The sequence below is a fragment of the Streptomyces fildesensis genome (assembly GCF_016107395.1).
GTDB lineage: Bacteria > Actinomycetota > Actinomycetes > Streptomycetales > Streptomycetaceae > Actinacidiphila > Actinacidiphila fildesensis.
Genome location: NZ_JAAIKO010000026.1, coordinates 1 through 56,954 on the forward strand (window position 1 = coordinate 1; position 56,954 = coordinate 56,954).

Here is a 56,954-nt window from a genome sequence, read left to right on the forward strand (position 1 = left end):
TCGGCGTAGGTCAGGGCGGTGTCGTCGCACGTCACGGCTACCGCGTCCGGTGCACGCTCGGCCTGCGCCTCGAACAACCCCGGCAGCGTGGTCTCTGCAACCGGCGGAGCATCCGCGGCCATACCCAGCAGGGCGGTGCGGTCCTCGTCGGTGAGCAGGTCGATCCGGCCTACGGGTTGGGTGGGATCGGCCGTGGTCACGGCCCGTAACACGGTGAGCAGGCGCTGATGATGAGCGGCCAGCTCGCCGTCCGAGCAGATCTCAGGGTGGGCATTGACATCGACCTTGAGGCCGGTCCCGTCGCGCCGGTCCCACACGGCGACCGTGAAGTCGCCCACCAGGCCCGAGGAAAGGTTGTGCGCGGTGGTCGGCAGACCGGCGAAGTCGAGCACGTAGTCGAACGACATCACGTTGACGACCGGTGCGTACCACGTTCCCAGACTGCCCGGCAGGTCCAGGTCCCGTTGCAGGTCCTCGGCCCGGTACCGCTGGTGCCTGCCCAGCTCGACCACTCGGTCCGCGATCTGCCCGAGGAGGTCACCGAGCGACAGATCCGGTCGGAACGAGAGCCGCAGCGGAAGGACGTTGGAGGCCATGCCGGGAGTACGGCGCTGGAGCTGGTCCAGACGCCCGGTCACCGGCAGGCCGAGCACGACGCACGATGAGCCGGTCATCCGATGGAGATAGACGGCTGTTGCCGCGATGACCAGGTGTGACCAAGGGGCCCGGGCGTGCCGCGCCGCTGCGCGTAAGTCGTTCAGCTCCACGGCCCCCAGGCCGGCTGTCCGCCGAAGGTAGTGCTCCGGGGTGGTCGACGGCCGGTCGACGAACCCGGTCGGTTCGGGGCGGTCGGCGAATTGCTCGGTCCAGTACTCCCGGTCGAGGGAGAATTGTTGGGAATCGCGGTACTTCTCATCGGCGGCCAGCAGCTCGTGCAACGGGCTGAAGGGGCTCGGTTTCACCGGGTGGTCCTGGACAAGGGCGGTGTAGACCTCGGCGACCCGGCGGGTGATCAGGAGTGCTCCGAAGGCGTCCATCACGGCGTGGTGGTAGCCCTGGTACCAGTAGAAGCGGTCGGGGCCCAGACGGAGCAGCGCGTACTCGAAGAGCCGGTCGCCGGCGAGGTCCATCGGCCGGGCCACCGCGGCCTCCAGCCAGGCGTGGGCGGCTCGTTCGGGGTCGGGTTCGGCGCTGAGGTCGATCATCGTGGGCGACCAGTCACCGAGTCCGTGGAGGACCTGTCGGCCGTCGCCGCGCTCTTCCACAAAACGGACGTGCAGTGCCTCCGTCTCGGAGACAACCCGCAGGAGGGCTTGCTCGAAGAGCACCGGATCCACTCGTCCGTGGATTTCCAGATAGTCGCCCACCCGGAAAACCCGGTTGGCTCCCGCCAACCGCTGTTCGGCCATCCATATCTCGCGTTGCGCGGCCGTGAGCGGCAGTGTGGCGCCAGCACTGATGGACAAGTCCCCACCTCCGGAATATCCCCCGCGCGGACATTGCCTGGGGGAGAAAAGTAAAAGAAATCCTGACAGCCGCGAAGACAATGAGAAAGCGCGACCGGACATCGGAGAATGCGCGACCGTCTGACCATCGGAACGGTGGGTCGCCTCGTACGCCGGAACCGGCGCAACTGCCCTGAACCAAAATCCCTAGAAACCTAACCCGAGGTCACTGGGTGGTCAAGGAGATCAATGTGGGAGGTCTCGTATGTGTCCCGCCGGCGGGACAACCGGCGTACGCCGCAGCCGACGGAATCCTGTGGGTGCGCAGCCTCGCGGGCGGTCCAACGACGATCCCCGCAGGTGTGCGCTGCCGAGGACTCGCTGGTGAGAGGAGTGCGAACGGCTTCGACTGCCACGCCGGTCACCTCACGCGCAGGGTCCTCCAGCGGCGCATCGCGTCGAATGCCGGCTCCTTCCGAGGCGGTCCGGGTGCGTTGGTGGCGTGCTTGCTCGGCGTTTCTCGGCGGTGCTAACTTCACCGTCATCAAATGCCGGAGCGAATATTGCACGGGCCGGTTTTCTCGTAAGGATGCGTTTATGGCGGATGCATGGTGGGGAGAACACCTGTTGGGTCGAGGGGCCGACGACGAGCTGTGGGCGGTTTCCCGTGCTCCCGTCACCCGTGGCGAACTCCGGGCAGCGGTCGGTGGCCTTGCAGGCGATTTCCGGGAGCACGGTATTGCCCACGGCAGCTCCGTTCTACTGCGCATGAAGCCGAGTTTCACGTATCTGCAGGTACTGCTGGCTCTGTGGAGCCGCGGGGCGCAAGTCATTCTGGTCGATTTTCGGCTGAGACCGGCCGAATACGAGCCGCTGGTGGAGCTGGTGCGTCCGCAGTACCTGGTTGCGGCGGCCGGGGCTGATGGGCCGGTGGCCGGATTCCGTCAGGAGTCCGCATTCTCGGTCCGGCGGCTGTCGAACGGGCGGCCGGCCGACGACGACATCCGCCTGGTGCAGTTCAGCTCGGGTTCGACGGGCAGGCCGAAGGTCATCGGCCGCCCGGCCGACTCCGTGCTGGCCGAGCTCGACCGGCACGCCGCACTCCCCGGGGTTCCTGGCAAGGGCGACCGGGTTCTGCTGCTGAACTCCGTCATGCACAACATGGGTCTGGTCAGTGGGGTGCTGCATGCGCTGGTGTCCGGGGCGACGCTGGTCGTCCCCCCGACGCTCCGCCCCACCGAGGTGGTGCGGCTGATGTCAGCCGCCGAGATCTCCGCCGTGTACGGGACACCCGCCCACTACGAACTCCTGGTGCGCACAAGGGATCCGCTGGACCTGCCCTCGCTGCGGCTGGCCGTCTCGGGCGGTGAGCGGGTTCCGCACGAGACCTACGAGCAGTTCGGTGAGCGCTTCGGCCTGCCGATCAGCCAGGTCTACGGCCTGACCGAGATCGGGCTGATCGCTGGTGACCTCTCCGGGACGTGCCTGCCCCCACAGCTGGGGCCACCGGTGCCGGGGGCCGAGGTGAAAGTCGTCGACGAGGAGCTCCACGTCCGGATGGACCGCTCGCCGTACCTCTACGGGGAGTATGCCGACCGCTTCACGGACGGCTGGCTGCGGACCTTCGACCGATTTCACCAGGACCCGACGACCGGGGTGCTGACCATGCTCGGCCGGACCGACTCGCTCGTCATCGTCGGCGGGTTGAAGGTCGACCTCACAGAAGTGGAGGCGGCCCTGCTGAGCCATCCCCGGGTGACCGATGCCGTGGTGACCCATGCGGAGGCCATCGAAGCGTTCGTCGGAGCCCATGAGGCGGTCACCGCGGACGAACTCACCGTCTGGTGCCGGGAACGGTTGAGCGCGGCCAAAATCCCCAGGCGGTTCTTCGTCACGCGGCAGCTGCCCCGGAACTCGATGGGCAAGTTGACCCGCAACCGCGCACTGATGCACGAGCACGTCACGTCGGAGGCGTCTTCCAAGCCATGGGACACAGCATGATCTCAAAGAGTGACATCAGAGTGATCCTGTCCGAGAATGCCGGGCTCGGGCCCCCGGACGAGTTTCCCGACGATGCCGAACTGGTGATCGACTCGCTCACCCTGCTCGTCCTCCAACATGTGCTGGAGGAGAAGCACGGTGTCGTCATAGACCCGCAGTTCGAGGACATGGAGCTGTTCACCTCGATCAACGGGATTCACAAGTACGTGATGAGGGTCGTCGAAGAGAGATGACGAACCCCACCGCCCGGCAATGCCGGCGCGGGCATGAAGCATGCGCAGCCACCCGAATCTGACCACTTTCTGTAGGGAGAAACGATGGCCAACCCCTTCGAGAACCCTGACGGCAGCTACCTCGTACTCGTCAACAACGAGGGCCAGCACTCGCTGTGGCCCGCCTTCGCCGAAGTGCCCGCGGGCTGGACGGTCGCCCTCGCCGAGACCGACCGCCAGTCCTGCCTCGACTACGTCGAGGAGCACTGGACCGACATACGCCCCCTCAGCCTCGTACGCCGATAGGAGAACGCGATGGACGACACCGCCTTCCAGACACTGCTCCTGAGAGAAGAGGACCTCGAAGAGTCGTTCTTCGGCGAGGAACCGAGCGCCGCCTACGACCCCAGCTTCGTTTCCGGTGACGAGTCGGGGCGCGCCATTGTCGACCTGACGAACATGCTGACGCACGGCACGCATCCGGAGGCGACACAGCATGCCTCCGCACTGTTCACGAACGTCGTGGGCTCGGTGATATTCCACAACGTCACGCGGTTCGGCAACCAGGCCTGCCGGCAGGTGTTCGAGGAGATCTCCGCCGCAGTACGCGACTGCACGCACTACCGGATGGAACTGAACGACGGCGTCCAGCTGGACATCACGAAAGTCGGCCAGGAACCGATCTCCGTCGGAGACGGCAGCTTCATGGTGCGATGGCTGTCCACCGTCGAGCACTTCCGTATCGAGACGTCCTGGGTCATCGTGATGAAGGACGACATCCTTTCGCTGGTGAACACCCGAGTCCCGGACGAGTCCGAGATCCGTCGTCTCGCGCGCATCGCGGTCGATCGCGTGTCGGATCTGACGGGAACACCATGAACTCCACGGGATCCGTCGTCGATATCGAGTCCGCGCTCGAATCGGTCGACTTATGGCTGACCGACTACATTGCGACGAACCATCCGGAGATCGGCCGAATGGGCCCCATCTGCCCTTTCGTGGCCCCCTCTCGCAAGAACAGAACCATGGAGATCCGTATCCGCCTGGTCGGGCACTCGCCGACCCCCGACCTGGTGGAGGAGATCGTACGGAGCAGCCTGCACGAGTACCTGCTGACCTCCTGGCAGGGACGGAATCCCATGCTGCGCGCCATGGTGGTCGTCCTTCCCGATCTCCACAGCGAGGACACCGAGCTTCTCGACAAGGCGCAGGAACGCGTCAAGGACGACTACGTGGCGCAGGGCCTCATGGTCGGTCAGTTCCACGAGAACTGCGATGTGAGGGCAGCAAGGAATCCGCGGTTCGCTGTGAGCAAGGCACCCGTACCCGTCCTCGCGATTCGCTCCATCGCCCTGCACGACATCTTCTTCCTGTCCGAGCGGGCGCAATGGTTCGAGAAGTACCGTGAGAAGTTCGGCAAGTTCTTCGGACCGCAGACCGCGCCGATGGACGCGATCCTGGTGGAGCGCTACCGGCAGTCCGAACGGGACTACGGGTACCGGGACTGACCTCGCCGTTGCGCCGACAACGCTCAGCTGATCCGCAGGACTCCGGGGAGCTCGATCGCGGCGCCTGATGATTCCGGGCCACGGCAGGTGCGGCGGTGCAGACGGGCCATCCGGTCCGTGCGGAGGTTGTCGCGGAAGGCCGGGTGGCCGTGCAGGCGTCGCACGTAGGCCCACAGGCGGTCGTGCCGGGCGATGGCGTGTACCGCGTCGGCGTCCAGGTGGAGACGGCCGACGAGGTCGAGGTGTACGAGGGTCACCCAGAGGTCCACGTCCGCGGCGGTCAGTTCGTCGCCCAGCGCATAGGGCCCGGTGGCCAGTTGGCGGTCGAGAAGGTCCAGTGCCGCGAGCAGGGTTTCCAGCGCCTCCCCTCGGCGGTGCGATGCCGGGGCCGCACCGGCCCGTTGGGCGGCTTCGGCGATGTCCTCGTCAAGGAGTTGCCGGATGGTCTCGATGTCCGCGACGAGGGCCGGCGGGCGCAGGCGGGGCAGGCCGTCCCGGCCGTGCTCGGTGAGGTGGTCGGCGAGGTCGACGAGGTCGCGGAGGATGTCGGGGGTCTGATCGCTGACGATGCGTCCGCTCCAGCGGTCGGACAGCGCGGGCACGGTGAGTGGACCGTCGTAGTGGTGCCGGGTGGCCTCGTAGGCGCTGCGCAGTGCCACGAGCGGGTCGGGGGTGCCGGCCGACCGGGGGACGGGGGTGATGGTGACCGAGTCCGTGAGGGCGAGCAGGTCCAGGGTGATCGACACCCGCAGGGACCGCGGACAGCCCGGCGCTAGGTACACGTTGTAGCGGAGGGGCGCCGGATAGAACCCGCCGGCGAGGTCGACGCCGATACGGCTGCCGAAGTGCGACGCGCGGGCGGCCAGGGTGACCTGGGGGTCGGACACGGCGGGTCGGAGATCGCGGACGGTGGCCGGGCGTGAGGTGAGCGGGCTGGGCAGAGCTGTCTCGGGCATGGCTCTCCAATGCGGGGAGGGAAGCAGCCTGGGCGTGCCGAAGCGGCATCGGTGGCAGGACGCCTGGAGAGCCCGGTGTCTGGGTGTGCGGACGACGCCTGGCCCGGTGATGTGCGCCTACGGGAGCCCCTCAGGAGCTGTCCCGGTCAGACCGCCGGGCTGCCGGTCGCGCTGCAGACCCGCAACAGGTCGATGTGGAGACGTCGGGTCAGGAGCGGCCGACGGGCGCTCGCCTTCCCCGTCCCACTGCCAGTGCGCGGCATCTCCACCGGTCCCATCATCGGGGCTCGTGAGACACGAGACCACGCTTGTCCCGCCACCCCGGCAGGACCCGGTCATCACCCAGGGCACCCCGTCGCGGAGAAGGGTTGCCTGTCAGCGGGCCGGGGCCGATGACCCACTGGGGCAGGAACCCCGAGGTGGGCGCTGAATATCGTTACCGTCCTCAACAGTGTGGTTGCGCCCTGTGACGGAGTCAAGAAGGCGGCGGCTCCGTCTCATGGACCGGTACTGGACGACGGACACCACGCTGGTGAGGATCACGTACCAGACGGTGGCGACCACCGGGTGCTGGACGGCGTGGACCTGACGGTGCGGCCAGGACAGGTCACGGTGATCCTCGGGCCGTCCGGCTCCGGCAAGTGCACCCTGCTGCGGGTGATCAACCACCTGGAGAAGCCGGAGGTCGGCTACGCCAGCCTCAACGGCGAACTGATCGGCGTCCGCAGACAGGGCGAACGGCTCAAGGAGCTGAGCGAGCGCGCGATCCTCGCTCAGCGCAGCCGGATCGGCTTCGTCTTCCAGAACTTCAACCGCTTCCCGCACCTGACCGTGCTGGACAACGTGGCAGCGGCGCCCGTGGCGACGGGCCTGCTGCGCAAGCCCGAGGCGCAGGCGCTGGCCCGTACCCTCCTCGACCGGGTGGGGCTGGCCGACAAGACCGGTGCGCATCCCCGGCAGTTGTCCGGCGGCCAGCAGCAGCGGGTGGCGATCGCCCGTGCCCCCGCACTGCGGCCGGGGGTGATTCCACCTCGTACGGACGCCTGAGCATGGGGCGGAATAGGTGGCGTGGCGGCTGCGTTGTGGGCGACGGGGGTACAGGCATGCCCCCCGGGTCGGCACTTTCTGGTGGACCGCGGACACGATGGGTGGAGGTGACGTCGATGCAGGCTGAATCCGGCCGGTTCGTCGTCGAACCCCTGGTCCCGCGTGGCTGCGTGCACCTGTACTCCCGGTCCCACATCGACCTGCTGCGGCTGGCCGGCGCGCTCTGTTGCGCCTGACGCGTTCCCCGCGCCGGGCCCTGCCGAGCAGACCCGGCGATCGTGTACGGCCGATCAGGAAGACATCGTTGTGCCCGCATTTCCTCCTTCACCTCTGCATCTTGCCGTGGCCCTGGACGGCGCGGGCTGGCACCCGGCCGCCTGGCGCGCACCACAGGCCAGGCCTCGCGACCTGCTCACCGCCGGCTACTGGGCCGACCTCGTCACCGAGGCGGAACGCGGCCTGCTCGACTTCGTCACCTTCGAGGACGCCCTCGGGCTGCAGTCGTCGCGCTTCACCGAGCCGGACGATCGCACCGATCAGGTACGCGGCCGGCTGGACGCGGTCCTCATCGCCGCCCGCGTCGCACCGCTGACGCGTCACATCGGGCTGGTGCCGACCGTCGTCACCACCCACACCGAGCCGTTCCACATCTCCAAGGCGATCGCCACCCTGGACTACGTCAGCACCGGCCGTGCGGGCCTGCGGGTCCAGGTGTCGGCACGGCAGAGCGAGGCGGCCCACTTCGGCCGTCGTACGTTCCCGCCTCTGCGCATCGAGGACCTGGACACCCCGGAGGTCCGGGAGTTGACCGCCGAGCTCTTCGAGGAGGCCGCCGACCACGTCGAGGCCGTCCGCCGTCTGTGGGACAGCTGGGAGGACGACGCGGAGATCCGCGACACCTCCACCGGGCGCTTCGTCGACCGCGACAAACTGCACTATGTCGACTTCGAGGGCCGGCACTTCAGCGTCAAGGGACCCTCGATCACCCCCCGGCCGCCCCAGGGACAGCCGGTCGTCACCGCCCTGGCGCACCAGAGCGTCCCCTTCCAACTGGTGGGCCGTTCCGCCGACATCGGCTACGTCACCCCGCACGACCCCGGCCACGCCCGCGCCATCTCCGACGAGATACGCGCGGCCCAGGCCGCGGCAGGGCGCTCCGACGAGCCCCTGCACATCTTCGGTGACCTGGTGGTCTTTCTCGACGACGACGCGGCAGCGGCGGCGGACCGCAAGGCACGCTTGGACGACCTGGCGGGTTACCCGTACACCAGCGACGCGAAGATCTTCACGGGAAGCCCCGCACAACTCGCCGACCTGCTCCTGCAGTGGCAGCAGGCCGGACTGTCCGGCTTCCGGTTGCGTCCCGGCGTCATCGGCCATGACCTTCCGGCGATCACCCGCGGCCTGGTGCCCGAACTCCAGCGCCGCGGCGCCTTCCGGCGGGTGTACGAGGCCGACACCCTGCGCGGGCTGCTCGGGCTGTCCCGTCCCGCCAACCGCTACGCCACCGTCTGAGCCGGGAGGACCGTCCGACCATGAGCAAGCCACTGAAGCAGATCCATCTCGCGGCCCACTTCCCCGGTGTCAACAACACCACCGTGTGGAGCGACCCGCGGGCCGGCAGCCACATCGAGTTCAGCTCGTTCGCGCACTTCGCGCGGACCGCCGAACGCGCCAAGTTCGACTTCCTGTTCCTCGCCGAAGGGCTGCGGCTGCGCGAACAGGCCGGGCAGATCTACGACCTGGACGTGGTCGGGCGGCCGGACACCTTCACGGTGCTGTCCGCTCTGGCCGCGGTGACCGAGCGCCTGGGCCTGACCGGCACCATCAACTCCACCTTCAACGAGCCCTACGAGGTGGCCCGCCAGTTCGCCAGCCTCGATCATCTGTCGGACGGGCGTGCCGCCTGGAACGTCGTCACCTCCTGGGACGCGTTCACCGGCGAGAACTTCCGCCGCGGCGGCTTCCTCCCGCAGGACCAGCGGTACTCCCGCGCCACGGAGTTCCTCGCGACCGCCATCGAGCTGTTCGACTCCTGGCACGGTGAGGAGATCGTCGCCGACCAGGAGTCCGGCATCTTTCTGAAGGACGCGCGCGCCGGGGCCTTCGTCCATGAGGGAGAGCATTTCGACATCGCCGGGCAGTTCAATGTCCCGCGCAGTCCGCAGGGCCGTCCGGTGATCTTCCAGGCCGGTGACTCGGAGGAGGGCCGGGAGTTCGCGGCCTCCACCGCGGACGCGATCTTCAGCCGGTACGGCACCCTGAAGGAGGGTCAGGAGTTCCACGCCGACGTCAAGCGCCGGCTCGCCCGCTACGGGCGCCGCCCCGAGCAGCTGCTGATCCTGCCGGCCGCGACCTTCGTGCTCGGCGACACCGACGCCGAGGCCCAGGAGCTGGCCCGCGAGGTGCGCCGGCAGCAGGTCAGCGGAGCGACCGCGCTCAAGCACCTGGAGTTCGTCTGGAACCGCGACCTGTCCGGCTACGACCCGGACGGCCCGCTGCCCGACATCGACCCGGACCTCGGTGAGCACACCATCGCCCGCGGCCGCGCGCAGGTGCGGATGTACCGTGACCCGCTGGCCACCGCCCGCCAGTGGCGTGAGCTCGCGGCGGTCAACAACTGGTCGATCCGCGACCTCGTCATCGAGACCGGCAGCCGGCAGATCTTCGTCGGCTCCCCGGCCACCGTCGCCGAGTCCATCAACACCCTCGTCCAGGCCGATGCCGCCGACGGCTTCATCCTGGTTCCGCACATCACCCCCACCGGTCTGGACGGCTTCGCCGACACCGTCGTACCGCTGCTGCAGGAGCGCGGTGTCTTCCGCACCGCGTACGAGGGCACCACGCTGCGCGACCACCTGGGACTGGCCCACCCCGACGCCGCCGCCGAGCCGGGCACCGGGCGGGTGGCGTCGTGAAGTTCCTGGCCATCACCCTCATCGTGCACGCCCCCGACCCGGTGACCGGGGTGCTGAAGCCGACCCACGACCGTTTCCGCGAGGTGATCGACAACGCGGTGTTCGCCGAGGAGACCGGGTTCGACGGCTTCGGCGTCGGCGAACGCCACGAGCGGCCGTTCATCTCCTCGTCGCCACCGGTCGTGCTCAGTCACATCGCCGCGCTCACCTCCAGGATCCGGCTGTTCACCGCCGTCACCACCCTCAGCCTGCTCGACCCGGTACGCGCCTACGAGGACTACGCGACCTTGGACCACTTGTCCGACCCGCCTGGACCTGATCATCGGGAAGGGCAACGGCACCGCCCAGCGCGAGCTGTTCCAGGTCACTCCCGATGACCAGTGGGAGCGCAACGCCGAGAGCTATGAGCTGTTCCGCCGGATCTGGCGGGAGGACAAGGTGACCGCAGAACCGCGCTTCCGCCCGGAGCTCACCGCCGCCGAGGTGTGGCCCAGGCCGTACCAGCAGCCGGTGCGGGTCTGGCACGGCAGCGCCACCAGCCGGGAGTCCGTCGACCTCGCCGCCCGCTACGGCGACCCGCTGTTCTCGGCCAATGTCACCAACCCCATCGAGCCCTACGCCGAACTCGTCCGCCACTACCGGGAGCGCCGGGCCCACTACGGCCACGACGCCGCCCACGCGGTGGTCGGCGCCGGTACCGCCGGGTACTACGCGGCACGCACCTCGCAGGAGGCGATCGCCGCCTACCGGCCGGTCTTCGAGGGGCAGCTGGCCTTCCAGAAGCGGCTGGGTCTGGAGCCGGTGTTCGCGACCCTGGAGGACTTCGTGGAGCGCAGCTCGGCGCTGATCGGCAGCCCCCAACAGGTGATCGACAAGGTGCACCGCTACCACGAGCAGTTCGGCCACAGCGTGCTCCATCTGCAGGCGGACGCGAGCGGGCTCGGCGACGCCCGGCACCGGGCCTCGCTGGAACTCTTCCAGTCCGACATCGCGCCCGTACTGCGGCGCGACATCCCCGACCCACCGTTCCCCTGGGCCCCGGTCCTCGCCGCGCCCCGACCCGCCGACTTCTGAGGAGCACCCCGATCATGTCCGGCATCCCTCTCGGGGTTCTCGACCTCGTCCCGGTTCCGTCCGGGTCCACCGCGGCCGACGCGCTGCACAACAGCATCGACCTCGCCCGCCAGACCGAGCGGTTCGGCTACACCCGCTACTGGGTCGCCGAGCACCATCTCAACCCGGGCGTCGCCGGGACCTCTCCCGCTGTCGTGCTGGCCCTGACCGCCTCCGCGACCTCCACGATCAGGATCGGTTCCGGGGCGGTCCTGCTGGGCCACCGCACCGCCCTGTCCACCGTCGAGGAGTTCGGCCTCATCGACGCCCTGCACCCCGGGCGGCTCGACCTGGGCCTCGGCCGCTCCGGGGGACGTCCCCCCAGTCCGAGCGCGGACTCCGTTCCGGCCGTGGGACCCGTCGTGACCGCGACCCCGGTCATCGACGGACACGCTCCCAACGGGCTGCGGATCCCACCCCGGTTCTCCTTCGAGCACCTGCTCGGCTCACCCCGGTTCGCCCTCCAGCAGCGCCTGCTGCGCCAACCGAACGCCGAGGCGCAGGATTACGGCGAGCAGATCGACGACATCCTCGCCCTGCTGCGCGGCACCTACCGTTCGGCCGACGGCGTCGAGGCGCACGCCGTGCCCGGCGAGGGCGCCGCCGTGCAGGTGTGGATCCTGGGCAGCAGCGGCGGGCAGAGCGCCGACGTCGCCGGCCGCAACGGTTTGCGTTTCGCCTCCAACTACCACGTCAGCCCGGCCACCGTCCTGGAGGCGACCGAGGGGTACCGCGCCGCGTTCCAGCCCTCCGACGATCTCGACAAGCCGTACGTCAGCGTCTCGGCCGACGTCGTCGTCGCCCAGGACGACGCGACGGCCCGTGAACTCGCCGCCGGCTACGGTCCGTGGGTCCGCAGCATCCGCACCGCAGAGGGCGCCATCGCCTTCCCCACCCCCGAGCAGGCCCGCGCCCATGTGTGGACCGACGAGGACCGGGCTTTGGTGGCCGACCGCGTCGACACCCAGTTCGTCGGCACCGCAGGACATGTGGCCGACCAGCTCGAACGACTTCAGGAGGCCACCGGCGCCGACGAGCTGGTCATCACGACCATCACGCACGACCACGCCGACCGGGTGGGTTCCTACCGGCTCCTGGCCGAGGAGTGGCAACGCCGCTGAGGTCCTTCCCATGACGGGCCGCTGGGGGCCTGACAGCCCGCGGTCAATGGGTCGTAACGCATCGGCGGACTGTCAGTCTGGGTTGACAACATGATGGCTGTCAGCCCAGACTGACAGTCATGGAAGCAGGAGATCTCGCAGAACGCCTCAGGTCGCACGACCCCGCCGTCGGGCTACGGGCGGTGGGCGCCCTGCACCGACTGGCCGAGCAGATCGAAACGGCAGCGGTGGTCCGCGCCAGGGAGCAGGGATGGTCCTGGGAACAGATCGGGGATGCCCTCGGCGTGTCACGGCAATCGGCGCACGCCAAACACGGGAAGTGAGACGACAGTGTTCGAACAGTTCGCAACAGGTGCCCGCGCGGCGGTCACGTCCGCTCTGGAAGAAGCCAGGCTGCGCGGCGATCGCCGCATCGGCACCGAGCACCTCCTCCTGGGAGTACTCCACGAGCCCGGCTCGCTCGCGGTCCGATCCCTCGGTACCGACCTGGAGGCCGCACGTACCGCCCTCGACGTCCTCGACCGGTCGGCACTGGCCGCGATCGGCATCGACGTCCAGGGCGTCGAGAGGCCGCCGGTCCCCGTCTCACGCAAGCGCACCCCCTTCACCTCCGGTGCCCGCTCGGTGCTCCCGCGCGCCCTCGTCGAGGTGAAGAAGGCCGGCAGCCGGCGCATCACGCCGGAGCACCTGCTGCTCGCGATCCTTGACTGTGAGCGGCCTGATCCCGCGGCAGAGCTGATGGAGCAGCTGGGCATCGACCGTGCGGCCGTCCGTGAACGCATCAGGCAGGCGGACGCCTGAGATCCCCGGTCCACCCAGAGATCGTCATGAGGTGGTGAGTTCGCGTACGAGCGCGGCGACCTGCTCGGTTTCGATGAGAAAGCCGTCGTGACCGTAGGGGGAGTGGACCATTCGCAGCCGGTCGGCCGAAGGAATACCGGCTGCCAACTCGGCCTGCTGGGCGGGTGGGTAGAGACGGTCGGAGTCGACTGCGGCGACCAGCGTCCTGGCGGTGACCCGGCGCTGCCCGCCTCGACGCCGTCACGCAGTTCGAAGGCCAGGACCGCGCCGGCACCACGCGGCAGATAGCGCTGCCCGGCCTCGTACCACTGGTTGGACGGCAGGCCCGGGTAGTGGACGGCGGCGACCTCGTCGCGCTGCTCCAGCCATTCGGCGAGCGCCTGGGCGTTGGCCGAGTGCCGTTCGATGCGCAGGCTGAGTGTCTCCACGCCCTGCAGCAGCAGGAAGGCGGAGAGCGCGCCGAAGGCGCGGAGACAAGGGGGATGATCAGCGGCCGGAGAGGGCGGCCGGACGCCGGGAGCGTGGCGTCAGCGCACGGCGCGACAACCGGTGCTGGTGACACGCCCGTAGTCCACGTGGCGACGGGTCACAAGCAGGGTCATGCCGCAAAAAACCCACAGTGATGAGATCCGCACCAGCACGTCGTGCAGACCGAGTTGGGTCCCGGCCGGCCCGGCCGCCGCGGGCAGCCGAAGCCGGCTCGCGATCGAGGTCTCATCCGCGCTCGCGGAGGTACGCCTCCAGCTCTGCCGCCCCGGTCAGCATCGACCGTCCGCGGGCGGAGAGTCGACCGTGCCAGTCGCACAGTGCGGCCTCCAGCGGTTCCAGGCCGCCGGCCGCCCGCACCTGGGTGATCAGCGGGGCGATCTGCTCCAGCAGATAGCCGCCCCGCCTGAGCTGATGGGCCAGCCGGGCATCCCGAACGTCGGCCTCGTCGTAGACGCGGTAACCGGTCCGTGGGTCGCGGCGCGGGCGCACCAGCTCGGCGCGCTCCCATTTGCGCAGCGTCGCGGGCCGGATTCCGAGCTGGTCCGCCAGCGGCCCGATGAACGTGGGCCCAATGAAGGTGCCGCCGGGCCCGGACACCGCGGCCGGCTCGGACTCCACGCCGGGCTCGGACCCGACACCGGGCTCGGACCCCAAACCGGGCTCCAGGTCGCGGAGGGCGCTCTCCACAGCCTGGAGCGTCCGCCGGTCGCCGAGCAGTTGGGCGTGGCTCTCGTCGATGAGGCGCAACGCCTCGTCGACCGCACCCTGGTTCACGGCCCGCAGGATCGCCGCCGCCGTCCGGTGGCCGTGGCCGGGCACCAGGGCGAGGAACGCGCGCAGGGCCCCGGCGTGCAGCGGGGTGTAGGTGCGGTAGCCGTGGGGTGTGCGAACGGCGGCCGGCAGGATGCCGGCCTCCTCGTAGTTCCTGACCGCCTGCGTGGACAGACCGTGCCCGCGCGCCAGATCGACCGGCCTGAGCCGATCACCACTTTGAAGGTTTCTCCGCATGAAGCTGACGATATCGCGGGAAAGTTTCAACCGAAGGTTCAACGATACCGTTGAAGGCATGGCTACTGACATCAAGGACACCGTCCATGCCGTCGAGGCTGCCGCCGTCATGAGGCTGCTCCAGGACCGGCCTCGGCTGCTCGCCCTGGGCGAGCCCACCCACGGCCAGGATGCTCTGCTCGACCTGCGCAACGAGCTCTTCCAGCAGCTGGTCGAGCAGGAGGGCTACCGGACGATCACGATCGAGAGCGACTGCATGATGGGACTGGTCGTGGACGACTACGTCACCTCGGGCACGGGCACTCTCGACGAGGTCATGGAGCAGGGAGTCAGCCACGGCTGGGGCACCTTCGCGGCCAACCGCGAGCTCGTGCGCTGGATGCGCTCCTACAACGTCCGCGCCGAGACCGACGGCCGGCCCGCGTTTGAGCGGCTCCGCTTCGCCGGGTTCGACGGCCCGCTGGAGATCACCCATGCCGCGAGCCCCCGGCAGGCCCTCACCGCACTCCACGGCTACCTCGCGGCCCGGGTGGAAGCGGACCTGCTCCCCTGTACCGCGGACACCCTCGACCGCCTGCTGGGTGCCGACGACCGGTGGACCGATCCCGCCGCGATGATGGACCCGTCCCGATCCACGGGGCAGTCGGCCGAGGCCGGTCAACTGCGGCTGCTCACCGACGATCTGGTGGCGCTGCTCGACGCGCGGACGCCGCACCTGATCACGGCGAACTCGCGGGACGACTGGGACCGGGCTCGCCTGTACGGGCGCACCGCGACCGGCCTGCTGCGCTACCACCACTCGATGGCCGACACTTCACCGGCCCGCATGACCCGGCTGTGCGCGCTGCGGGACTTGATGATGGCCCACAACCTCCTCGCCCTCGCCGAACGGGGCCCGGTACTCGTCCACGCCCACAACTCCCATCTCCAGCGGGAGAAGAGCACGATGCAGATGTGGCAGGGGCCGGTGGAGTGGTGGAGCGCCGGTGCGCTGGTGAGCGCCCAACTCGGCAAGGAGTACGCCTTCGTGGCCGCAGCCCTTGGCACGATCCGGCACCAGGGAGTGGACACACCGCCGCCGGACACCGTCGAAGGACTCCTGTACGCGCTCCCGGAAGACCGCTGCGTCATCGACGCCCCGCGGCTGGCCACCGCCCTCGGCACCACACGGCCCGAGACCCGCGTGTCCCCCTGGTTCGGCTACGCCCCGCTCGACCCGGCCCACCTGGCCGACAGCGACGGTCTCGTGTTCGTCAAGGACGTCCAGCAGAGCTGAATGGCGGAGACCGCCCTGGCGCCCGGGGGCCGGCACGCGAAAACCAGTGGAGCGGCGCCGTTGTGCGCCACTACCGTGCTGCCGGACCGAGTCGTCTGGGCAAGGACGTGCCGTTGTACACCGTGTGAGACCTCCCAAGTGCTGAATCGTCGCGCGTCGCGCATGTGCGCCGCGCTCCTTTTTGCTGCGGACTTCTCACCAGGACTGGTGTACCTCTGTGCTCAAGAACTGGGTGGTCACGCCCACCTGCCTTCCGCTCGTTCTCCGCCGTTGCCACGCGTGCGCGTCCGGGTGCTTCCGGGCAAGCGGTAAATTTCGCGTCAACGCACACCACAAGCTCATCGACGCCTGGCTCCTCGTGCTCTGTACCGCTTGCGGGGAAACGGCGAAGCTCACGGTCCTGGAGCGGGTGAATGTGCGCTCCGTCCGACCTGAGCTGCTGGACCGGCTGCATGACAACGACCCTGGCCTGGCAGCTGAGCTGCTCCAGGATCCGGTCGTGCGGCGCCGTAATCGCATCGCCCTCGGCTGGGACAATGCCTGGCGCCTCGACACCGGCGGATCGGATCACCTGGACCAAGAGGTGATCGACATCTCGGTCCGTTTCGCGGCGCGGATTCCGGTCCGGCCGGTGCGGCTGATCGCTGAAGGTTGCGGGCTTTCGCGGGCCGAGGTCGAGAGACTGATCATGGAAGGGAGTCTCGTTTCGGCGGTCCGGCTGAGCGGCAAGCTCTCCGGCGACTTCACCTTCACGCTGAAGCGCTGAGCCCTTCCCGGGACCAGGGCCTGTCCGGCACGATGCGCCGGACAGGCCCTGACGCCGGTCTCCTATGGCGCAGCCCGCCGCCGCTGCCCGTGGTGGGTGGTGGGGGTGGGCATGAGGCGCTCAGTCGGCCGGCAGATCAGGAGTCAGGGGATGAACTGGGCCTCGGCTCGCCGCCCGTGCCCCGGAGGGGGACCATGGAGCAGAGGGGCGATACGGGGGGACAAGCCGAGGAGGCGCCCGTGTCGCACACCCGGTCCATCGACGTACTGATCGCGGGCGCCGGCCCCGTGGGACTGAGCGCGGCTGCCGAGCTCCGCCGCCAAGGGGTGCGCTGCCGTCTCATCGACCGGCTGCCGGCCCGCCTCCCGTATGCCAAGGCTGTCGGCATCCAGACGCGCACCCTGGAGATCTGGGACCGGATGGGCCTGGTCCGCGCCGTCCTGGAAGCCGCCGTTCCGATGCACGGCCAGCTGATCTACGTCAACGGCCGGGAGCAGGCGCGGATCGAGCTCGCGCTGCCGCCCGAGGTGCCCTACGGATTCGCCGCGCTCCCGCAGTACGAGACCGAGCGCCTGCTGGAGGAATACGTCAGGGGCCTGGGCACGGCAATCGAGCGCTCCACCGAGTTGCTTTCGTTCACCCAGGACGCGGGCGGAGTCACCGCCCGCCTGATGACCGCGTCCGGCGGTGCCGAGGAGGTCCGTACGCGCTATCTGATCGGCTGCGACGGCGCGCACAGCACCGTTCGCAAAGGACTGGGGCTCGGCTTCGAGGGAGGCGCCTTCGCCGAGGAGTACATGCTGGCCGACGTCGAGGCGGACTGGGACCTTCCGCCCGGATACGGCGTGCGCTCCCTCCACCACACCGACGACGGCGCCACCGATGACCTGCTGGTCTGTATCCCGCTGCCCGGCGCCGGACGCTACCGCATGTCGATGCTGGTCCCGCCCGAACTCTCCGCCCAGGCGACAGACCCGGCGCCCGGGCGGACAGCCGGCGTAGCGCACGGCCTGGAGGGCGGCCGGGTCCCGGAGCTGTCCCATGTCCAGGCTGTCGTCGACCGCTTGGCCCCCAGGCCGGCCACCCTCTCCACCATGCGATGGTCCTCCGTCTTCCGCATCAGCCACCGGATCGTGGACCGCTACGCCGACGGCCGGGTCTTCATCGCGGGCGACGCCGCCCACATCCACCCACCGACCGGCGCCCAGGGCATGAACACCGGCATCCAGGACGCCTGCAATCTGGCCTGGAAGCTCGCGCTCGTCATCAGCGGGGAGGCCGGGCCGGCCCTGCTCACCAGCTACGACGCCGAACGTCGCCCGGTCGGCGAGGAGGTCGTCGGCCGGACGGTCCGGCACGCCACCCGCGGCATCGAGGCCGACCCGGACGACCCGAAGACCATCATGCTCCGCGAGGCCCAACTGCTCGTCGGCTACCGGGACGGCCCACTCGCCGACAGCCCGTACGGGCCGACCGACGCACCCCAGCCCGGCGACCGGGCCCCGGACTGCTCCGGCCTGACCACCCCCATCGCCACCTATCCGCTGCGCCTGCTCGACATCCTGCGCGACCGCACGGGCCACGTGCTGGTCCTGTACGCGGCCGAGGCGGCCGACCTGGCCGAAGCCGCCGATGCTGCCGGGGTGCTGCGGATGACCGGCAGCAGCCCTGACACCCCCGACGGCCCGGACGCCGGGGCCGGCCTGCAGACCATCGCCGTCCTCGCCCGGGAAGCCGCACCGACCGATCCCGGAGCCCTGGCCGTCCCCGGATACCGTGACACCGCCGGGGAGTTCGCCCGGTTGTACCGACCTGAGGGCCCGACCGGCTTCCTCGTCCGCCCGGACGGGCACCTTGGCGCCCGCTTCGCACTCGCCGACGCCAAGGCGGCTCTGTCCAGCTACGGTGCGGCCCTGTCCGCACCGGCCTGAACACCATGACCGACCGCATCACCGGTTCCGCACTCCGGCTCAGTCGACGAGTACGCCGGGGTTGAGGATGCCGTGGGGGTCGAGGGCGTGCTTGGCGGCGCGCAGAGCGAGTGCGAAGGGTTCCGGGCGCTGGCGGTCGTAACCAGGGCGGTGGTCGCGGCCGACGGCGTGGTGATGGGTGATGGTGGCGCGGTGGCGGTGGAGGACGTCACTTGCGACGGTCTTGAGGTGGTCCCAGATGGCGACTTCGTCGCCGGGGCGGCCGGCGGCGAGGACCGTGAAGTAGGGGGCGGCGCCGTCGGGGTAGACGTGTGTGAGGCGGCAGTTGATGGTTGCGGGGTGGCCGGTGATGTCGCGTGCGGCGGTCCCGACCTCGGTGCGGATGGCGTCGATGAGGGCGGGCAGCTGGTTCCAGGTGGTAGCCGTCTCGAAGGTCTCGACGACGGCTCCCATCCTGGCCAGACCGTCGCGCAGGTAGGGCATGCGCAGAAAGATGGAGCGCCAGGCACCGACGGCCGCGTCGGCCGGGGCGCCTGCCTCGGCGGCGGACTCACCGCCCCGTCCGCCGTGCGCGCGGGCGAGGTCGAGGGCCTGGGCAAGGCGAGCGTGGACGGGTGCGGTGGCGGACTCGAAGCCGAGGACGAGTACCGCGGAGCCGTCCCGGGAGGCGCCGGCGAGTGCTGCCTCGCCGGAGTCGAGCAGGCGGCAGTTGGCGGGGGCGAGATCGGACTGGGCGATGGCGCGTACCCCGTTCAGCGCGGCGTGGAAGTCGGTGAAGGCGAGGGAAGCGGAAGCACTGTGGCGGGGGCGTTCCTGCAGGCGCACCCATGCCTCGGTGATGACGCCGAGGGCGCCTTCGGAACCGAGGAAGAGGCGGTCGGGAGAGGGCCCGGCGCCTGAGGCGGGCAGTCGCCAGGACGTGCTGGTACCGGCGGGGGTCACCACGCGCAGGGACTGGGTGAAGTCGTCGATGTGGGTGCGGCCGGTGGCGTAGTGGCCGCCTGCCCGGGTGGCGAGCCAGCCGCCGAGGGTGGAGAACTCGAAGCTCTGCGGGAAGTGGCGCAGGGTCAGGCCATGGGGTCGCAGTTGGTCCTCCAGCGCGGGGCCGAAGGTGCCGGCCTGGATGCGAGCGGAGCGGCTGTCGGCGTCGATCTCCAGGACCCGGTCCATGGCGGTCAGGTCGAGGGACATGACGGCGTGGTGGGTGTCTCCGCGGTACTCCACACCTCCGGTGACGGAGGAGCCGCCGCCGAAGGGGACCACGGCGACGTGGTGTTGGCCGGCCCACTCCAGAAGGTCGGCCACGTCCTGGTCGCGGGTCGGATGGGCGACCAGGTCGGGGATCCGGCCGGGCTGCCCGCGCAGGGCACGGATGACGTCGCGATAGGCCTTGCCCATGGCGTGGGCGGCGCGCGGTCCGGGGTCGGCGGTGACCAGGTGGGCGAGGCTTTGCGGGGGCTCGGCGCCGGGGCGTCCGATGTTCAGGTCGGCTGTCCGCGGGGCCGGCAGCGGGTGGGGGAGAGTGCCGGGGAGCAGGGCGCCCAGGGCGGTGCACTCGGCGTCGTCGGGGTGAGCGTCGGCCCATCCCCATCCCCACCAGGAGCGGACGCGGGAGGTGCGGGGAGCGGTCGTGGGGTCGGGCATGGGTCCGATACTCCATGATGACTGAGGGTAATGTACCTGCCGGTAAATTAGGTTAGGGTAATATCGAGCCCATGACCACCCCCCAAGGCAGGGCCGGCACCAAGGGCGTCCCACGGCCTCGCCGTGAGCAGCAGATCCTGGCCGCCGCCACCGAAGAGTTCGGACGCCACGGCTACGCTTCCGCATCGCTGGCCGCCATCGCCGCACGCGTCGGCGTCACCAAGACGTTGCTGCACCAGTACTTCGGCGCCAAGCAGGACCTCTTCCTCGCCTGCCTGAACCCGGTCGGCGACCAATTGCTGGACGCCATGCGCGCCGCGATGGCGGAGGGCGACGCCACCGCAGCGCGCACACCACTGCTGGTGCTGCGCGCCATCTTCTCCGCACTGGACGGCCGACGTGAGGGGTGGTTCGTGCTCTACGACGCCTCGCTGCCCGCCGACAGCGAGCCCGCCCGCACCGCCGCGCGCTACCGGACCGCCATCGACCAGCTCGCCGCAACCGGCACCGCCGACCTGTTGCGCGCGACCGGGTCCCCCGACCCACTCGATGCGGACGCGCTCAAATACGCCTGGCGGGGCCTGGTCAGCGCCCTGGTCCGCTGGTGGATCAACCATCCGGACCAATCCCCGGACGCCATGGCGGACCGCTGCGCCCGCCTCTTCGCCGCCACCGGCAGAGCCTTCGACTGAAGTGCTGTCCTGGAGGTCGACGACCGTGTGTGGAGTCGACCGCGACGACTCCGTCTAGGAAGTCGAGCTGTCCGAGGTGCTCGACGGATCCATCCACATGATCTGCCAGCCGTGGCCGTCAAGGTCGAAGAAGCTGCGTGAGTACATGAAGCCGTGGTCCTCCGGGCCATCCGCCTCGGTGCCGCCCGCGGCAAACGCAGCCTCAGCGACCGTGTCGACCTCATCGCGGGTTGCCACGCTGAAGCAGTAGAGCGCCAGCGCGTGCGTGGTGGGATCGGCCATCGGCAGCTTCGAGAACTGCGCGAACTTCTCGTGGCTGAGCAGCATGACGGAGGCTTGCTCGCCGACCAGCATGCAGGCCGCGGTCTCGTCGCTGAACATCGGGTTGAAGCTGAACCCGAGCCGCGTGAAGAACGCCTTGCTGCGCTCGGCGTCCGCCACGGGCATGTTCACGAACAGCATGCGACCGGCGTGTGCGGGAGTGGTCATGGTGTGTCTCCAGTCCGAGGTTCGATGACGTACAACGGGGTAGACCCGCCGCGCCTGCAGAACTCATCGGTGGACTTCGGAATTCGCATCGGGCTCTTCATCCGCTGGGCAGGACGATCCGAAAGAAACGGCCTGGACATGTTGCCTCTTCCGCGGCACCCGCGCCGGGGCATCGCCTGCCCGGGTGGTACGAAGTCCAGTGTGAACGAACAGGCTCAGCCCGCGACCGTACGTGTGTTCATCGCGCTCGCCCCGCCCGACCACGCGAAAGAAGAGCTGTCCCGGGAGTTGCGCCCCGCCTATGACACGCACCCGGACATGCGGTGGAACCGTGTTGAGGACTGGCACATCACCCTGGCGTTCCTCGGGGAGCTCCCGGCCGAGACCGTTCCGCTGCTGCGCCCGCCTCTCGCCGACCTTGCGGCGGACCACCGGCCCCCGTGTCTGGCACTGCGCGGCAGCGGAAACTTCGACGACCGGGTGCTGTGGAGCGGAATCGACGGAGACCTCGAGGAACTGCACCTGCTCGCCGCCGCTGTGCGTACCGCCGTCAGGAACTGCGGTGTCGTCTTCGAGGAGCGGCCCCTGCGCCCCCATCTGACGTTGGCCCGGGCCCGCCGGGGCGACCGATCCTCCGTCGGAGAGATCGCCGCAGGCTTCGTCGGATTCACCGGCAGCCGATGGGCTGCCGAACGTCTGCACCTGGTCGGCAGCAACGTGGGCCGTAGCCGCGGGCCGATCCACTACCGGGACATCGAGGCGTGGACCCTCGGCAACGGCAACGGCAACGGCAACGGCAACGGCAACGGCAACGGCAACGGCAACGCGAACGGCCCCGGGCAACAGGGCGCATCCGGTCCGACCCGGCGCTAAGCGGGGTCGGGGCCGTCGGCGAATTGCGGCAGAACCATGTCGATCAGTGCGGTGACGTCGTTCCTCGGCATGCCGGGCGTGGAACCGCAGGCCGAGGCCGCTCGGGCGGAGATCCTCGAGTTCCTCCGGGTCTCCTTCACCACATGACCCGAACGCACGACGACTGATGACGAAGACACGTCAGCCGTGGAGACGACCGCGACGCGTGTTACACCGGATCCGGCGGCCCCGCCCCTGAGGGGCGGCCGGCAACCAACTCGACGGCACCACCTTCACGGCACTCATCCGTGCCACGGCCCCGTCCCGGAACACACGGGGGTTCCGGGGCAGGGCCGTGGCATCACGGTGCACCGATTGCCACCACGGCCGGGCAGTGCCTCGGGTTCGCGCGCCGGCCCGTCCTGGCCATCGCCGGCGGTCAGCCGCGCACGTGCAGCCCGAAACCCCGGTGGCCCGCGGGCTCCAGTCCCTCCTTCAGGTGCAGCGAGGGGATCTCGTAGTCACCGAAGTTCTGCCGCCGGAACGCGATCGGTTCGGTCGACTCCAGGGTGAGCAGGCGCTGTTCCCAGGCCTTGGCTACGTCGGTGTACTCCTCGTCGGTCATCCGGTCGGTGCCGTACCGCACGAACGGCGGCAGCACCTCGATGCCCGGGTAGTAGAGGATGCCGTGGTGGATCGGGAACAGCAGATCGTCGATGGGGCCGTTGATCCCACGAGCGGCGTAATGGGACTCCGGGCCGCCGGTGGTCACCGACAGCAGCGCCTTCCTGCCCGCGAGGGTGCCTTCGCCGAAGCGCTCGCCGTACTTGGTGTCGCTGTGCTCGCCGACGCCGTACGCGAAGTGGTAGGTGAACACCCGGTCCACCCAGCCTTTGAGGATCGCGGGCATCGAGTACCACCACAGCGGGAACTGGAAGATGATCGTGTCGGCCCACAGCAGCTTCTCCTGCTCGGCGCGTACGTCCGCGGTGAGCGTCCCGGCGTCGAAGGCCCGGCCCGAGTCCAGGGCGACCTTCAGCGGACTCGAGGCGTCGGGGCCGTAGTCCGCGGCGTCCACGACCGCCTTCCAGTTCATCGCGTACAGGTCGCTCACCCGTACCTCGTGCCCGGCGGTCTCCAGTGTGGACACCGCGAGGTCCTTCAGTGAGCTGTTGAGCGACTTCGGCTCCGGGTGGGCGTGGACGATCAGCGTCTTCATGGGAACTCCTTCGGATCGGATGCCTTCGATCCTGGGCGCCGCGGCGCCCGCTGTTCAGGGGCGCCTCTTCCATCGGACGGGACTTCCTGGTATCGGCAGGACCACCTTCACGGGCACGTCGCGGGAACCACGGAGGCCATACTGAGGGCATGGACGATCTTGCGAGCTTCCTGCGGACCCGGCGTTCCCGGGTCGACCCGGCGGCCGTCGGCATCCCCACCGACAGCCGGCGCCGCGTCGAAGGGTTGCGCCGCGAAGAGGTCGCGCACCTGTCCGGAGTCAGCGTCGACTACTACGTACGCCTGGAGCAGGGCCGCGCGACCCAGCCCTCCGAGCAGGTCCTCGACGCGCTCGCCGGTGTCCTCGGCCTGGACGAGACCGAGCGCGGGCACCTCTACCGGCTCGCCCGGCAGCGCCGCCGCCGCGCGAAGGCGCCGGGCGGGCGGGTCCGGCCGGAGCTGCTGCGCGTTCTCGACCTGGTCGCCGACGCACCTGCGCTGATCATGGACCATCGGCTGGACGTGCTCGCCGGGAACCGCCTCGCCGGGCTCCTCTTCGGCCGGCCGATGCCGGGCCTGAACACCGCCCGGCACATCTTCCTCGAGGAGGCCGAGCGCGGCCTTTACGCGGACTGGGAGAAGTGCACCCTCGACGTGGTCGGGCACCTGCGCCTGGCCGCCGGCAAGTACCCCGAGGACCCCCGCCTGGCCTCACTCATCGGCGAACTGGCGATGGGCAGCGAACGCTTCCGCCGTCTCTGGGCCCGCGCGGACGTGCGCGCCCGCACGCACGGACGCAAGGCGTACCGGCACCCGCTGGTCGGACTGCTGGAACTGCACCAGGAGAATTTCGCACTACCCGACGAGACAGGCATGGAGCTGCTGGTGCTGTCCGCGGCTCCCGGCAGTCCCGCCGAGGACGGGCTGCGCCTGCTCGCGGGGCTGGGCGCGGACAGCGGTGACGCGCAGCGCGCGGTGAACGCTCCGGTCCGCGAGTAGCTCGACGACGCCCGGTCCTTGACCGCCGTATCCGCTTCGCGGATGCTTTCGTTGCGATACGTGCGCTGCGTACCGCAATAAGAAACCAGCCGAGGAGTAGTCATGGCCCAGCAGGTTCGTGCTGTCGTCGCCCGGGGGAAGGGTTCCCCGGTCAGTCTGGAAACGATCATCGTGCCGGACCCCGGGCCGGGCGAAGCCCTTGTGAGGATCCAGGCCTGCGGGGTCTGTCACACCGACCTGCACTACCGCGAGGGAGGCATCAACGACGACTTCCCCTTCCTCCTCGGCCATGAGGCGGCGGGCGTGGTCGAGTCCGTCGGCGAGGGCGTGACCGATGTGGCTCCCGGCGACTTCGTGATCCTCAACTGGCGTGCGGTGTGCGGTCAGTGCCGCGCCTGTCGGCGTGGCCGCCCCTGGTACTGCTTCGACACCCACAATGCCGAGCAGAAGATGACCCTGCTCGACGGCACCGAGCTGTCCCCGGCGCTGGGCATCGGCGCCTTCGCCGAGAAGACCCTCGTCCACGCCGGACAGTGCACCAAGGTCGACCCCGCCGTCTCCCCGGCGGTCGCCGGTCTGCTGGGCTGCGGTGTCATGGCCGGCATCGGCGCGGCGATCAACACCGGCAACGTCGGCCGTGGCGACTCCGTCGCCGTGATCGGCTGTGGCGGCGTCGGCAACGCCGCCATCGTGGGGGCCCGGCTGGCCGGGGCGGCGACGATCATCGCGGTCGACATCGACGACCGCAAGCTCGAGACCGCGCAGCGGATGGGCGCCACCCACACCGTGAACTCCCAGGCCACCGACCCCGTCGAGGCCATCCGCGGGCTGACCGGCGGCAATGGCGCCGACGTCGTCATCGAGGCGGTCGGCAGGCCGGAGACCTACCGGCAGGCGTTCTACGCCCGCGACCTGGCCGGGACCGTCGTGCTGGTGGGCGTGCCCACGCCCGAGATGAAGCTGGAGTTGCCGCTGCTGGACGTCTTCGGGCGCGGTGGCTCGCTCAAGTCGTCCTGGTACGGCGACTGCCTGCCGTCCCGGGACTTCCCGATGCTGGTCGACCTCCATCTGCAGGGCCGCCTCGACCTGGGCGCCTTCGTCACCGAGACGATCGCCCTGGACGAAGTCGAGAAGGCCTTCGACCGGATGCGCAACGGTGACGTGCTGCGTTCGGTGGTGGTCTTCTGATGGCCGCCGCTTCCGCCGTCCGCATCGACCATGTCGTCACGAGTGGGACGTTCAGTCTCGACGGCGGTACCTGGGACGTCGACAACAACGTCTGGATCATCGGCGACGACAGCGAGGCGATCGTCATCGACGCCGCGCACGACGCCGCCGCCATCGCGTCCGCTGTCGGGGACCGTACGCTGCGCGCGATCGTGTGCACACACGCCCACAACGACCACATCGACGCGGCTCCCGCGCTGGCGGCACTGACCGGTGCGCCGATCCTGCTCCACCCGGATGACCTCTTCCTGTGGAAGCAGACCCACCCGGAGCGGTCTCCCGACGGCGAACTCGCCGACGGCCAGGAGCTGTCGGTGGCCGGGATCGAGCTGGCTGTTCTGCACACCCCGGGCCACGCGCCAGGTGCGGTGTGTCTGTACGCGCCCGAGCTGGGCACCGTCTTCACCGGCGACACGCTGTTCGCCGGCGGTCCGGGGGCCACGGGCCGCTCCTTCTCGGACTTTCCGACGATCATCGACTCCATCCGGGAGCGGTTGCTCACGCTGCCGCCCGGCACGGTCGTCCGTACCGGACACGGCGACGGGACGACCGTCGGAGCCGAGGCGCCGCAGCTCGACGAGTGGATCAAGCGAGGCCACTGACCGCCCCTGAGCTGCCCGTTCGTACGTCAACCGCCCCATGCTGTGGGGCGGTTTTCGTGTCTCTTGACAGCGGCTGGGGGCGCCTCCAAACTGTTGTTGCGCTTCCCGCAATCAGTTTCGTTATACGCACCGAGGTGTCATGAAGATTCCCGTGTGCCGGCTCGCGGATCTGCCGCGAGGCGAGGCCTACCGGCTCGAAATCGACCCGCCTGTCTCGGTGTTCCACACCGACGACGGAGAGGTCTTCGCCATCGACGACACATGCACCCACCAGGACGCCTCACTCGCTGACGGCTGGCTGGAAGGGTGCGAGGTCGAATGTCCGCTGCACGCGTCGAAGTTCGACCTGCGCACCGGCGCGGTCGACACATCGCCGGCCAAGCGTCCCGTCCGAACACACCAGGTCCTGGTCGAGGACGGCATGATCTACGTCGAGCTGTCCCCGGCCGCGCCCAACCTCCCGCCCTGCGTCGGGGCCCGGCTCGCGCAAGGCTCCGCGTGAGAAGCGTGGCCGTGGTGGGTGCCTCGCTCGCCGGTCTGTCGGCCGCCCGCTCCCTGCGCAGGCAGGGGTACGACGGGCGGCTGGTCATCATCGGCGACGAACCCCACCGGCCCTACGACCGGCCCCCGCTGTCCAAGGAGTTCCTCACCGGGGCCGTCGCCGAGGCCGACCTCGCCCTGGAAGCGGACGGCGAGGACCTGGCCGCCGAATGGCTGCTCGGCGCCCGTGCCACCGGCTTCGACCGTACCGAGCGCCGGATACGCCTCGCCGGTGACACAGCCGTCCGCGCCGACGGCATCGTCATCGCCACCGGCGCCGCTGCCCGCACACTGCCGGCCCGTGCGGGCGGGCGGAAGCTGGCCGGCGTCCACACGCTGCGCACCCTGGACGACGCCCGTGCGCTGCGGGACGACCTGGCCCGTGGCGGGCGCCTGGTCGTCATCGGCGGCGGCTTCATCGGTGCCGAGGTCGCCTCGACGGCGTACGCCCTCGGGCTGGACGTGACGGTCGTCGTGGTGGCGCCGACTCCGCTGGCCCGACCGCTCGGCGAGACGATGGGCGGTGTCGTGTCATCGCTCCACGCCGACCACGGTGTACGGCTGTTGTGCGGCGTCGGGGTCAAGGGGTTCAGCGGCGGCGAGCGAGGAGAGGCGGGAGTCCCGACGGCCGACGGCCGGGGGAGGGTGACAGCGGTCCTCCTGGAGGACGGCCGCCGGCTGCCCGCCGACATCGTCGTCGTCGGGGTGGGCGCCCGGCCGAATGTGGAATGGCTGGAGAGCTCCGGCATCGAGCTGGAGAACGGCGTCAAGTGCGGTGCGGACGGCCGCACCAACCTCACCGCCGTCGTCGCGGTCGGCGACTGCGCCAACTGGTACGACCCCGCCGCCGGAATCCACCGCCGCGTCGAGCACTGGACCGGCGCCAAGGAACGCCCCGCCGTCGCCGTCACCACCCTGCTGTCCGGTGGCGCCGGGGAGCCGGGACCCGTCAGGCCGCCGTACTTCTGGTCGGACCAGTACGGCGTACGGATCCAGTTCACGGGCCATGCGGCCGCGGCGGACAGTGTCACGGTCGAGGAAGGAGCGGCGGACGACCGCAGCTTCCTCGCGGTCTACCGCCGTGCCGGGGCTCCGGTCGCGGTGCTCGGGATGGACCAGCCTCGGCTGTTCACCCGCTGGCGCAAGCAACTGGCTGCCGCCGGGGCTTGACAGCGGGGGCCGCGCGCCACATTCTGCCCGCAAGAAGTTGCGCCATCCACGTCAGGTTGCACATCACACAACGTCCCCAGGGAGTGCCCACGTGACATCGACCAGCCTGCCGGACAGCCTGATCGCCACCCTCCCCGGCTCCTGCTACACCGATCCGGAGGTCTTCGCCCAGGAGCAGGAACGGATCTTCGAGACGATGTGGTTCTGCGTCGCGCGCGCCTCGGAACTCGCCAGGCCCGGCGCCTTCCGGACGGTCGAGGTGGGCCGCGAGAGCATCCTCGTCGCCCGCTCCCGCGACAACGCGATCCGCGCCTTCTTCAACGTGTGCCGGCACCGCGGTGCCAAGCTCCGCACCGAGGAGTCCGGCGAGGTCAGCCGGGCCTTCCAGTGTCCCTACCACGCCTGGACGTACGACCTCACCGGCAAGCTGATCGCCGCTCCCAACCTCACCAAGATGCCGGACGTCGGCCGTACCGAGTACGGCCTGGTGGGTGTGCACGTACGCGAATGGCTCGGCTATGTGTGGGTCTGCCTGGCCGAGGAGCCGCCCAGCTTCGAGGAGCAGGTCATCGGCGCGGTCGTGGAGCGGCTGGGCGATGTGGAGCCGATCGAGCACTACGACATCGACAACCTCGCGGTCGGCAAGCGGATCGTCTACGACGTCAAGGCGAACTGGAAGCTCATCATCGAGAACTTCATGGAGTGCTACCACTGCGCGACGATCCATCCCGAACTCACCGAGGTGCTACCGGAGTTCGCCGACGGCTACGCCGCCCAGTACTACGTCGGCCACGGCGCCGAGTTCGGTTCGGACATCCAGGGTTTCACGGTCGACGGCACCGAGGGCCTGGACCGGATACCCGGTGTGTCCCCCGACCAGGACCGCCGCTACTACGCGATCACCGTCCAGCCGCAGGTCTTCATCAACCTCGTGCCGGACCATGTCATCTTCCACCGGATGTACCCGGTCGCCGCCGACCGCACGATCGTCGAGTGCGACTGGCTCTACCTCAAGGACGTCGTGGACAGCGGCAGGGACGTCAGCCGCTCCGTCGAGCTCTTCGACCGCGTCAACCGGCAGGACTTCGACGCCTGCGAGCGCTGCCAGCCCGCCATGAGCTCCCGCCTGTACGCCAAGGGTGGCGTCCTGGTCCCCAGCGAGCACCACATCGGCGCCTTCCACGAGTGGGTCCAGGAGCGGCTGGGGACGGCTCCTCAGCCGAGGTAGCCCATCCGGTGGCTGATCTCCGCCGCTCCCCTGATCAGTGTCGGTGCCAGCTCGTGCATCCGCTCCTCGGTGAAGCGGTAGGACGGCCCGGACACGGTGACCGCCGCGATGACCTCGCCGTCGCGGGAGCGGACGGGCGCGGCCATGGCGTGCAGGCCGACCTCCAGCTCCTCCAGGGTCCAGGCGTAACCGCGCTCCCTGGCCTCGGCGAGGTTCTTCTCCAGCTTCGTCTTCGAGGTCAGGGTGTGCGGGGTGAGCTTCTCCAGGCCCGCGTCCATGATCAGCTCGGCGCGCTCCCTGGCGGGCAGGTGGGCCAGCAGGATCTTGCCGCTGGACGTGGCGTGCAGCGGGGTCAGCTGGCCGACCCAGTTGTGCGCGCTGACGGCGGCCGGGCCGCGCACCTGGAAGAGGTTGATCGCGAACTGCTTCTCCATGACCGCGATGTTGACGGTCTCCTCGAGCTCCTCGGCCAGCCGTTCGCAGACCGGGCGTCCCTGCTGGGTGATGTCGATCCGTCCGGTGACGGCGCCGGCCAGCCGGACGATCCCGAAGCCGAGCCGGTACTTGCCGCGCTCGGCGGCCTGCTCCACCAAACCGCGCGCTTCCAGGGCGCCCAGCAGCCGGAAAGCGGTCGACTTGTGCACGTCGATCTCCGTGGCCACTTCGCTCACCCCGGCCTCGCCGCGCTGAGCCAGGATCTCCAGGACGCTGATCGCGCGGTCGACGGACTGGACGCCGCCGGTCTGCGACCCGGCAGTTTCGTTATCTGCGCTGAAGTTGCTCATAGCGGAACTATACGCGCGGTAAACAACAGGCCGGGGGAAGTGAAAGGGAGGCGATGGCTCTCCAAGTTGCGTGGCACGCAACCTGGTGCGTATGGCGCTACTCGTACTAGCATGCCTCGCGTATCGACGGCGCGAGCGAGACGAGACAGCCATGGCTCCCTTGCAGTACGACTTCGTCATCGTCGGCGGCGGCTCGGCCGGCAGCGCGCTGGCCAACCGGCTCTCCGCCGAACCGGCCAACCGCGTGCTGGTGCTCGAAGCCGGCCGCTCCGACTACCCGTGGGACATCTTCATCCAGATGCCCGCCGCCCTCACGTTCCCCATCGGCAGCCGCTTCTACGACTGGAAGTACGAGTCCGAGCCCGAGCCCCACATGGGCGGCCGCCGCGTCTACCACGCACGCGGCAAGGTCCTCGGCGGCTCCAGCAGCATCAACGGCATGATCTTCCAGCGCGGCAATCCGCTGGACTACGAGCGCTGGGCCGCGGACCCGGGGATGGAGAAGTGGGACTACTCCCACTGCCTGCCCTACTTCCAGCGCATGGAGAACTGCCTTGCCGCCGACCAGGACGATGAGTTCCGTGGCCACGACGGCCCGCTCGTCCTCGAACGCGGACCCGCGTCCAGCCCGCTCTTTCCCGCGTTCCTCGCGTCCGTCCAGGAAGCCGGCTACCCGCTCACGGACGACGTCAACGGCTACCGCCAGGAGGGCTTCGCCGCCTTCGACCGCAACGTCCACCGCGGGCGTCGGCTGTCGGCCTCCAAGGCCTATCTGCACCCCGTCATGAAGCGGCCCAATCTCACCGTCAGGACCCGGGCGCTCGTCACCCGCGTCCTCTTCGAGGGCAAGCGCGCGGTCGGCGTGGAGTACCAGCGCGGTCGCGGCAAGCCGCAGCGGGTACGGGCCGGCGAGGTCATCCTCTGTGGCGGTGCCATCAACTCACCCCAGCTGCTGCAGCTCTCCGGTGTCGGCAAGGCGGAGGAGCTGCAGGATCTGGGCATCGAGGTCGTCCACGATCTGCCGGGCGTCGGCGAGAACATGCAGGACCACCTTGAGGTCTACGTGCAGTACGCCTGCAAGCAGCCGGTCTCCATGCAGCCGTACATGAAGAAGTGGCGCTATCCCTTCATCGGCCTGCAGTGGCTGTTCCGCAAGGGTCCGGCCGCCACCAACCACTTCGAGGCCGGAGGCTTCGCCCGCAGCAACGAGGACGTCGACTACCCCAACCTGATGTTCCACTTCCTGCCGATCGCGGTCCGGTACGACGGTTCCTCGCCTGCGGGCGGGCACGGCTACCAGGTGCACGTCGGGCCCATGTACTCCGACGCCATCGGCTCGGTGAAGATCAAGAGCAGGGATCCGCGCGAGCATCCGGCGCTCCGCTTCAACTACCTGTCGACCGAGCAGGACCGGCGGGAGTGGGTCGAGGCGATCCGGGTGGCCCGCAAGCTGCTCAACCAGCCCGCCATGGAGCCGTACAACGCCGGGGAGGTCTCGCCCGGGCCGTCGGTCGCGACGGACGAGGAGATCCTGGACTGGGTCGCCAAGGAGGGCGAGACGGCCCTGCATCCGTCCTGCACCTGCAAGATGGGGACCGATGCGATGGCGGTCGTGGACCCGGACAGCCTGCGGGTGCACGGCGTGCAGGGCCTGCGCGTCGTGGACGCGTCCGTCATGCCCTACGTCACCAACGGCAACATCTACGCCCCCACGATGATGATCGCCGAACGGGCCGCCGACCTCATCCTCGGCAAGGACCCCCTGCCGCCCTCCAAGTCGGCGTACTACCGCCACCGCGACCCGCGGTGAGGACGCTTCTGCAGCGGGTCCGCTACGAGGTCCTGCCGGCCGGCCCCACCGAGGACCAGGTCCTCGCCCATGTCCCGCGCGACGTGGTGATCACCGTCACCGCGTCGCCGGTCAAGGGCCTCGACCCCACCCTGGACCTCACCGTCCGGCTCGCGGGCCATGGCTACCGCGTCGTCCCGCATGTGCCCGCGCGCCTCCTGCGCGACGGTGCGCACGTCGCGGAGATCGCCGACCGGCTCCGGGCCTCCGGCGTCGAGGACGTCTTCGTGCCGGCCGGCGACGCGAACCCCTCGGCGGGTGCGTACGAAGGGGCCTTGCCCGTGCTGCGGCAGTTGAGCGAGCTGGGCAGCCCCTTCCGCCATGTCGGCATCACCGGCTATCCCGAGCGGCATCCCCTGATCGACGACGACATCACCATTCAGGCCATGTGGGAGAAGCGCGTCCACGCCACGTACATCGTCAGCAACCTGTGCTTCGACCCGCAGGTCCTGGGGGAGTGGGTCGGGCGCATCCGGCGCCGCGGCGTGGCCCTGCCCGTGCATGTGGGGGTGGCGGGGCCCGTGGAGCGGACGAAGCTGCTCGCCATGGCCACCAAGATCGGCGTCGGTGAGTCGACGCGCTTCCTGACCCGGCACGCCTCGTGGTTCGTCCGCCTCTCCGCGCCCGGCGGCTATTCGCCGGAGCGGTTCCTCACGCGCACCGCGCCCGCGCTGACGGCGCCCTCGGCGGTGGTGGCGGGGCTGCACGTCTTCACGTTCAACCAGATCGCCGAGACCGAGCGCTGGCGCCGCGCGATGCTCGAGCGCGCCGACAACTGATGCGTTCCGCACCACCTCTGCGAGGGTGCCGGCGCGCTCGCACGACGTGGCGTCAGCGGAAGACCACCGTGCGGTTTCCATCGATCATGACGCGGTTCTCGCTGTGCCATTTCACCGCGTGCGCGAGTACCTGCGCCTCGACATCGCGGCCCACGGTCACCAGCTCCTCCGGGTCGAGCGAGTGGTCGACCCGGACCACGTCCTGCTCGATGATCTGCCCTTCGTCCAGCTCCGGGGTGACGTAGTGCGCGGTCGCCCCGACCAGCTTGACCCCGCGGTCGTACGCCTGGTTGTAGGGACGTGCGCCCTTGAAGCTCGGCAGGAAGGAGTGGTGGATGTTGATCGCCCGCCCCTCCAGCTGCTTGCACAGATCATCGGAGAGGACCTGCATGTAGCGGGCCAGCACCACCAGCTCGATGTCCAGCTCACGCACCAGCTCCAGCAGCCGCGCCTCCGCCTCGGCCTTGGTCTCCCGCGTCACCGGCACGTGCAGGAACGGCACGTCGTAGGTGTCCGCGAGTGCTTCGAACTCCCGGTGATTGGAGACGATCGCCGGGATCTCGATGTTGAGCGCGCCGGTCCGCTGCCGGAAGAGCAGGTCGTTGAGGCAGTGCCCGAACTTGGACACCATGATCAGCGTGCGCGTCGGGGTGGCCGCGTCCCGCAGCGTCCACCTGATCCCGTACGCCTCGGCGACCGGGCCGAATCGGGAACGCAGAGTTTCCAGACCTGTGTCCGGATCGGAGATGTCGAAGTGGACCCTCATGAAGTACCGGCCCTTGAGCCGCTCGTCGAACTGCTGGCTCTGCAGGATGTTGCCGGAGTTGCGTACGAGGAAGCCGCTCACCGCGTGGACGATGCCGGCCCGGTCCGGGCACGCGAGGGTGAGGACGTACTCGTGGCCGGGTTGTGGGCGAGGGGACATATGCGACCTCCGCTGGTGCGTAATGAGCAACAGAGTGAGTGATGCGCAACATGGTCCAGTCCCGTAAGGCCTGCGGTCAAGAGGTGAAGCCCGCAGGTATCAACCCCTTGACGCGCGCCACCCGTTCGGCCAGGGTGTTCCACCACAAGCAATTCGATGCGCTATGCGCAACGGATTCGTCTGAAGGGCTCATCGCGTGGCGGACCTGTATCTGGACGGTGAGTGGCGCGACCCGGTTGCGGGCGGCCGCCGGGAGATTCGCTGCCCAGCCGACGGCACGCTCGTCGCGAGCGTGGGCGAGGGGATGCGGGCCGACACCGAGGCCGCGATCCTCGCAGCACGCCGTGCCTTCGACGCGGGACCGTGGCCGGGCACGCCGGAGCGCGAGCGCGGGGCGCTGCTCCTTCGCGTGGCGGACATCCTGGAACGGGACGCGAAGGAATTCGCCAGGGCCGAATCGCTCGACACGGGCAAGCGGCTCGTGGAGAGCGAGTACGACATCGCGGATGTCGTCTCCTGTTTCCGTTACTACGGCGGGGTCGCGGGCACCAGCGCGGGCCGGGTCATCGACACGGGCCGCGACGACGCCATCAGCCGGGTCGTCCACGAGCCGATCGGTGTCTGCGGCCTGATCACCCCCTGGAACTACCCTCTTCTTCAGGCCTCCTGGAAGGTTGCGCCGGCCCTCGCCGCGGGCAACACCTTTGTCCTGAAGCCCAGTGAGCTGACCCCGTCCACCTCGATCCTGCTCATGCGGGCGCTGGAGGAGGCCGGGCTCCCCGCGGGGGCCGCCAACCTCGTCCTGGGCACCGGGCCGGAGGTAGGGGCGCCGCTGTCCGAGCACCCGGATGTGGACATGGTGTCCTTCACCGGCGGGCTGGAGACCGGAAAGCGGATCATGGCCACGGCCGCCGCGACGGTGAAGAAGGTCGCGCTGGAGCTGGGCGGCAAGAACCCCAACGTCATCTTCGGCGATGCCGACTTCGAGACGGCCGTGGACTTCGCGCTCACGGCCGTCTTCCTGCATTCGGGCCAGGTCTGCTCGGCCGGCGCCCGGCTGATCGTCGAGGACTCGCTGCACGACGCCTTCGTCGACGAGGTCGTACGCCGCGCGCGGCAGATCCGCCTCGGCGGACCCTTCGACGCCGCGGCCGAGACCGGCGCGCTGATCTCCGCCGCCCACCGCGACAAGGTCGAGGCCTATGTCGCCGCCGGCATCGCCGAAGGCGCCGTCCTGCGCTGCGGCGGCGCCCGCCCGGACGACCCCGCGCTCGCGGACGGCTTCTACTACCCGCCGACCGTTCTCGACGAGTGCACCCAGGACATGCGCGTGGTGCACGAGGAGTCCTTCGGCCCGGTGCTGACCGTCGAACGCTTCAGCGGCGGCGAGAACGCCGAGGACGAAGCCGTACGCATCGCCAACGACACGGATTTCGGACTGGCCGGTGCCGTCTGGACACAGGACGCGGGCAAGGCGCAGCGAGTCGCCCGCCGGCTGCGCCACGGCACCGTATGGATCAACGATTACCACCCCTATGTGCCGCAGGCGGAGTGGGGTGGGTTCGGGCAGTCGGGCGTGGGCCGGGAGCTGGGACCTGCCGGCCTGGACGAGTACCGCGAGCCCAAGCACATCTGGCAGAACATCCAACCGCGGCCGCAGCGCTGGTTCCGCAGCTGAAGCGCACCGGGCCGGAGACCTGAAGCCCGGAAGGCCGAACACCTGAAGCATGGAGAGAGGTCGACAGTGATCCCAGCACAGACCGAGGTGTCGCGGCGGCGCGACAGGTCCCAGGACCCGGATCAGGACCGGACCCCGGTCATCTCCGTGCGCGGGCTGTGGAAGGTGTTCGGGCCGAAGGCCGAAAAGGTGCCGCAGTCCGAGGAGTTGTGCGGCCTGTCGCGCCGTGAGCTCATGGACCGTGCGGGATGCACGGCGGCGGTGCGGGACGTGAGCTTCGACGTGTCGCCCGGCGAGGTCTTCGTGGTCATGGGCCTGTCCGGCTCGGGCAAGTCCACCCTGGTGCGATGTCTGACCCGGCTGATCGAACCAACCGCCGGCCAGGTCGTCTTCGAGGGCGAGGACATCCGCGACGCCGACCCCAAGCGCCTGCGGGAGCTTCGCCGGCACAAGTTCTCCATGGTCTTCCAACACTTCGGGCTGCTGCCGCACCGGTGCGTGGTGGACAACGTCGCGTACGGCCTGGAGATCCGCGGCATGGGCAAGGCGCAGCGCACCAAGCGCGCGCTGGAGGTCGTCGAGCTGGTGGGCCTGTCCGGCTACGAGAACTCCTACCCCGACCAGCTCTCCGGCGGTATGCAGCAGCGTGTCGGCCTCGCGCGGGCGCTGGCCGGCGATCCGGATGTGCTGCTCTTCGACGAGCCGTTCTCGGCGCTGGACCCGATGATCCGGCGGGACATGCAGAACGAGGTCATCCGGCTGCACCACGAGGTCGGCAAGACCATGGTCTTCGTCACCCACGACCTGTCCGAGGCGCTCAAGCTGGGCGACCGCATCCTGATCATGCGCGACGGCAAGACGGTCCAGTGCGGTACGGGCGACGAACTGGTCGGCGCTCCCGCCGACGACTACGTCCGCGACTTCGTGAAGGACGTGCCGCGTGCCGATGTCCTGACGCTGCGCTGGATCATGCGCCCGGCGGGGCCGGACGACGATCTCGGCGGACCCGAGTTCGGCCCGGACGTGGTGGTGCGGGACGCCACCAGGGCGGTGTTCGACGCGGTGAAGCCGGTCAAGGTCGTCGAGAACGGCAAGCTGCTGGGTGTCGTCGGCGACGAGGAGATCCTCGCGGTGATCGCGGGCGTGGAAGGCGGCGCGTGATGGCCGTCGTCGCCCAGGTGCCCACGCGACTGGGGGCGATCCGCGCCATCCCGCGCCGGTTCGTCGTCGCCGGGATACTGGCCCTCTGGCTGCTGATCTTCGCCGTGTTCCGCGGCCACCAGACGCTCGCGCTGGCGGCGGCCGACCTGACCGGTCTGCACCGCTGGTTCAACGACGTCAACGACTCGATCGGCGCCGACCGCAACAGCAATCCGCTCTTCCTCTACTTCTTCAACGAGATCCGGCTGGTCATCGACAACCTGGTGACCTTCATCCAGTCGCTGATCTCCCAGCCCTCGAGCGGCCGCGGAGTCCCGCAGATCGGGTGGCTCGGTGTCGTCGGCATCGTCGGCTACCTCTCCTGGGCCCTGGGCAACGTGCGGGTCGCGCTGCTCGCCATGGCCGGCTTCACCTTCTTCGGGCTGCAAGGCCTGTGGCAGGAGAGCATGGACACCCTGGCCCTGACGCTCTCGGCGGTCTTCGTCTCGCTCCTCATCGGCATCCCGCTCGGCGTGTGGGCCGGGATGTCCGACCGGGCCAACCGGATCATGACGCCGTTCCTGGACTTCATGCAGACGATGCCGACCTTCGTCTATCTCGCCCCGCTCACGCTGTTCTTCCTCATCGGGCCGGCCTCCGCCACGATCGCCACGCTGATCTACGCGGCGCCTCCCGCGATCCGTATCACCGCGCACGCCATTCGGTCCGTGCCGGCGACGACGGTCGAGGCGGCCTATTCGCTGGGCTCGACGCGGCGCCAGACGCTCACCAAGGTGCTCCTGCCGATGTCCAAGCGGACCGTGGTGATGGGCATCAACCAGACCATCATGGCCGCCCTGGCCATGGTCACCATCGCCGCGCTGATCGACGCACCCGGGCTCGGCAAGACCGTGGTCAAGGCGTTGCAGTCGCTGGACGTCGGCACAGCGTTCAACGCTGGTCTCGCCATCGTCGTCATGGCCATCGTCCTCGACCGCGTTACGACGGCGGCGAGCGAGCGCAGCGCGACCGGGGTCCCCTCAGCAGAGGGGAGGGGCCGGGCTCCCGGTCGCCTGGGCGGCCCGTTCGTGAAGTGGCGCCGGCATCTGCTGGTGGCGGGCGGCGTGGTGGCCGCGGTCCTGGTGTATCTGTCGCACACCTACGTGTGGGCGGCGGAGTTCCCCGGCGAGGGCAGTACCGGCAGCACCATCGCCAGTGCGGCGGACACCGTGACCACCTGGGCGCAGGACCACCTCTCCGGCATGACGAACGCCCTGCGTGACGCCGTCACCAACGGTCTGCTCAACCCCTTTCAGTCGCTGCTGACCGACTCCCCGTGGTGGCTGGTCGGCGCCGTCCTGGTCGCCGTCGGAGCCGTGCTGGGCGGCCGGCGGGCCGGAGTGACGGCCGGGGTGTGCGTGGCCCTGCTCGTCGGCACCGGCATGTGGTCGGACAGCATGACGACGCTGGCGTCGACCGCCGTGGCGACGGTGCTGGTGATGGCCCTCGGGGTCGTGGTGGGCGTCTGGATGGGGCGCAGCCCTATGGCCGACCGGCTCATCCGGCCCACTCTGGATGCGGCGCAGGTCATGCCGCCGTTCGTCTATCTGGTGCCGTTCCTCGCGCTGTTCGGGGCGACCCGGTTCACCGCGATCGTCGCCGCGGTCGTCTATGCGGCGCCCGTCACGATGAAGATCATCGCGGACGGGGTGCGGGCCGTGCCGGAGACCACCGTCGAGGCGGCCGCGGCTGCCGGGTCCAATACCTGGCAGATCATCACCAAAGTCCAACTGCCGATGTCACGCAGCGCCCTGGCTCTCGCTGTCAACCAGGGCCTGATCTACGTGCTGTCGATGGTTGTAGTGGGCGGCCTGGTCGGTGCGGGCGCCCTCGGCTACGACGTCGTAGCCGGTTTCTCGCAAGGAGAGCTGTACGGCAAGGGGCTGGCGGCGGGACTCGCCATCGTGTTGCTCGGCGTCATGTTCGACGGGATCACACAGGCGGCGGCGCGCCGTACCACGGCGGTGAACGGCCGTCGGCACTAGGCAGTCAAAAGGAGCACGACACATGGCAATACACCTCGTCGCGGGTACCCGTCCCGCGAGATGGCGCGCCGGCGCGGCCGGACTGACCGTACTGGGTCTCGCCCTCACCGCCTGCGGCGGTGCCAAGGTCGGTGACACCCCCTCCGCCGCGGGCAGCAGCTCCGGCGGTAAGTGCGGCACCTTCAATCTCGCCGTCAACCCGTGGGTCGGCTACGAGGCGGACGCGGCGGTCGTCGCCTACGTCGCGGAGCACAAACTCGGCTGTACGGTCAAGAAGAAGGACCTCAAGGAGGAGGTCGCGTGGCAGGGCTTCGGGACCGGTGAGGTCGACGCGGTCCTGGAGAACTGGGGCCATGACGACCTGAAGAAGAAGTACATCACCGATCAGAAGACCGCCGTGGCGGCCGGCCCGACCGGCAACAACGGGGTCATCGGCTGGTACGTACCGCCGTGGCTGGCGAAGAAGTACCCGGACATCACCAGTTACAAGAACCTCAACAAGTACGCGTCGCAGTTCAAGACCTCGGAGTCGGGCAGCCAGGGCCAACTGCTGGACGGCGACCCGTCGTACGTCACCAACGACGCGGCGCTGGTGAAGAATCTGAACCTGAACTTCAAGGTGGTGTACGCGGGCAGCGAGACCGCGCTCATCCAGGCCTTCCGGCAGGCCGAGAAGAAGCAGGAGTGGATCCTCGGCTACTTCTACGAGCCGCAGTGGTTCCTCTCCGAGGTGCCGCTGGTCAAGGTCGACCTGCCCCCGTACAAGGAGGGCTGCGACGCCGTCGCGGCGGCGGTCGCCTGCGACTATCCCGTGTACGACCTGGACAAGATCGTCAGTACCAAGTTCGCCGCGTCGGGCAGTCCGGCCTACAGCCTGGTCAAGAGTTTCTCGTGGACCAATGACGATCAGAACCTCGTCGCGAAGTACATCGCCGTCGACAAGATGTCGGACGAGGCGGCTGCGAAGAAGTGGGTCGAGGCCAATGGCGACAAGGTGGCCGCCTGGCTGAAGTGACCTGTCGGGTGGCGGGAGAAACGTTCCGTCGGCGACCTCCCGGACGACGTCCGGGGGAGCCCCACCTGACCACCGGCGTGACGCACGTCGGCGAGAGCACACCGCAGTGCCCGGAGAGCTGTTCCGACAGCCCTCCGGGCACTGTCGTTTGCCCCCTTGACACCTCCCGGAGGGACCGGCACATTGAGTTGCGCAACCTGAAGCTTGTTGCGCTGAAAGCAACTCGGACTGCTGTAAGGCGGAGGTGCGGCGATGGCGGGACCCCGAGTGGTCATCATCGGAGCGGGCGTCGTGGGAGCGGCGCTGGCGGACGAACTGTCCGCCGCGGGCTGGACGGAGATCACGGTCGTCGACCAGGGCCCGCTCCCCGCCACCGGAGGCTCCTCGTCGCACGCCCCGGGTCTGGTCTTCCAGACCAACTCCTCCAAGACGATGACCGAACTCGCCCGCTACACCGTCGAGAAGTTCTGCTCCCTCGACGTCGACGGCCAGCCCTGCTTCCTCCAGGTCGGCGGCCTCGAAGTGGCCACCACGACCGACCGCCTCACCGAACTCCACCGCCGCCACGGCTGGATCACCGCCTGGGGCGTCGAAGCCCGGCTGCTGAGCTCCGAGGAGTGCGTGGAACTCCACCCGCTCGTGGACCCCTCGCGAGTCCTCGGCGGGCTGCTGGTGCCCACGGACGGCCTCGCCAAGTCCGTGCTCGCGGTCGAGGCGCAGATCCGGCAGGCGAAGGAGCGCGGTGTCCGTTTCCTCGCCCGCCACGAAGTCCTCGACGTGCTGCAGAGCGACGGAAGCGTCAGCGGCGTCCGCACCGACCAGGGCGAGATCCCCGCCGACATCGTCGTGTGCTGCGCCGGCATCTGGGGCCCGAAGATCGCCCGCATGGTCGGCATGAACCTCCCGCTCACCCCGCTCGCCCACCAGCTCGCGTGGACCGGCCCGGTGCCCGCCCTGGAAGGCCAGACGGAGGAGGCCGTCCGCCCGATCCTGCGCCACCAGGACGCCGACCTCTACTACCGCGACCGCTTTGACCGTATCGGCATCGGCTCCTACGGTCACCGCCCGATGCCGGTCTCCGTCGACGACATCCGCTCGGTGCAGGCAGCGGACGCGGCCGACGAGATGCCGTCGGTGCTGAAGTTCACCGAGGGCGACTTCGCGGACGCCTGGACCGAAACGCAGTCCCTCCTCCCCGCCACCCGCGAAGCCAAGATCGAGGAGGGCATCAACGGCCTGTTCTCCTTCACCACAGACGGGCTTCCCCTCCTGGGCGAGTCACCGGAGGTGAAGGGCTTCTGGGTCGCCGAGGCCGTCTGGGTCACCCACTCCGCCGGCGTGGCGCGGGCCGTCTCCGAATGGCTGGTCGACGGCTACTGTTCCTCCTTCGACCTGCACGAGTGCGACGTCAACCGGTTCGAGCCGCACCAGCTCTCCCCGGAGTACGTCCTCGCCCGCGACTGCCAGAACTTCGTCGAGGTGTACGACATCCTCCACCCGCTCCAGCCGCCGGGCGCCCCGCGCCCGATCCGCACCAGCCCCTTCTACGGACGGCAGCAGGAGCTCGGTGCTGTCTTCCTCGAGGCGAACGGCTGGGAGCGCCCCCAGTGGTACGAGGCCAACGCCGCACTGGTCGAGGGCCGTTCCATCCCCACCCCCAACGACTGGGCCGCCCGCTACTGGTCCCCGATCGTCGGCGCCGAGGCCCAGACCACCCGCGAGACCGTCGCGATGTACGACATGACGGCCCTCAAGCGCCTGGAGGTCAGCGGACGCGGCGCGGCGGCCTTCCTGGAGCGGCTGTCCACCGGCAAGATCGACAAGTCCGTCGGCTCGGTGACGTACACGCTCCTCCTGGACGAGGACGGTGGCATCCGCAGCGACGTCACGATCGCCCGCCTCGCCCGTGACCTCTTCCAGGTCGGCGCGAACGGCAATCTCGACCACGACTGGTTCACCCGCCACCTCCCGGACGACGGTTCGGTCGCCGTCCGCGACATCACCCCCGGCACCTGCTGCATCGGCCTGTGGGGCCCGCTCGCCCGCCAGGTCCTGCAGCCGCTGGCCGACTGCGACTTCTCCAACGACGGCCTGAAGTACTTCCGCGCCAAGCGCGCCCACATCGGCTCCGTGCCGGTCACAGCGATGCGGCTGTCGTACGTCGGCGAACTCGGCTGGGAGCTCTACACCACGGCCGACCACGGCCTGAAACTCTGGGACACGCTGTGGGCCGCCGCCCGGCCGCTCGGCGGCATCATCGCCGGCCGCGGAGCCTTCAACAGCCTGCGCCTGGAGAAGGGCTACCGCTCCTTCGGAACCGACATGACCTACGAGCACGACCCCTACGAAGCCGGCGTCGGCTTCGCCGTCAAGCTCAACAAGCCCGACTTCATCGGCAAGGCGGCCCTCGAGCGTCGCAAGGCGGAGGTGAAGCGCCGCCTGACGTGCCTGACGATCGACGACCCGTCCGCCGTCGTCATGGGCAAGGAACCCGTCTACGACGGCGACCGCCCCGTCGGCTACGTCACCAGTGCCTCCTACGGCTACACCATCGGCAAAGGCATCGCCTACGCCTGGCTCCCGGCCGAGCTCGCCACCCCCGGGCACGTGCTGCACGTCGGCTACTTCGATCAGCGGGTCGCCGCGCAGGTCGCCGACGAGCCGCTGTTCGACCCGTCCATGTCCCGCCTCCGCGGCTAGTCAGGAGACGCCCGATGAGCCCCCGCACCCCCGGCGCCGATCTCCCCGAGCACCCCGACTGGCTGTGGCGCACGCCCGAACCGAAGAAGTCGTACGACGTCATCATCGTCGGCGGCGGCGGACACGGCCTCGCCACCGCCCACTACCTGGCCAGGAACCACGGCATCACCAACGTCGCGATCCTGGAGAAGGGCTGGCTCGCGGGCGGCAACATGGCCCGCAACACCACCATCATCCGCTCCAACTACCTCTGGGACGAGAGCGCCGGGATCTACGAGCACGCGCTCAAGCTCTGGGAGGGCCTGGAGGAGGAGCTGGACTACCCGATCCTCTTCTCCCAGCGCGGCGTACTCAACCTCGCCCACAGCCTCCAGGACGTGCGCGACAGCGTCCGCCGCGTGGAGGCCAACCGCCTCAACGGCGTCGATGCCGAATGGCTCGACCCGCGGCAGGTCCAAGAGGTCTGCCCGATCGTCAACATCTCCCCGGACGTGCGCTACCCGGTGATGGGCGCCACGTACCAGCCCCGCGCGGGCATCGCCAAGCACGACCACGTCGCCTGGGGCCTCGCCCGCTCGGCGGACGCCGCCGGCATCGACATCATCCAGAACTGCGAAGTCACCGGCATCGACATCGCCGGCGGCCGGGTGATCGGGGTTCAGACCACCCTCGGCCCGATCGCGGCGGGAAAGGTCGCGCTCTGCTCGGCGGGCCATTCGTCGGTCCTCGCCGCCATGGCGGGCTTCGAGGTGCCGCTGCAGAGCCATCCGCTGCAGGCGCTGGTGAGTGAGCTGCTGGAGCCCGTCCACCCCACCGTGGTGATGTCCAACGCCGTGCACGTCTACGTCAGCCAGGCCCACAAGGGCGAGCTCGTCATGGGCGCGGGCATCGACTCGTACAACTCCTACACCCAGCGCGGCGCCTTCCACATCATCGAAGAGCAGATGTCCGCCGCGCTGGAGCTCTTCCCCGTCTTCGCCCGCGCGCACGTGCTGCGCACCTGGGGCGGCATCGTCGACGTCAGCCCCGACGCCTCACCGATCGTCGGCCTGACCCCGGTGGACAACCTGTACCTCAACTGCGGCTGGGGCACCGGTGGTTTCAAGGCCACCCCCGGCGTGGGATGGGTCTTCGCCCACACCATCGCCCACGACGCCCCGCACCACCTCAACGCCCCCTTCTCGCTCGACCGTTTCACCACCGGCGCGCTCGTCGACGAGCACGGCGCGGCCGCGGTAGCCCACTGAGGAGCCCGAAACCATGCTGCTCATCCCATGCCCCTGGTGCGGACCCCGCGACGAGGCCGAGTTCCACTACGGCGGTCAGGCGCACCTCGCCTACCCCGAGGACCCCTCGGCCCTGACGGACGAGCAGTGGGCCCGCTACCTCTTCTTCCGCGACAACCCCAAGGGGCCCTTCGCCGAGCGCTGGATGCACTCGGCGGGGTGCCGCCGGTGGTTCAACGCGGTACGTGACACGTCGACGAACGAGTTCATCGAACCTCGCTGCGGGCAGACCGCTCCGCGTGGCGAGCGCGGTGAGTTGGGGGAGGGTGGGCGCAACACGACCACCGGCCCGCAGCCGACCACGAAGCCTGGGGGTCCAGAGGTGGAGTCCCCGGTTTCGGAACGGGACCGGGCGGGGGAGACCCAGCCGTTCCGGCGCGCCACCGGTGGCCGCATCGCGCGCAGTGACCGGCTGGCGTTCACCTTCGACGGAGTCGCCTACGAAGGCCATCCCGGCGACACCCTCGCCTCCGCCCTCCTCGCCAACGGCGTCATCCGGACCAACACCAGCATCAAGCTCGGCCGCCCCCGCGGCATCTTCTCCGCCGGTGTCGAAGAACCCAACGCCGTCATCCAGATCGAGGAGCCCTTCCCCGAGCCGATGCTCCCCGCGACGACCGTCGAGCTGTACGACGGCCTCGTCGCGACCGGCCTCCCCGGCAGGGGACGGCTCGCCACCGAGCCCGACCCCGCCCGCTACGACGCCGTGCACGCCCACTGCGACGTGCTGATCGTCGGCGCGGGTCCGGCCGGACTGGCCGCGGCCGCGGCCGCCGCCCGCAGCGGTGCCCGCGTCATCCTCGCCGACGACCAGCCCGAGCTCGGCGGAAGCCTCCTCAGCACCGGCCGGCTCCCCTCCTGGCCGGCCGAGGTCGCGGCGCTGCTCGAAGCGAGCGCGGACGTACGCGTCCTGCGCCGCACCACCGTCTTCGGCTACTACGACGACAACCACCTCCTCGCCGTGGAGCGCCGCACCAACCACCTTGGCGCCCACGCCCCGGACAACGTCTCCCGCGAGCGCGTCTGGCGCATCCGCGCCCGCCGAGTCGTCCTCGCCACCGGTGCCCACGAGCGCTCCCTCGCCTTCGCCGACAACGACCGCCCGGGCGTCATGCTGGCCGCTTCAGCCCGTAGTTACGTCAACCGCTACGGAGTCGTCCCTGGGCGCAGGGCCGTCGTCTTCACCACCAACGACAGCGCCTACGCCGCCGCCCGTGACCTCGCCGCCGCGGGCGTGGACGTCGTGGCGATCGTCGACACCCGCCGCGAGCCGGGCGCGCAGGTCCCCGGTGTCGAAGTCCTGGCGGGCCACGCGGTCATCGGCACACAGGGCGGGGACCGCCTCACCTCGGTCACCGTCGCGCCGTACGGATCGGAAGGGCCGGACGGATCGCAGGGATCGGGCGGGTCCGACGCACCGCAGCGCGAGTTCACCGCCGACCTGCTCCTGGTCTCCGGCGGCTGGAACCCCGTGGCGCACCTGTTCAGCCAGGCCGGCGGCAAGCTCCGCTACGACGACGCCCTCGGCTCCTTCGTCCCCGACAGCTGCCGGCAGGCGGTCGAGGTGGCGGGCACCGCCAACGGCGTCTTCGACCTGGCAGCGGTCCTCGCCGAGGGCGCCGCGGCCGGCATCCGTGCCATCGAGGCCGCGGGCTACCCGGCTGCGACCTCCCAACTCCCGCCGGTGACAGCCGAGCCGGCCTCCCCGCCCGCGCACGTCCATGTGGTCCCGGGCGCCGCCGAGGCGTCGAGCTTCGTCGACCTTCAGCGCGATGTCACCGTCGCCGACCTCACGCGGGCCGCCGGCACCGGGATGCGGTCCGTCGAGCACACCAAGCGCTACACCACCGCCGGCACCGCCAACGACCAGGGCAAGACCTCCGGCGTACTGGCGTCGGGCACCGTCGCCCACCTCCTCGGTGTCGACATCTCCGTCCTCGGCACGACCACCTTCCGGCCCCCGTACACCCCGGTCTCCTTCGCCACCCTCGCGGGCCGCGACCGAGGTGTCCTCCACGACCCGGCCCGCCTCACCGCCCTCCACCCCTGGCACACCGCTCACGGTGCGCGCTTCGAGAACGTCGGCCAGTGGAAGCGCCCGTGGTACTACCCGCTGTCCGGGGAGGACATGGAGACCGCCGTCCTGCGCGAATGCCGTGCCGCCCGCGAGGGCGTGGCCTTCATGGACGCCTCCACCCTCGGCAAGATCGACGTCCAGGGCCCGGACGCCGGGGTCTTCCTCGACCGGATCTACACCAACATGATGAGCACCCTGAAGGTCGGCATGATCCGCTACGGCGTCATGGCCCGCCTGGACGGCATGATCTTCGACGACGGCACCGCCATCCGCCTCGCCGACGACCGCTACATCGTCACCACCACCACGGGCAACGCGGCCGCCGTCCTGGAGTGGATGGAGGAGTGGCTGCAGACGGAATGGCCCGACCTGCGGGTCCGCTGCACCTCCGTCACCGAGCAGTGGGCCACCGTCGCTCTCGTCGGTCCCCGTTCCCGTGAGGTCCTCGGCGGCCTGGCCCCCGGCCTGGACGTGCAGAACGACAGCTTCCCCTTCATGGCCTGGCGCGACACGACCGTCGCGGGCATTGCGGCCCGCGTCTGCCGGATCAGCTTCTCCGGCGAGCTGGCCTACGAGATCAACATCTCCCCGTGGGACGCCCTCGCCCTGTGGGAGGCGCTCGACGAAGCGGGGACCCCGTACGGGATCACCCCGTACGGCACCGAGACCATGCACGTCCTGCGCGCGGAGAAGGGCTACCCGATCATCGGCCAGGACAGCGACGGCACGGTCACCCCGCAGGACCTCGGCATGAGCTGGGTCGTGTCGAAGAAGAAGCCGGACTTCGTCGGCAAGCGGTCCTACAGCCGCGCCGACACCCTCCGCCCCGACCGCAAGCACCTCGTCGGGCTGCTCCCCGAGGATCCCAGCGCCTTCCTCCCGGAGGGCACCCACCTCGTCGCCGACAGCGTGCTCCCGGCACCTCCCGTTCCGATGCTCGGTCACGTCACCTCCAGCTACCGCAGCGCCGCCCTCGGCCGGACCTTCGCGCTCGCCCTCATCAAGGGCGGCCGGGACCGCATCGGCGAGCGGCTCTACGCCCCCGTCGGCGACCGGCTGATCCCGGTGACCGTCGCCAGCCCCGTCCTCTACGACCCCGAGGGAGCCCGCCGCGATGGCTGAGACCGCCACCCGGACCACCCGCCACAGCCCCCTGGCGCACGCCGCCGACCGCTTCGCCGCCGCCACCCGCACCTCCAGCGGCGATCTGCGCCTGGCCGAACTCCCCTTCCGCACTCAGCTCAACGTCCGCCTCGACCCCAAGGGCCCCGCCGGCGACGCCGTCGGGCTCGCGCTCGGCCTCCCGCTCCCTCTCGAACCCGACACCGCGGTACGGGCCTGTGACGCCGTCCGTGACCTGGCCGTCCTCTGGCTCGGACCCGATGAATGGCTCGTCGTCGGCCGGCCCGGCACCCAGCAGGACCTGGAGAGCCGGATCCGTGCGGCCATCGGCGAGGAGCCTGCCGCTGTCACCGACGTCTCCGCCCAGCGCACCACCCTGCTGGTCGCCGGCCCCCGCGCCCGCGACCTGCTCGCCCACGGTTGCTCCCTCGACCTGCACCCCCGCGCCTTCGGCCCCGGCCGCTGCGCACAGACGACGCTCGCCCGCGCGCAGGTCGTCGTCGTAGGCCGCAAGGGAGGCTTCTGGCTCCTCGTCCGTTCCTCCTTCGCCGACTATGTCGCGGACTGGCTCCTCGACGCCGCCACCGAATACCTCTGAGAACGGGCCCTGACCCCGGAGCCGGGACACTGGCGGGCGGCGCCCGCCAGTGTCCCGGCTGGCGACGCCGGCTCCATCACCGCAGTGCAGACGGACCTGGGATGAGGGGGGTGTCGTGGACCTCAGCTCGGCAGCGACCAGCGCTGGTTGACGTTGCCGGTGCACGTCCAGATGATCAGGGCGGTGCCGTTGGCGGAGCTGCCGCCGCCGGCATCGAGGCACAGGCCGGACTTGGTGTTCCGCAGCGTGCCGTCGCTCCTTGGTGTCCAGGCCTGGGCGGGAGTGCCGTTGCAGGTGTAGAGCTGCACCACGGTGCCGGGGGTCACGGCGCCGCCCCTGACGTCCATGCACTTGCCGTTGGCCCGCAGGGTGCCGTCCGCCGAGACGGTCCACCTCTGGGCAGTCGTCCCATTGCAGCCGTACAGCTGGAGCGGCGTGCCGTCGGCCGTGCTGCCGCCCGTGATGTCGACGCAGGCGCCGCCGATTCCGGTGATCGGGCCCGACGGTGCGATGGGCGGAAGGGCGTCCCTGACGTGCTGGGCCAGCGCGATCGGATCGCCGGAGGGCGAGGTGCTGTAGCTGTTGGTCTGTCTGGCCCAGCTGTCGTCCATCGCGAACCAGTCGATCGCCACCGGAGCAGTGCCGCCGGTGAGTGCGGTGTCGAGCGAGGCGAAGTACGCCGCCCACCGCTTGGCGTAGAGATCGGAGATCAGGCCGCCCCACTCACGGTTGGCGTAGTCGTGCACGCCCGCCTCGCTGGCCGCCCTGTCGCCCCAGGTGGTGAGGATGGACCGGGCGTCGTACTCCAGTTGGCTCTTCTCCGCGGCGGTGGCCCCCGACGCGCGGGCGCTCGTCAGCCACGTGCCCAGCAGGAACGCCGGGTCGCTGGAGACGAGCTGGTCGAGCAGGGCCTCATCGCCCTTCCATTCGGTGACGAGACCGCGGAACTGGGTCAGGTTCTTCGCCGTGTAGGCGGCGTTGATCTGCGGCAGCAGTACCCGGCTGCGGTTGGCCAGTGCCTGGCGGGCGACGTCGACCAGGTCGTACCGGTAGGCGGTCGAGGCCTGTTTGTCCGGGGCGACCTGTAGCAGTTCCGCCAGTGCGTTCTGCACGGTGGCCGCGTCGTAGCGCATGCCGTCCGGGCTCCACTCCGCAGCATGACTCGCGGTGCGCCCCGGGCGCGCGGTGAACAGGCTGTCCTGCGGCTCGCTCCAGGTACCCGACGCGGTGCTGTACGGGCCGCGGCGCAGCAGCTCCCAGGCCGCAGCTGCGTGAGCGTCGGCGCCTCCGTAGCGGCGTGCCGAGTAGTCGGCGAACCAGGCGGTCCGGTCGATGGGGCCCGGTTGCCAGGCCAGTTCGGTGAACAGGTCGAAGGAGGCGGGGTTGCCGCCGGTCCCCTCCGGCAGATAGGCGATGCCCTGCAGAGCACTGTTCTTCTTGCTGAGCCACTGCTGGAATCGGCTCACCCAGGTACTGGTGTTGGCGCCGATGCTGGTGTGGCCGCCGAAGTTGTCGATGGCGCCGAAGGCGTACGGGGTGCCGCCCCACGCGGTTTCGCGGTCGAGGTTGTCGTAGCGGTCGGAGAGACCGTCGACGATCAGCATGCGTGCCTTGTCAACACCCTTGAGCACAGCGGCAGATGGGTTGTTCTGCCAGCCGAGGATGACCCAGGTCGCGCCCGGGTGGGCGGTGTCCAGGGCGTGTTGGACCGCGGTGGCGGCGTCGGTCACGTTGACGCTTCCGGGCAGCCCGCCCTCGTGCAGCAGGTCCATCTTGTACAGGGTGCTGTCACCGAACCGGGTGCGCTGCGCGGCGTAGTAGGCGGCGGCGACCCGGGTGAAGACGGCGTTGGTGGGGTCGAGCCAGTCGGGCCGCTGGAAGCCGACCCAGTCGCCCTGCGCCACCACCTTGGCGCCGGGATTCCTGTCGGTGAAGCCCGGTGGCACGGTGCCGTAGTAGCCGGGCAGCACCGGAGTCATGCCCAGCGCGCGGAGCTGGTCCGTGATCTGCCGGCCCTCGGCCGCGCGGGCGTTGATCAGCTGCTCCGAGACGGGTCCGCCGAAACCGGACATGTTCTGCAGCAGCCACCAGCCCTGGTGCGCGGGGCCCGGGATCCACGATCGCAGCTCGGCGCCGCTGTAGCCGAAGCTCTGCAGCGCCTTGTAATAGGGGTACTCGGCGCCCATCTGGACGAAGACCTCGTTGACGCCGTGCAGAGCCAGCACGTCGATCTCGTGCTGGTACGAGGCGAAGTCGCGGTAGGCGCCGGAGTAGCCGTCGTCGGTGTCGTTGAGGGCGTACCGGTGGGGGACCGTCGCCGAGCGGGTGACCGGGTCCGGCACGGCAGGCAAGGCGGCCGGGAGCTTGCCGAGGCTGTCACCGGGCCAGCCGATGTCCACACCCGCGACGTGCTCCAGGTACCAGCCGACGCCGGTGAGCAGCGTGGCCGGCGAGGTGCCCGCGACCGTGATGGCGCCGACCGAACCGGAGAGCGTGAAGGCGTCGCCGGAGGCCGGCTTCGGCACCGGCACGAGGGAGAACTGCGCTGCTGCCCGGGCCGGCAGCAACCGGGACAGGGCTGCGCTCGCCGGTGCGGGGTCGAACGCGGCTGAGACGGAAGGGGGGTTGGGATTCGCGTGTGCGGTGGGATCTCCGTACATCGACGCCGTCAGCAGGACGATCGACGAGAGCGTTGCGCGGGCGCTGGATTTCCATCTCATGCGAGGCCGCCTAGTCCGGTCGGGTTCCGCGAGGTGTTAGTAACGAACCGTTCGATACTATGGAAGCCCTGAAGTCGTCCGTCAAGGGGTCGCGGGCCCGATCCCGGCTGCGACACTGTGTCCGGGAGGGTGATCTGATGCCGTCAGAGCTGGCAGCGACCGGACCGCACGTGCTGCGGCGGATCAACGGACAGGCGGTCCTGACGGCGCTTCGGCAGGCCGCGGGCGGTACGGCCCGGGTCTCCGAACTGGCCGCGGCGACCGGCCTTTCGCGCCCCGCCGTCACCAGGGCGCTGGCCGATCTGGGCAACGACGGGCTGGTGGGCCCGCTGGACGACGGCACCGGCACGGGAACCGGCAGCGGCGAGGAGGGCCGGCCCGGCAGACCTGCCCGGCGGGTCCGGTTCCGTTCCGAGATGGGGCATGTCGCGGGCGTCGACATCGGTCCGCACAAGGTGCTGGTCCTCATCGCTGACCTCTCCGGCGAGATCCTCACGACCCACCGCGCCACCGTCCCGCCCGGCGCGGACGCACCCCAACTCGTCGCCCTGGTCCGCGAAGGGCTGACGGAGGCGGCGCGGCGGGCGGGCCTGGAACCGACCGACCTGTGGGCGGTCTGCGCGGGAACGCCCGGCATCGTCGACCGCGAACGCGGGGTGGTGCTGAAGGCACCGAGCATCCCGGGCTGGGCCGGGCCGGCGATTGTGCCGGAGCTGCGCGAGTGGCTCGGCTGCCCGGTCCTGCTCGACAACGACGCGACCCTCGCCGTCCTGGCCGAGCTGCGTTACGGTCCGGCCCGGGAGACCCGCAGCATGGTCCTCGTCCACTGGGGCGAGCGGATCGGCACCGGCATCATCATCGACGGCGTACCGCTCCGCGGGGCCTCGGGGGCCGCGGGCGAACTCGGCTTCCTCGACCTGTTCGCCCGACTGGACTCGCCGACGGAACCGGTGACGCTAGTGGAGCCGTCCGACGGATCGCAGCTGCCCGCCGACGGCATGGGACCGTTCGAACGACTCGTCGGCGCGGCCGAGATCCGCCGCCTCGCGGCAGCGGCGTACACCGACGCCCGGCGCGCGGCACCACCCGGACTGACGGACGGCCGCAGCGGCCTGGCCCCGCTCTTCACCGCGGCCTCCGACGGCGACCCGGTCGCCCTGGCCGTCGTCGACCGGGTAGCCGCCCGCTTCGCCCGCGGCCTGGCCGTCCTGCTCCTTCTCCTCGACCCCGGCCACCTGGTGATCGGCGGTGGAATCTCCGAGGCCGGCGACATCCTCCTCGACCCGATCCGCCGCCACCTCAAGGGCCACACCCTGGTTCCCACCGTGATCGACGCCTCCCAACTGGGCGGCCAGGGCGTGGCCCTGGGAGCCGTCCGGCTGGCCCTGGAAGCCGCCGAATCCCGCCTGGGCCTCACGCTGCAGAGCGGACAGGGCTGAGCGGCCGCAGGGATGCAGCGGTCGAAGGCGGCGGGTCGCCGCGTGTAGGTGGTCGCTGTCTTTCGTCGTCCAGGCCGAGCGGCAACTCCCCGAGCCTGACGACGCCATGAAGCGCCGCGACGGCCTTGCTCGCTCCGTGACGGGATACTTCCCGACCACCCCCCCCGTTCGGCAGGCCGCACCTCCTGACCTAAAGTGCCATCAGCTCCCGGCGGGAGCGAGCGGAGGCCCGCTGGACGATGCCGGCCCCGGAACACCTTCGACCTGGGACGCAGCCTGTGCATGACGAGGACGAGCCGGTCTTCAAACGAAGCAACTGGGGAACCAGTCGTTACTACTACAACCCCCGAAACCCCCTCGGCCTGGCCCTTATCGTCGTCAGCGTGGTCTTCGCCGCGACGATGTTGATCCTCATGGCCAATCGGGCAGGACCGTTCAAACCACCGCCTGCCCACGCACCGTGGAGCCCGCCACCGTACGACTACTCCTGGCCGCCACCTTCAGCCGGCCCCACGCCCTGGCCGTCCCTGCCGCCGGTCACCGACACGCCCGGTGGCCACTGAGTCCACCCGCTGGGCGGGCAGGGCTTTGACTCCGACGACGGCCGGCGCTTCTCCGGTACGGGAACCTGTCGGCCCGGTGCGGGAGGTGGTGCACCGTCAGGTCCTACTCTTCCGGCTCCCAGGCGCGGAGCAGGTCGATCAGACCCGCGTCTCCCAGGTCTGTGCGTCACCCGGGGACGCATATGAACCCACGATCAGATGGGCCGGGGGCCGGCATCGTTGTGCCTGTTCCTGTGCCTGTGCCGGTGGCCCGGGCTAGGCTCAGGCATGCGATCTCGAACAGGCGGTATGTGGTGGGGCACCACGATCGAAGCGGCGGACCCCAGTCGCTTGGCGAGGTTCTACGCCGAACTTCTCGGCTGGCATATCGGGCACGAGGAGCCGGGAACGGCCATCGTCGCCGCCTCTCCGCAAGGGCCGTTCTTCGTGTTCCAGCAGGCGGAGGGCTATCGGGCTCCGGTGTGGCCACCGGTCGACGGCGCCCAGCGCCCGATGATGCACTTCGACTTCCAGGTCGGAGACCTGGACTCAGCGGTCGCCGAGGCGGTCGCCCTGGGCGCCACCGTGGCGGAGTTCCAACCGCAGGAGAGCGTCCGGGTGCTCTTCGACCCGGCCGGTCACCCCTTCTGCCTGTGCCGCGATGGTGATTAGGCCAGGCAACGTTGGCCCTTCTGGCGGCTTCGCGTAGGCGTTCGGCGGCGGATCATGCTGCAACACCAACGGTCTAGTCCCCGGCTGTCAGCAGTGCCTCTGCCACGCTCGTCCGCGCGTAGAGCACCAGGCGTCCCGTCCGGTGGGCCGTGACCAGGCCGGCTGCTCGCATGGCCGTCAGATGCTGTGATGCGCCACCGGCGGTCAGGCCGGTCCGGGCGGCGAGGTCGGTCGTGGTGGCGGGGGTCGTGAGATGGGCGAGGAGCAGGGTCCGGGAGCGGCCGAGGACGGCGGACAGGGCGGTCGGGGTCGGGACGGTGCGGGGGTTCCAGAGGGTGCCGACGCCGCGGGGCGGGTAGCGCAGGGTCGGCTGCCAGGGGTCGTAGCCGATCGTGGAGAAGATGCGCGGCCAGATGAAGGCCGAGGGGCACAGCAGCAGGCCGCGGCCGTCCAGGGTGCGCTCGCCGCTGACGAAACGGTGCGCCAGGTTCAAGGTGCCGGAGTCCCAGCCGAGTTGGGGGTCGAGGTCGTCGAAGAGACGCCGGGCGCCGCCCTCGGCCAGGAGTTGGGCGCGGTGCAGGATGTCGCCCTCGAGGAGGGTACGGATGCGCGGCCAGTGCGGGGCGATCGCCACGTCCCAGTAGGCGGCGATGGTGTCCGCGAGCCGGCCCAGGCCGCGCTCCGGGTCTGCGCGCAGGGCTTCCACTCCCGGCTGGGCCGCGTCGGAGGAGGTCCGCAGGAGGTCGAACGGGGTCGCGCGCAGCGTCGCCAGTTCCACGTCGAGGGAGGGCTGCGGGGTGGTCGGCGGCGGGACCAGAAAGCCGGGGATGCCGTACGTGGGGACCTGGACCAGGGCGGAGAGCGGAGCCAGGTCCAGCTTCGCGGCCGCGAGGCGGGGGCGGACCTGGTCGGTCCAGCGGCGGTGCAGGCCCTGTTCATCGGCGCCCTTGAGGACCCGCACACTGGCCACGACCTCCCACAGGGGAGAGACCGCGAAGCGGGTGCGGGCCACGTCCTCGGCCGTGAACTCGATCTGCAGCATTTTGTTCACGCTAAATCATTGGGGCGCGCAGCGAACCGTGGGGCACTTTGTGCGCCATGTTCAGATCACCGGCCCGGCCACCGAGCACCGCGAGCTCCCTGTGGCAGATACCCGACTTCCGCGCCCTGTTCACCGCGACCGCGATCAGCCAGTTGGGCACCAACATCGCGTACGTCGCCGTCCCGCTGCTCGCCGTCACCGCACTGGACGCGAGCGCCGGACAGGTGGGCCTGCTCGCAGCCCTCGGCACGGCCGCTTTCCTGTTCATCGGGCTGCCCGCTGGGGCCTGGGTGGACCGGATGCGGCAGCGGCGGGTGCTGATCGTCGCGGATCTGGTGCGATCGGTGCTCTTCGTTTCCGTTCCGGTGGCCTGGTGGCTGGATCGGCTCACTCTCGGACAGCTCTACGCCGTGGTGCTGCTCAACGGCTGCGCGACCGTGTTCTTCGATGTCGGCTCGCAGACCATGCTGCCGCAACTGGTGAGCCGGGACGGACTGGTGCGGGCCAATGCCGCGATGGTCGGCCTTCAGGCCGCGGGCAATGTCGCGGGCCGCGGCGCGGGCGGCGGTCTCGTTCAGCTGCTCACCGCGCCGTTCGCGGTGGCGTGCAGCGCCGCCGGGTATCTGGCCTCGGCGATCAGACTCATGGGCGTACGCACATCACAGCAGACCCCGGCCCGACAAGATCGCACCACATCCCTGCGTGCGGAGATGGCCCGGGGCCTGCGGCACGTACTGGGCAACCCGGAGCTGCGGGCCCTCGCCTTCACCGCAGCCGTGCTCAATCTCGGTGCGGTGATCGTGAACACCCTGCTTCCGATCCTGTTCGTGCGGGAACTCCACCTGCCCGAGGGAGTACTGGGCCTGTACTGGGCGATCGGCGGTGTCGGTATCTTCCTCGGCGCCCGCACCGCCCGCGCCATCGCCGCGCGCCTCGGCTACGGCCGCACCCTCGGACTCGTCGGCCTGTGTCTGGCCCCCGCAGCCCTCCTCGTGCCGCTGATCGACCGCGGCGGGTGGCTGTATGTGGCGGGCGCCGGCTGGCTTCTGGTCACCTTCAAGATGGGCGTCGACAACGTGCTCGGTGTGAGTCTGCGCCAGCAACTGACCCCGGACGCCCTCCTCGGCCGCATGAACGCCACTTTCCGCTTCCTGCTCACCGGCGCCATCGCAGTCGGCTCCGCGGTGGCCGGGATGCTCGGCGAGTTCGCCGGACTGCGCACCACGCTGTGGGTGGGCGGCGGGCTGATGGCCGTCGCGTTCCTGCCGGTCCTCCTGTCCCCGGTCCGCACCCGCACCGAACTGCCTCAGCCCCCTCAGCCCGACCGCCGGAGTGAGCCCCAGCTCGTCCAGGAGGGGAAGCCCGCCTGAGGCATTCACTCAAGCCAGACCATTCGGCTTCGCTCCAGCGCCGGCGGGGACACCGCACCCGTCATCGCCTTACGCAGTGGACGCGTTGTGCAGATCGACCATCGGGCGCACGGGCGGCGGCAGCCGGTCCCCGGCCGACGATCCCTTCACGGAGAGCTGCTCGACGACCTCGGTGGGGGTCGGCCGCCGGGTGGGGTCGTGGTCGAGGCAGCGGGTGACGAGTTCGGACAGGTGGGACGGCAGCATGGCGAGGGCGGACTCGAGGGATTCGCCGACGATGATGTTGCTGGATTTGAGGTCGCGGTGCACGATCCCGCAAGCATGGATGCCTTCGAGGCCGTCGGCGACACCGATGGCCAGGGTCTGGACGGTCTTGGCGGGGAGCGCGCCGTGCCGGCGCAGCACGTCATGCAGCGAGGGGCCCGGGATGTACTCGGTGACCAGCCAGGGCGGCTCGCCGTTGGGATCAGCGGCGACCACCGACGCCGTATGGAATCCGCCGACCCGGCGCGCGGCCTCGATCTCCCGGCCGAACCGCTTGCGGAACGTGCGATCGGCGGCCAGCTCCGTCCGGACGACACCGCACCCACGTAAGACTTTCGTCATCAGCGTGAGGGCGCACCAGGACCCCTTGTTCCGCTTAGCTGGATGGCACAAAGGGGCGCAGGGGATCCGGCCTCTTCGAAGAACGAGAGAGGGAATCAGCATCATGCGTGCGGTCACTGCACTGCTCACTTTTCTGAAGAAGCCGCTGGGCATCGCCCTGTCCAGCATCGCGGTGCTGCTGCTGGCCGTGGGCCTGTACTGGTTCCAGCCGTGGAAGCTGTGGGTGGACGAGACGGTCAACGACGCGGTGCCGACCGCCGCCCCCGCCAAGGCCGATGGCGGGCGGGCGATGCCGTCCGTCCTTGCGACCGGCGAGCTGATCAGCCACGAGCACGCGACGAAGGGTTCTGTACGCATCATCCAACTCGCGGACGGAAAGCGGACGTTGCGTTTGGAGGGTCTCGACACCAGCAATGGCCCCGACCTGCGGGTCCTGGTCACCGACGCTCCGGTGAAGAAGGGCACGGCGGGCTGGCGGGTCTTCGACGACGGGAAGCATGTCAGTCTCGGCAAGCTCAAAGGCAACAAGGGCGACCAGAACTACGACCTGCCCGCCGACATCGACCTGGCCACCTACACCAGCGTCAGCATCTGGTGCGACCGATTCGACGTCTCCTTCGGTGCGGCGGAGCTGAAGCGCGCGGCGTGAGTCACCCGTCGGCGGGGCGCTCCACGGCCCGCCCGCCGTCTCCGGACGGCCGGCGGGTGGTGGCTCGGGGCTGCCCGTCAGCCGACCGCGGCCGTCCTTGGCTGTTCCCGGTGCGCCCGGGCCGTGGCCATCAGTTGAACGAGCGAAACCGGCGCGGGCGGCGGCGCTCAGCTTCGTTCACGAGCACCCCGCCGGCTGCCCCGGCCTCCTGGTACGCGCGGGCGGGGAACGCATCGGGCAGCACCGGTAGTCGGGATGCCTCAGGCGCCGCCCGCGAGAGTGGGCTCGGCGGTCAGCGGCGCCGCAGTGCCGGGTCGAGGAGCGCGGGCGGGGTGTCGTTCTTCTCGTGTGCGGCCAGGTCGGTGCCGGGGGCGACGACGGCATCGATGGCGTCGAGTACGTCGGCGGCGAGCACGGTGTCGGCGGCGGCGAGCTGCGAGCGCAGGTGGTCCAGGGTGCGGGGGCCGATCAGTGCGGTGGTCACGGCCGGATGCGCGGTCACGAATCCGAGTGCGAGCTGGATCAAGGTCAGGCCGGCCTCGTCGGCGACCTTGGCCAGCTGCTCGACGGCATCGAGCTTGGCCCGGTTGGCGGGTATGGCGGTGTCGAAGCGTTGCGGCATGAACGTGGAGCGGCTGGTGGTGATGTCCTTGCCCTCGCGG

48 protein-coding genes, 4 pseudogenes and 1 riboswitch (1 of these 53 running past the window's edge) are annotated in these 56,954 nt (G+C 69.9%); of the genes and pseudogenes, 38 read left to right on the forward strand and 14 right to left on the reverse strand.

The features are described 5' to 3' along the window. Positions 1-1,466: condensation domain-containing protein (locus C6N31_RS27390; protein ID WP_269770828.1), on the reverse strand; the 1,466-nt coding region annotated here is incomplete at its 3' end. Positions 1,467-1,934: 468 nt separating this feature from the next. On the opposite strand from C6N31_RS27390, the gene C6N31_RS27395 reads away from it, so the two are divergent. From C6N31_RS27395 to C6N31_RS27415, 5 genes are all read left to right on the forward strand, one after another. Next, positions 1,935-3,446 carry a class I adenylate-forming enzyme family protein gene (locus C6N31_RS27395; RefSeq protein ID WP_307811554.1) on the forward strand — a complete coding sequence of 504 codons (1,512 nt, stop codon included), beginning with the start codon at positions 1,935-1,937 and terminating at the stop codon, positions 3,444-3,446. Further along, a complete protein-coding gene (locus C6N31_RS27400) occupies positions 3,443-3,679 on the forward strand; it encodes a hypothetical protein (RefSeq protein ID WP_138351859.1) in 237 nt (78 codons plus the stop codon). Before C6N31_RS27395 ends, C6N31_RS27400 begins: the two co-directional genes overlap by 4 nt. A gap of 84 nt (positions 3,680-3,763) precedes the next feature. Next, a complete protein-coding gene (locus tag C6N31_RS27405) occupies positions 3,764-3,964 on the forward strand; it encodes an MbtH family protein (RefSeq protein ID WP_138351858.1) in 201 nt (66 codons plus the stop codon). A 9-nt stretch (positions 3,965-3,973) separates the two neighbouring features. Continuing rightward, on the forward strand, positions 3,974-4,537 hold the full coding sequence (locus C6N31_RS27410) for a hypothetical protein (protein WP_138351857.1): 564 nt from the start codon (positions 3,974-3,976) through the stop codon (positions 4,535-4,537). Then, positions 4,534-5,166: a DUF6875 domain-containing protein gene (locus tag C6N31_RS27415; protein ID WP_331284125.1), complete on the forward strand. Its 633-nt coding sequence runs from the start codon at positions 4,534-4,536 to the stop codon at positions 5,164-5,166. Before C6N31_RS27410 ends, C6N31_RS27415 begins: the two co-directional genes overlap by 4 nt. Before the next feature lie 23 nt (positions 5,167-5,189). Here the strand turns inward: C6N31_RS27415 and C6N31_RS27420 are convergent, their stop codons facing one another. Further along, positions 5,190-6,122, reverse strand: a complete 933-nt coding sequence (locus C6N31_RS27420; RefSeq protein WP_138351855.1) for a glutathione S-transferase C-terminal domain-containing protein — start codon at positions 6,120-6,122, stop codon at positions 5,190-5,192. Between the two features lie 299 nt (positions 6,123-6,421). Then, a riboswitch (SAM riboswitch) is annotated at positions 6,422-6,535 on the reverse strand. 97 nt (positions 6,536-6,632) lie between these two features. Here C6N31_RS27420 and C6N31_RS27425 point away from each other — a divergent pair. The 8 genes and pseudogenes from C6N31_RS27425 to C6N31_RS27455 form a co-directional block, all read left to right on the forward strand. After that, positions 6,633-7,148, forward strand: a pseudogene (locus C6N31_RS27425) (ATP-binding cassette domain-containing protein); the annotation flags it as partial. A gap of 137 nt (positions 7,149-7,285) precedes the next feature. After that, positions 7,286-7,405 carry a putative leader peptide gene (locus C6N31_RS46170; RefSeq protein ID WP_368860187.1) on the forward strand — a complete coding sequence of 40 codons (120 nt, stop codon included), beginning with the start codon at positions 7,286-7,288 and terminating at the stop codon, positions 7,403-7,405. A 106-nt stretch (positions 7,406-7,511) separates the two neighbouring features. Continuing rightward, entirely contained in the window at positions 7,512-8,684 is a 1,173-nt protein-coding gene (locus C6N31_RS27430) for an LLM class flavin-dependent oxidoreductase (protein WP_381588361.1), read from the forward strand. Between the two features lie 20 nt (positions 8,685-8,704). Continuing rightward, positions 8,705-10,087, forward strand: a complete 1,383-nt coding sequence (locus C6N31_RS27435) for an NtaA/DmoA family FMN-dependent monooxygenase (RefSeq protein ID WP_198358487.1) — start codon at positions 8,705-8,707, stop codon at positions 10,085-10,087. After that, a pseudogene (locus C6N31_RS27440) lies at positions 10,084-11,161 on the forward strand (LLM class flavin-dependent oxidoreductase). Before C6N31_RS27435 ends, C6N31_RS27440 begins: the two are co-directional and overlap by 4 nt. A 14-nt stretch (positions 11,162-11,175) precedes the next feature. Then, complete coding sequence (locus C6N31_RS27445; RefSeq protein ID WP_198358488.1) at positions 11,176-12,321, forward strand: LLM class flavin-dependent oxidoreductase; 1,146 nt, start codon at positions 11,176-11,178, stop codon at positions 12,319-12,321. Positions 12,322-12,440: 119 nt separating this feature from the next. After that, entirely contained in the window at positions 12,441-12,644 is a 204-nt protein-coding gene (locus C6N31_RS27450) for a helix-turn-helix domain-containing protein (RefSeq protein WP_138351851.1), read from the forward strand. A gap of 7 nt (positions 12,645-12,651) precedes the next feature. Further along, complete coding sequence (locus C6N31_RS27455; RefSeq protein ID WP_138351850.1) at positions 12,652-13,122, forward strand: Clp protease N-terminal domain-containing protein; 471 nt, start codon at positions 12,652-12,654, stop codon at positions 13,120-13,122. A 24-nt stretch (positions 13,123-13,146) separates the two neighbouring features. Here the strand turns inward: C6N31_RS27455 and C6N31_RS44240 are convergent. The 3 genes and pseudogenes from C6N31_RS44240 to C6N31_RS27465 form a co-directional block, all read right to left on the reverse strand. Next, positions 13,147-13,362: pseudogene (locus C6N31_RS44240) on the reverse strand (homoserine O-acetyltransferase); the annotation flags it as partial. Next, a pseudogene (locus C6N31_RS27460) lies at positions 13,347-13,574 on the reverse strand (PLP-dependent transferase); the annotation flags it as partial. The pseudogenes C6N31_RS27460 and C6N31_RS44240, both read right to left, overlap by 16 nt. Before the next feature lie 262 nt (positions 13,575-13,836). Next, a complete protein-coding gene (locus C6N31_RS27465; protein WP_138351849.1) occupies positions 13,837-14,619 on the reverse strand; it encodes a TioE family transcriptional regulator in 783 nt (260 codons plus the stop codon). Positions 14,620-14,677: 58 nt separating this feature from the next. Between C6N31_RS27465 and C6N31_RS27470 the strand changes: the two genes are divergently transcribed. The 3 genes from C6N31_RS27470 to C6N31_RS27480 all read left to right on the forward strand — a co-directional run bounded on the left by C6N31_RS27470 (position 14,678) and on the right by C6N31_RS27480 (position 18,592). Further along, complete coding sequence (locus tag C6N31_RS27470) at positions 14,678-15,895, forward strand: erythromycin esterase family protein (RefSeq protein ID WP_138351848.1); 1,218 nt, start codon at positions 14,678-14,680, stop codon at positions 15,893-15,895. A gap of 217 nt (positions 15,896-16,112) precedes the next feature. After that, positions 16,113-16,661: a DUF1062 domain-containing protein gene (locus tag C6N31_RS27475; RefSeq protein ID WP_138351847.1), complete on the forward strand. Its 549-nt coding sequence runs from the start codon at positions 16,113-16,115 to the stop codon at positions 16,659-16,661. A gap of 194 nt (positions 16,662-16,855) precedes the next feature. Beyond that, complete coding sequence (locus tag C6N31_RS27480) at positions 16,856-18,592, forward strand: FAD-dependent monooxygenase (protein WP_198358489.1); 1,737 nt, start codon at positions 16,856-16,858, stop codon at positions 18,590-18,592. 39 nt (positions 18,593-18,631) lie between these two features. Here the strand turns inward: C6N31_RS27480 and C6N31_RS27485 are convergent, their stop codons facing one another. After that, positions 18,632-20,236 (reverse strand): FAD-binding oxidoreductase, encoded by a 1,605-nt coding sequence (locus C6N31_RS27485; RefSeq protein WP_138351845.1) that lies wholly within the window; start codon positions 20,234-20,236, stop codon positions 18,632-18,634. Between the two features lie 71 nt (positions 20,237-20,307). Here C6N31_RS27485 and C6N31_RS27490 point away from each other — a divergent pair, with 71 nt between their 5' ends. Continuing rightward, complete coding sequence (locus tag C6N31_RS27490; protein WP_198358490.1) at positions 20,308-20,928, forward strand: TetR/AcrR family transcriptional regulator; 621 nt, start codon at positions 20,308-20,310, stop codon at positions 20,926-20,928. A gap of 54 nt (positions 20,929-20,982) precedes the next feature. On the opposite strand, the gene C6N31_RS27495 is transcribed toward C6N31_RS27490, so the two are convergent. Beyond that, the gene (locus tag C6N31_RS27495; protein WP_198358491.1) at positions 20,983-21,417 is read right to left on the reverse strand and encodes a VOC family protein; all 435 of its coding nucleotides are present in this window, start codon (positions 21,415-21,417) and stop codon (positions 20,983-20,985) included. Between the two features lie 201 nt (positions 21,418-21,618). Between C6N31_RS27495 and thpR the strand changes: the two genes are divergently transcribed. Next, positions 21,619-22,290, forward strand: coding sequence for an RNA 2',3'-cyclic phosphodiesterase (gene thpR / locus C6N31_RS27500; RefSeq protein WP_198358492.1), 672 nt, complete (start codon positions 21,619-21,621; stop codon positions 22,288-22,290). 418 nt (positions 22,291-22,708) lie between these two features. Here the strand turns inward: thpR and C6N31_RS27505 are convergent, their stop codons facing one another. Then, positions 22,709-23,488: an NAD(P)H-dependent oxidoreductase gene (locus tag C6N31_RS27505; protein WP_138351842.1), complete on the reverse strand. Its 780-nt coding sequence runs from the start codon at positions 23,486-23,488 to the stop codon at positions 22,709-22,711. A 149-nt stretch (positions 23,489-23,637) separates the two neighbouring features. Here C6N31_RS27505 and C6N31_RS27510 point away from each other — a divergent pair, with 149 nt between their 5' ends. The 6 genes from C6N31_RS27510 to C6N31_RS27535 all read left to right on the forward strand — a co-directional run bounded on the left by C6N31_RS27510 (position 23,638) and on the right by C6N31_RS27535 (position 29,253). Continuing rightward, positions 23,638-24,486 carry a helix-turn-helix transcriptional regulator gene (locus C6N31_RS27510; RefSeq protein ID WP_138351841.1) on the forward strand — a complete coding sequence of 283 codons (849 nt, stop codon included), beginning with the start codon at positions 23,638-23,640 and terminating at the stop codon, positions 24,484-24,486. A 102-nt stretch (positions 24,487-24,588) separates the two neighbouring features. Further along, positions 24,589-25,674 (forward strand): S-(hydroxymethyl)mycothiol dehydrogenase, encoded by a 1,086-nt coding sequence (locus C6N31_RS27515; protein ID WP_138351840.1) that lies wholly within the window; start codon positions 24,589-24,591, stop codon positions 25,672-25,674. Further along, complete coding sequence (locus C6N31_RS27520; protein ID WP_138351839.1) at positions 25,674-26,315, forward strand: MBL fold metallo-hydrolase; 642 nt, start codon at positions 25,674-25,676, stop codon at positions 26,313-26,315. Before C6N31_RS27515 ends, C6N31_RS27520 begins: the two co-directional genes overlap by 1 nt. A gap of 139 nt (positions 26,316-26,454) precedes the next feature. Then, positions 26,455-26,817, forward strand: a complete 363-nt coding sequence (locus C6N31_RS27525; protein ID WP_138351838.1) for a bifunctional 3-phenylpropionate/cinnamic acid dioxygenase ferredoxin subunit — start codon at positions 26,455-26,457, stop codon at positions 26,815-26,817. Then, a complete protein-coding gene (locus C6N31_RS27530) occupies positions 26,814-28,025 on the forward strand; it encodes an NAD(P)/FAD-dependent oxidoreductase (RefSeq protein WP_138351837.1) in 1,212 nt (403 codons plus the stop codon). Before C6N31_RS27525 ends, C6N31_RS27530 begins: the two co-directional genes overlap by 4 nt. A 91-nt stretch (positions 28,026-28,116) precedes the next feature. Continuing rightward, on the forward strand, positions 28,117-29,253 hold the full coding sequence (locus C6N31_RS27535) for an aromatic ring-hydroxylating oxygenase subunit alpha (protein WP_138351836.1): 1,137 nt from the start codon (positions 28,117-28,119) through the stop codon (positions 29,251-29,253). Here C6N31_RS27535 and C6N31_RS27540 read toward each other — a convergent pair. Beyond that, positions 29,241-30,038, reverse strand: a complete 798-nt coding sequence (locus tag C6N31_RS27540; protein WP_138351835.1) for an IclR family transcriptional regulator — start codon at positions 30,036-30,038, stop codon at positions 29,241-29,243. The genes C6N31_RS27535 and C6N31_RS27540 overlap by 13 nt on opposite strands. 151 nt (positions 30,039-30,189) lie before the next feature. On the opposite strand from C6N31_RS27540, the gene betA reads away from it, so the two are divergent. Both betA and C6N31_RS27550 read left to right on the forward strand, forming a co-directional pair. Next, on the forward strand, positions 30,190-31,848 hold the full coding sequence (betA, locus tag C6N31_RS27545) for a choline dehydrogenase (protein ID WP_138351834.1): 1,659 nt from the start codon (positions 30,190-30,192) through the stop codon (positions 31,846-31,848). Next, positions 31,845-32,666, forward strand: coding sequence for a methylenetetrahydrofolate reductase (locus tag C6N31_RS27550; protein ID WP_138351833.1), 822 nt, complete (start codon positions 31,845-31,847; stop codon positions 32,664-32,666). The genes betA and C6N31_RS27550 overlap by 4 nt, the downstream gene beginning before the upstream one ends. 52 nt (positions 32,667-32,718) lie before the next feature. Here the strand turns inward: C6N31_RS27550 and purU are convergent, their stop codons facing one another. Beyond that, positions 32,719-33,591: a formyltetrahydrofolate deformylase gene (purU, locus tag C6N31_RS27555; RefSeq protein ID WP_198358493.1), complete on the reverse strand. Its 873-nt coding sequence runs from the start codon at positions 33,589-33,591 to the stop codon at positions 32,719-32,721. A 196-nt stretch (positions 33,592-33,787) separates the two neighbouring features. On the opposite strand from purU, the gene C6N31_RS27560 reads away from it, so the two are divergent. From C6N31_RS27560 to C6N31_RS27595, 8 genes are all read left to right on the forward strand, one after another. Beyond that, positions 33,788-35,269, forward strand: a complete 1,482-nt coding sequence (locus C6N31_RS27560) for an aldehyde dehydrogenase family protein (RefSeq protein WP_198358494.1) — start codon at positions 33,788-33,790, stop codon at positions 35,267-35,269. Positions 35,270-35,335: 66 nt separating this feature from the next. Further along, positions 35,336-36,430 carry a quaternary amine ABC transporter ATP-binding protein gene (locus C6N31_RS27565; protein ID WP_198358495.1) on the forward strand — a complete coding sequence of 365 codons (1,095 nt, stop codon included), beginning with the start codon at positions 35,336-35,338 and terminating at the stop codon, positions 36,428-36,430. Beyond that, the gene (locus tag C6N31_RS27570; protein ID WP_138351829.1) at positions 36,430-38,454 is read left to right on the forward strand and encodes an ABC transporter permease; all 2,025 of its coding nucleotides are present in this window, start codon (positions 36,430-36,432) and stop codon (positions 38,452-38,454) included. The genes C6N31_RS27565 and C6N31_RS27570 overlap by 1 nt, the downstream gene beginning before the upstream one ends. A gap of 22 nt (positions 38,455-38,476) precedes the next feature. Beyond that, entirely contained in the window at positions 38,477-39,469 is a 993-nt protein-coding gene (locus C6N31_RS27575; protein WP_138351828.1) for an ABC transporter substrate-binding protein, read from the forward strand. A gap of 252 nt (positions 39,470-39,721) precedes the next feature. Then, the gene (locus tag C6N31_RS27580) at positions 39,722-42,169 is read left to right on the forward strand and encodes a GcvT family protein (protein WP_198358496.1); all 2,448 of its coding nucleotides are present in this window, start codon (positions 39,722-39,724) and stop codon (positions 42,167-42,169) included. 14 nt (positions 42,170-42,183) lie between these two features. Then, positions 42,184-43,416, forward strand: a complete 1,233-nt coding sequence (locus C6N31_RS27585; RefSeq protein ID WP_138351826.1) for a sarcosine oxidase subunit beta family protein — start codon at positions 42,184-42,186, stop codon at positions 43,414-43,416. A gap of 13 nt (positions 43,417-43,429) precedes the next feature. Beyond that, positions 43,430-46,654 (forward strand): sarcosine oxidase subunit delta, encoded by a 3,225-nt coding sequence (locus tag C6N31_RS27590; RefSeq protein ID WP_138351825.1) that lies wholly within the window; start codon positions 43,430-43,432, stop codon positions 46,652-46,654. After that, a complete protein-coding gene (locus tag C6N31_RS27595) occupies positions 46,647-47,252 on the forward strand; it encodes a sarcosine oxidase subunit gamma (protein ID WP_138351824.1) in 606 nt (201 codons plus the stop codon). The genes C6N31_RS27590 and C6N31_RS27595 overlap by 8 nt, the downstream gene beginning before the upstream one ends. 122 nt (positions 47,253-47,374) lie before the next feature. Here C6N31_RS27595 and C6N31_RS27600 read toward each other — a convergent pair whose 3' ends face one another. Next, complete coding sequence (locus C6N31_RS27600; protein ID WP_232485743.1) at positions 47,375-49,972, reverse strand: alpha-N-acetylglucosaminidase; 2,598 nt, start codon at positions 49,970-49,972, stop codon at positions 47,375-47,377. A 137-nt stretch (positions 49,973-50,109) separates the two neighbouring features. On the opposite strand from C6N31_RS27600, the gene C6N31_RS27605 reads away from it, so the two are divergent. Together C6N31_RS27605 and C6N31_RS27610 are read left to right on the forward strand one after the other, a co-directional pair. Then, entirely contained in the window at positions 50,110-51,411 is a 1,302-nt protein-coding gene (locus C6N31_RS27605) for an ROK family transcriptional regulator (protein WP_187144699.1), read from the forward strand. An 830-nt stretch (positions 51,412-52,241) separates the two neighbouring features. Next, entirely contained in the window at positions 52,242-52,625 is a 384-nt protein-coding gene (locus C6N31_RS27610; RefSeq protein WP_232485744.1) for a VOC family protein, read from the forward strand. Between the two features lie 73 nt (positions 52,626-52,698). Here the strand turns inward: C6N31_RS27610 and C6N31_RS27615 are convergent, their stop codons facing one another. Continuing rightward, a complete protein-coding gene (locus C6N31_RS27615) occupies positions 52,699-53,667 on the reverse strand; it encodes an ArsR family transcriptional regulator (protein WP_138351820.1) in 969 nt (322 codons plus the stop codon). Between the two features lie 56 nt (positions 53,668-53,723). Between C6N31_RS27615 and C6N31_RS27620 the strand changes: the two genes are divergently transcribed. Beyond that, positions 53,724-55,037, forward strand: a complete 1,314-nt coding sequence (locus tag C6N31_RS27620) for an MFS transporter (protein ID WP_138351819.1) — start codon at positions 53,724-53,726, stop codon at positions 55,035-55,037. A 69-nt stretch (positions 55,038-55,106) separates the two neighbouring features. Here C6N31_RS27620 and C6N31_RS27625 read toward each other — a convergent pair whose 3' ends face one another. Next, positions 55,107-55,643, reverse strand: a complete 537-nt coding sequence (locus C6N31_RS27625; protein ID WP_232485745.1) for a protein kinase domain-containing protein — start codon at positions 55,641-55,643, stop codon at positions 55,107-55,109. A 103-nt stretch (positions 55,644-55,746) separates the two neighbouring features. Between C6N31_RS27625 and C6N31_RS27630 the strand changes: the two genes are divergently transcribed. Further along, entirely contained in the window at positions 55,747-56,292 is a 546-nt protein-coding gene (locus C6N31_RS27630; protein WP_198358498.1) for a DM13 domain-containing protein, read from the forward strand. A 292-nt stretch (positions 56,293-56,584) separates the two neighbouring features. Here the strand turns inward: C6N31_RS27630 and C6N31_RS27635 are convergent, their stop codons facing one another. Further along, positions 56,585-56,954 carry the end of an aldo/keto reductase gene (locus tag C6N31_RS27635; RefSeq protein ID WP_198358499.1) on the reverse strand. 650 nt of this gene lie beyond the right edge of the window, so only the last 370 of its 1,020 coding nucleotides appear in the window; its start codon lies beyond the right edge, outside the window; its stop codon occupies positions 56,585-56,587.

Excerpts from the sequence above, each read along its gene's own strand:
- C6N31_RS27450 (WP_138351851.1), top strand. The coding sequence starts at position 12,441 with ATGGAAGCAGGAGATCTCGCAGAACGCCTCAGGTCGCACGACCCCGCC.
- C6N31_RS27410 (WP_138351857.1), top strand. The coding sequence starts at position 3,974 with ATGGACGACACCGCCTTCCAGACACTGCTCCTGAGAGAAGAGGACCTC.
- C6N31_RS27605 (WP_187144699.1), top strand. The coding sequence starts at position 50,110 with ATGCCGTCAGAGCTGGCAGCGACCGGACCGCACGTGCTGCGGCGGATC.
- C6N31_RS27510 (WP_138351841.1), top strand. The coding sequence starts at position 23,638 with ATGGACGATCTTGCGAGCTTCCTGCGGACCCGGCGTTCCCGGGTCGAC.
- C6N31_RS27590 (WP_138351825.1), top strand. The coding sequence starts at position 43,430 with ATGCTGCTCATCCCATGCCCCTGGTGCGGACCCCGCGACGAGGCCGAG.
- C6N31_RS27540 (WP_138351835.1), bottom strand. The coding sequence starts at position 30,038 with ATGAGCAACTTCAGCGCAGATAACGAAACTGCCGGGTCGCAGACCGGC.
- betA (WP_138351834.1), top strand. The coding sequence starts at position 30,190 with ATGGCTCCCTTGCAGTACGACTTCGTCATCGTCGGCGGCGGCTCGGCC.
- C6N31_RS27465 (WP_138351849.1), bottom strand. The coding sequence starts at position 14,619 with ATGCGGAGAAACCTTCAAAGTGGTGATCGGCTCAGGCCGGTCGATCTG.
- C6N31_RS27495 (WP_198358491.1), bottom strand. The coding sequence starts at position 21,417 with ATGACCACTCCCGCACACGCCGGTCGCATGCTGTTCGTGAACATGCCC.
- C6N31_RS27610 (WP_232485744.1), top strand. The coding sequence starts at position 52,242 with ATGCGATCTCGAACAGGCGGTATGTGGTGGGGCACCACGATCGAAGCG.
- C6N31_RS27405 (WP_138351858.1), top strand. The coding sequence starts at position 3,764 with ATGGCCAACCCCTTCGAGAACCCTGACGGCAGCTACCTCGTACTCGTC.
- C6N31_RS27595 (WP_138351824.1), top strand. The coding sequence starts at position 46,647 with ATGGCTGAGACCGCCACCCGGACCACCCGCCACAGCCCCCTGGCGCAC.
- C6N31_RS46170 (WP_368860187.1), top strand. The coding sequence starts at position 7,286 with ATGCAGGCTGAATCCGGCCGGTTCGTCGTCGAACCCCTGGTCCCGCGT.
- C6N31_RS27435 (WP_198358487.1), top strand. The coding sequence starts at position 8,705 with ATGAGCAAGCCACTGAAGCAGATCCATCTCGCGGCCCACTTCCCCGGT.
- C6N31_RS27445 (WP_198358488.1), top strand. The coding sequence starts at position 11,176 with ATGTCCGGCATCCCTCTCGGGGTTCTCGACCTCGTCCCGGTTCCGTCC.
- C6N31_RS27490 (WP_198358490.1), top strand. The coding sequence starts at position 20,308 with ATGACCACCCCCCAAGGCAGGGCCGGCACCAAGGGCGTCCCACGGCCT.
- C6N31_RS27585 (WP_138351826.1), top strand. The coding sequence starts at position 42,184 with ATGAGCCCCCGCACCCCCGGCGCCGATCTCCCCGAGCACCCCGACTGG.
- C6N31_RS27470 (WP_138351848.1), top strand. The coding sequence starts at position 14,678 with ATGGCTACTGACATCAAGGACACCGTCCATGCCGTCGAGGCTGCCGCC.
- C6N31_RS27575 (WP_138351828.1), top strand. The coding sequence starts at position 38,477 with ATGGCAATACACCTCGTCGCGGGTACCCGTCCCGCGAGATGGCGCGCC.
- C6N31_RS27400 (WP_138351859.1), top strand. The coding sequence starts at position 3,443 with ATGATCTCAAAGAGTGACATCAGAGTGATCCTGTCCGAGAATGCCGGG.
- C6N31_RS27625 (WP_232485745.1), bottom strand. The coding sequence starts at position 55,643 with ATGACGAAAGTCTTACGTGGGTGCGGTGTCGTCCGGACGGAGCTGGCC.
- C6N31_RS27415 (WP_331284125.1), top strand. The coding sequence starts at position 4,534 with ATGAACTCCACGGGATCCGTCGTCGATATCGAGTCCGCGCTCGAATCG.
- C6N31_RS27600 (WP_232485743.1), bottom strand. The coding sequence starts at position 49,972 with ATGAGATGGAAATCCAGCGCCCGCGCAACGCTCTCGTCGATCGTCCTG.
- C6N31_RS27480 (WP_198358489.1), top strand. The coding sequence starts at position 16,856 with ATGGAGCAGAGGGGCGATACGGGGGGACAAGCCGAGGAGGCGCCCGTG.
- C6N31_RS27580 (WP_198358496.1), top strand. The coding sequence starts at position 39,722 with ATGGCGGGACCCCGAGTGGTCATCATCGGAGCGGGCGTCGTGGGAGCG.
- C6N31_RS27615 (WP_138351820.1), bottom strand. The coding sequence starts at position 53,667 with ATGCTGCAGATCGAGTTCACGGCCGAGGACGTGGCCCGCACCCGCTTC.
- C6N31_RS27420 (WP_138351855.1), bottom strand. The coding sequence starts at position 6,122 with ATGCCCGAGACAGCTCTGCCCAGCCCGCTCACCTCACGCCCGGCCACC.
- C6N31_RS27570 (WP_138351829.1), top strand. The coding sequence starts at position 36,430 with ATGGCCGTCGTCGCCCAGGTGCCCACGCGACTGGGGGCGATCCGCGCC.
- C6N31_RS27485 (WP_138351845.1), bottom strand. The coding sequence starts at position 20,236 with ATGCCCGACCCCACGACCGCTCCCCGCACCTCCCGCGTCCGCTCCTGG.
- C6N31_RS27520 (WP_138351839.1), top strand. The coding sequence starts at position 25,674 with ATGGCCGCCGCTTCCGCCGTCCGCATCGACCATGTCGTCACGAGTGGG.
- purU (WP_198358493.1), bottom strand. The coding sequence starts at position 33,591 with ATGTCCCCTCGCCCACAACCCGGCCACGAGTACGTCCTCACCCTCGCG.
- C6N31_RS27620 (WP_138351819.1), top strand. The coding sequence starts at position 53,724 with ATGTTCAGATCACCGGCCCGGCCACCGAGCACCGCGAGCTCCCTGTGG.
- C6N31_RS27525 (WP_138351838.1), top strand. The coding sequence starts at position 26,455 with ATGAAGATTCCCGTGTGCCGGCTCGCGGATCTGCCGCGAGGCGAGGCC.
- C6N31_RS27505 (WP_138351842.1), bottom strand. The coding sequence starts at position 23,488 with ATGAAGACGCTGATCGTCCACGCCCACCCGGAGCCGAAGTCGCTCAAC.
- C6N31_RS27630 (WP_198358498.1), top strand. The coding sequence starts at position 55,747 with ATGCGTGCGGTCACTGCACTGCTCACTTTTCTGAAGAAGCCGCTGGGC.
- C6N31_RS27515 (WP_138351840.1), top strand. The coding sequence starts at position 24,589 with ATGGCCCAGCAGGTTCGTGCTGTCGTCGCCCGGGGGAAGGGTTCCCCG.